Source organism: Halopseudomonas aestusnigri (assembly GCF_002197985.1).
Classification (GTDB): Bacteria; Pseudomonadota; Gammaproteobacteria; order Pseudomonadales; family Pseudomonadaceae; genus Halopseudomonas; species Halopseudomonas aestusnigri.
Genome location: NZ_NBYK01000008.1, coordinates 85,334 through 140,739 on the forward strand (window position 1 = coordinate 85,334; position 55,406 = coordinate 140,739).

The window sequence follows — 55,406 nt, forward strand, 5'->3', positions numbered from 1 at the left end:
GGGCGGCCGCGAGCTGCAAGCCTCAAGCTATAAGCTGCAAGCAAACCCGGCCTTGGTGCCGGGTTTGTTTTTTGGGCTGGAAGCTGGAAGCCAGGAGCTTGCGCGGGTGGCTGGATTAAGCGAAGGACCGTTGCCAAGTACTTCGCGTTGGCATGAACAGCACCCAACTGCGCGCCCTGATGGTTCCCACGCTCCGCGTGGGAACCATCAAACCTGCGCCACCGTGAAGCAAAAAAAACCGCACGACTCACGCCGCACGGTTTTCTCTTCCAGCTTCAGGCTTCAAACCTGTAGCTTGTAGCTTGTAGCTTGTAGCTAAGCCGCTTGCGGCTTACTTGCGAGCCGTCTCCAGCGTCTTGGTAATCGCTGCGACGGCCGAGCCGATATTGCTCAGTTCGGCCGGCAGGATCATGGTGTTGTTGGTTTGCGCCAGCTTGCCGAATTCCTTCACATACTGTTCGGCAACCCGCAGCGAAACGGCTTCCTGGCCACCCTGGGTATTGATCGCCTCGGCAACGCGACGCAGACCTTCGGCGGTAGCGGTCGCGATCAGCTCGATCTCGCGGGCCTTACCTTCGGCTTCGTTGATCTGACGCATCTTGTCGGCTTCGGACAGGTTGATGGTTTCCTGCTTCTGACCTTCGGAAATGTTGATCTTGGCTTCCCGCTCGCCTTCGGACTGGGCCACGACGGCACGACGTTCCCGCTCGGCGCGCATTTGCTTCTCCAGCGCATCCAGAATGGTTGCCGGCAGTTCGATATCGGCAATTTCGTAGCGCAGCACTTTCACGCCCCAGGGCTTGGCGGCTTCATCCAGTGCCTCAACCACCTGGACGTTGATGGTTTCACGCTCTTCAAACGTCTTGTCCAGGTCAATCTTGCCGACTACCGAACGCAGAGTAGTCTGCGCCAGTTGAATGGAGGCGTAGCGGTAGTCATTGATGCCGTAGCTGGCCAGCTTGGGATCAACCACCTGCAGGTAGATCACGCCGTCGACTACCACCTGAATGTTGTCCTTGGTCACACAGGCCTGGCTCGGCACGTTTATCGCCTCTTCCTTGAGCGTATGCTTGTAGGCCACCCGGTCGATAAACGGGATCAGGATGTGAAAGCCCGCTTCGAGGGTCTTGGCGTACTTGCCCAGCCGCTCGACGATAAAGGCCGAACGCTGCGGCACGATGCGGGCGGTTTTGGTGAGGGTAATGATGACCAGCACCAGAAACCCGAGTGACAGCATTGTTGCGATTTCCATATGAAAAGCTCCTTGGTCCGAAAAGATCATTTATTGTTGTCGGGATGGGACGCACTGACCCGCAGGACGATGCCCGCATGATCCGTCACCCAGGCCGACTCGCCGCTCTTGAGCGGGTCAGACGACTCCGCATCCCATTTGGCTCCGTTAAGCTGCACGTGACCGACGCCATCAACAAAGTCGGTCAGCACACGCACGCGCATGCCCAGCAGACCTGCGTCGTCCTGATCCCTGGCGGCCAGATCGACTTCGCTGCCACGCAGCCAGCGCTGGAAGCGGCGGCGCAACAGCCAAAGCGCCAATATGCTCGACAGCGAAAATACCGTCACCTGAGCAGGCAGCGAATCGATCAGGCCAAGCAGCGTCAGCAGCCCGACCAGCAGTGCCCCAAGGCCAAAGAAGGCCGCAATCAAACCGGGGATGAAAAACTCCGAGGCCAGCAACAGCAGGCCCAGCAACAACCAGAACGCGTAACTTTCCAGATAACCCGTCAACATCTGCACTCCCTGCCCTTTTGTTCAGACTGCAGGAAGACTACCAGATGGACAGATCGCACGCCCCGGGAAAAACACCGGAGCGTTACCGGGTAGGCAAACTGGCCCCCTGATTTCAGTCTGGTACCCTGAAGACATCATCAACAGGGAGTTACGCATGACCGATCGCCTGATTACCCGCCTGCTATTGTGTCTGCTGCTGCTCGCGCCGCTGGCCGGCGCCACCGAGACCGGCAGCACCAGCCAGCCACCGCTCAGGGTCGGGATTACCGAGGTCCCGCCCTTTGTCATCGCCGATGGCAAGGGCGGCTGGGAGGGGATCAGCATCGACCTCTGGCGCAGCATTGCCGAGCAGAAGGGGTGGGCGTTCGAGTTTCGTCAAATGGGCTTTACCGAGCTGCTGCAGGCGGTCGAAAGCGGTGAGATCGATATCGCCGTGGGTGCGCTGACCATGACCTCCGAGCGCGAACAACGCTTCGATTTCAGCCACCCGTTCTATCAGACCGGTCTGTCTATCGGTGTTGCACGCGCGCCCAAGTCAGGTCTGCTGCAAAGCCTGCGGGCGCTGTTCAGCTGGAGTTTCCTCAGTGTCGTCGGCGGTCTGGCCCTGCTGCTGCTCGCGGCAGGCACCCTGCTCTGGCTGTTCGAGCGCCGTCGCAACCCCCAACAGTTCGGCGGCAGCGCAACCGAAGGCATCGGTGCCAGTTTCTGGTGGGCAGCAGTGACCATGACCACCGTTGGCTACGGCGACAAGGCACCGGTCACCTTTGCCGGCCGGCTGGTTGCACTGATCTGGATGTTTGCCGGCCTGATCATGGTCGCCAGCTTTACTGCGGCGATCACCAGTGCGCTGACCGTCAGCAACCTGCAATACCAGATACGCGGGCCACAGGATTTGCCCGGCAGCACCGTGGCGACCATCGCAGGCACCGCGAGCGCCCGTTATCTCGACGAGCAGCGCATCGTTTCACACGCCTATCCGGATCTCACCGGTGCCATGCAGTCGGTCACCGCAGGCGAGACCGACGCCGTGGTCTACGACCGCCCCCTGATGCAGTACCGCAATCAGCAGCTCGGGCGAGAGCGGCTGGAGTTGCTGCCCGGCGTGTTTGATCAGCAGCTTTACGCGCTGGCCATGCCTGCTGGCAGTCGCCTGCGAGAACCGCTGAACGAGGCAGTGCTGCGGCTGACCGAGTCCGCCGACTGGCGGCTGATTCAGCGCGCCTACCTCGGCGAACAGCTATAGCGAGTCAAGCCCTGAATTGCCGTTCATCGGATTAACAAGCTGAATGGCCCCGTCGCAGAGCCAATGACCCGCCGGTCATTTTCCTGCAATGCTGTTATGCCGCCGTTCTGCGGATCAGTCGCTACTCAGCCTTGCCGAGGCTGGCTATGCTCAGCGCCCAGGCACTGGAAAAAGTGCCTCAAGACGATACAAAACAAGCACAACAACAAGGAGTTTCGTCATGTCGCGCAAGACCCGACTGAGTCTTGCCTGCGGGCTGATCGCCGCGTTCGGCGTCAGCACCCAGGCCCATGCCTTCTGGTTTGGTTCCTCCGGCTACACCAAAACCAAATATCCCATCGTGCTGACCCACGGCATGCTTGGCTTCGACAGCCTGCTTGGCGTCGATTACTGGTACGGCATCCCCAGTGCCCTGCGCAAGGATGGCGCCACCGTCTACGTTACCGAAGTCAGCCAACTGGACACCTCCGAGGCCCGCGGCGAGCAATTGCTCGAGCAGGTCGAGGAAATCGTCGCCATCAGCGGCAAGGGACGGGTGAACCTGATCGGCCACAGCCACGGCGGCCCGACCGTGCGCTACGTCGCGGCGGTACGGCCGGATCTGGTCGCTTCGGTGACCAGCGTTGGCGCTCCACACAAGGGATCCGCCACCGCCGACTTCCTGCGCCAGGTGCCGGAAGGCTCAGGCGGCGAGGCCCTTCTGGCGGGCATCGTCAACGGCCTCGGCGCACTGATCAACTTCCTCTCCGGCAGCAGTTCGAACACGCCGCAGAATTCGCTGGGCTCACTTGAGTCGCTCAACAGCGAAGGAGCAGCACGTTTCAACGCCCGCTTCCCGCAGGGCATTCCCACCAGCGCCTGTGGCGAGGGCGCCTATGTGGTGAACAATGTGCGCTACTACTCCTGGAGTGGCACCCGCCCGCTGACCAACGCGCTGGATGTGTCCGATCTGCTGCTCGGCGCCTCGTCGCTGACCTTCGGCGGTGAAGCCAACGACGGTCTGGTCGGCCGCTGCAGCTCGCACCTGGGCATGGTGATTCGCGACAACTACCGCATGAACCACCTCGACGAGGTCAACCAGACTCTGGGGCTCACCAGCCTGTTCGAAACCGATCCGGTCACGGTCTACCGCCAGCAGGCCAATCGCCTGAAAAACGCCGGCCTGTAAGTACGCGGGCCGCCAGCTTCGCGGCGGCCCGCTTCCCCGACCTGCCCGAGTACATCATGAAAGCGCTTGTCTATCTTCCTTTACTCGCCGCCGCACTGCTGCTCGGCTGGCAGCTGAGTCAACCTGCGCAGGAACCGGAGATCGAGGCGGCCGACAGCCAGCTCGCCCCGAACCCGACGCCGCGCTCAGACGGCCCTCCGGCCGGCCTGCTGCGCAGCGCGCCCGTCGCGAGCCCGGCTGCCGTCGCGCCATCGCTGCGAGGCACCGATATCGACGGCCGGCTGCAGGCCAACCCCGATGGCAGCCTGCTGATCAGCGACCAGCTGCGGCACCTGTTCGACTACTACCTGAGCACCGCTGGCGAGCAGTCGCACGCCGACATCGTGCGTCAGCTGCAAGCCCTGATCAGCGCCAGCCTGCCGGACCCGGCCCGCGGTCAGGCGCTGGACCTGCTGCAGCGCTATCTCGCCTATCAGCAGCAGTTAATCACACTTGAACAGACCTTTCCGGTCGCCGCCGATCTGGATGCGCTGTGGGCGCGCCAGGACGCCGTGCAACGCCTGCGGGCCGAGCTGTTCAGTGCCGAGGAGCACCAGGCGTTTTTTGCCGGCGAGGAACTGTATAACCGCTTCACCCTGGAGCGTCTGGCGATCTTACGCAACCCTGAGCTGAGCGACACCGACAAGGCCTATGAAGTCGAGGCATTGCGCGAGCGCCTGCCCGAGGACTTGCAGGCGCTGCTGGTGCCGCAGATTCATCAGGACCTGCGCCAGCAGACCAGCGCCTTGCGCGACAAGGGCGCCAGTGAGGCCGAGGTGCGGGCGCTCAGGCTGTCGCTGGTCGGTCCGGAGGCAACCGACAGGCTGGAAACACTGGATCAGCAACGCGCCGCCTGGCGGCAACGTGTGAGCGACTTCAACCGCGAGCGCGAGGCGATTCTCAGTCAGCCGGGACTGGCCGACAGTGATCGCGCCAGCGCGGTACAGGCGCTGCTTGAGGAGCGCTTCGACCACACCGAACAGCTGCGCCTCAGCGCCATTGAGCCAACGGCACCCGAGAGCTGAAGCTGCCATACTGGGGCTCCCGACACAGGAGCCCGCTATGCGTCAAACCCTCTTGCTGATGCTGACAGGCTTGCTGGGCAGCGATATCTGCGCTGCCCAAAGCTATGATCCAGCCGACATCGTTCAGTGGCCCGAGCGCACCTTCACCCAGCCGACCGACTATCAGCTGGCAGAGCGCGACGGTCAGACCCTGCTGCGCGCCGATTGCAGCGCCGGCCAGGCCAGCGCCCGTTATCTGGAACACCCGGTTGACCTGCGAGAGACACCGATCCTGCGCTGGTCCTGGAGCATAAGCCAGCCGTTCAGCCAGCTCGACGAAACCCGCAAGCAGGGCGACGACTATCCGGTACGGCTCTATGTGGTCAGGGACGGCGGCCTGTTGCCCTGGCGCACGCTGGCGGTGAATTACGTCTGGTCGTCCGGCCAGCCGACCGGCAGCCAGTGGCCCAACGCCTTCACCGCCAACGCGCAGATGCTGGCAGTCAGCAGCGGCGCACCGGGCGCTACAGCACTGGTGCAGCTGGAACGGAATGTCAGGGAGGATTTCCAGCGTCTGCACGGGCAGACGCTGGATCAGATCGACGGGCTGGCGATCATGACCGACTGCGACAACAGCGGTCAGACCGTCACCGGCTGGTACGGCACCATCGAGTGGCTGCCGGCTACTTCTGGCGCCACTGGCCGTTAAGTTTGATGTACTGCCCGCGCGGGGTACGGTCAATCGCCTTCTGGCCGGCAATCAGCTCGACGTCATTCAGCGAAATGCCGTTGTCGCGGGCCACCTTCTGGTACTCCGCCTTGCGCGCCGCGTTGATCTGCTGCGCCACCTCGGCGGCGTTACCCGACGCCCGCACCACGCCCAGATAACCGTTGGACTGCTCGCCGAGCAGCCCCGCTTCCTTGGCTGCCGGCAGGGCCGACATCGCCTCGTTCAGGCTCAGCGCCCAGGCCGAACCGCTGCCGATCAGCAGCGCCAGCAGGCAACAGGTCAGATATATCGTCTTGCGCATTGTCTTGTTCCTTATTCGCCGGCTCAGAACAGACCGCTGGATTCGTCAAAGACGTCGTCCAGTTGGCGGTCCACCTTGACGTAGATTTCGTGCTCGATCTTCACATTCAGATTGATGTTGATCGGCTCACTCGGCGCAGCCAGCTGCACCGTGGGTCCGGCACAGGCGACCAGCAGGCCGGCCAGTGCCGCGATCATCAGACTTCGCCCGTACATAGGCGCTCCTCGTCAGGGTTGCTCTATCCGCTTTTTGAGCAGGTATTGCTGCACCCGTTGTTCAATGATGTCACTGACCTTGCCACTGAGTTGCAAGCTGGCCAGCAACGCCGGAATGTTCTCCTGCAGATTGATGTTCAGGTTGACCTGCCGCCCCTGCTGAAAATCGGGGTTGCTGCCCTGCAGGCGCAGCGCCAGCGTCAGATCACCGCCTTCGGCCAACTCTACCTGACTGCTCAGTACAGTGTAATGAAATTCCTCCAGTGCTCCGGCCAGCTCGCGCATGCTCGGGTTGCTGGCCGCCAGTCGCTGCAGCTTGTCGGACTGGTAACGCAGCACACCACCGGGCGCGCGCGCCGCAACCGCGCCCTGATCGACCAGCAACTGGCCATCACGCAACAGCACCGGCAGTCGTCCATCCAGCGTACCTCCGCCACTGAGCCCCTCCGTTGGATAGACTTCGAACAGGCGGCCCAGTTCCAGCCCCTGCAGCACCAGCTCTGCACGCTGTTCGGGCTGCGCCATGTCCAGCGTGGCCGGGGTCAGCGATACCCGTCCGCCCAGCAGCGCCAGCGTCAGCCGTTGCGCGTCCAGCGTGCCAGCCAGCGGCTGGTCCAGCGCACCACGATAAGCCAGATCAGCAGCGAGCGGACCTGCAGGGATACCCGCATCGAGTTCCGTCATTTGCAGATCCGCCAGCACGGCGCTGAAGCGATCACCTTGCAACGAAACCTGCACCGGCGTTGTCAGCCCACTGAAAGCGGTCCGATCATAAATCCCCTTGGCACCACTTAGCCGCGCACTCAACCGGGCACGCAGCCCCTTGCCACTGTCGCCCGCCTGCAGCTCGGCATTAAGCTGACCGCTCGACAGGCTAAGCAGCGCAGGCCAACTGGCCAGGGTCTGCTCAAGCGGGTTACCTGCGCGGAAATAAATCGGCGCCAGCGTGCCGTCAAGCTGCCACTGGCCATCGCTGCTGAAATTCGCCTGATGATCGAGCTGCAGGCCGGCCGCGTTGGCCACCTGCCCGCGCCAGACCAGCGCGCCATCCTGCCACTCCCAGTCACCTGAGAGCGACCAGCTTTGCGGTTTGAACTGTGCGTGCTCGACCCGGTTGATCTCGGCGGCAAGTTCGCCGGTGGCGCTCGCTGACTGGCCCTCATCCAGCGGCAGGGTGATCGCCAGAGTGCCTACCCGCGCAGAGGTCGCCGTCAGCGCAAGCTCGGCCGCCGGCAATTGCAGGCGCTGCCAGCCCAGTTCTCCGGCCTTGCTCAAACCGATGGTTGCCGACCGGGCATTGGCCTGCAATTGCAACGGTAAACGCGCGGTAACCGAGCGCGCCGCCAACTCCGGCAGGACCAGCCGTGGCAGTTGCAGCTGCACCAGCAGCGCGTCGCTATTGATCTGCCAATCAGCCAACCCCTGCACTTGCAATGGCCCATCCAGCTGGGCGGTGCCGCCGCTGGGCAAGGTCGCGTCAGCAGAAAGCTGCAGCGCCAAAGGCTGCCCCAGCACCAGCTGTTGCTCGCTGGCCGGTTGCAGCCGCAACGCTACCTGCGCCGGCTGCAACGCGCTCGGCAGCTGCTGCAGTGTCGCCAGCAGGTCAGGCACCAACACCATGTTCAGTTGTGCGTCGGGTAACGCCCAGCGGCCTTGATCACCGCTCAGTTGCAGACTCATCTCACCGGTCAGCGAGCCCACCCCGGCAATCGCCCAAGGCTCAGGCAGCACGACGTTCGCCTGCAGGGCAACCGCCCCGCCCAGCCAATCCTCAACGCGGGCGGGCTTCTCTGCCGGATGCAGCTGCCAACTCAGATCGGCCTGAGCCGCGGTCGGTATCTGCTCGAACGGCAAGGCGCCCAGCGTCAGCCAGCGGCCGAGATAGCCGAACAGCCAGGGTGTCTGCGGCCAGTCGGGAATTGCCAGCTGCCCCTGCCACGCGTGCCCCTGCTGCCACTGGCTGTCGAGCCGAGCAGCCGGCTGGCCATCAATCGCCAGCGCGGCCTGCAGCGCGACACGCTCGGCGTCCAGCTGCAGGCGCGGGCTCAGCGCCAGCTGCTGGCCTTCCAGATCCAGCAGCAATTGGCTGGACAGGGTTGTGCTGCCGACAGAGCGCTCACTATCCAGCCGCCAGCTGCCGGCCAGCAGGCACTGCCCCGTGCGACAGGGCAAGGTTGCCTGAATCTGCTGCAAACGTGCGGAATCAGGCAACCAGCGCGCCAGCGTGCGCCAGAAGGTTTCGTCGCCGAGAAGCACTAGAGGAGAGTCGGTTTCCGACGCCGATGGGGCCTGCTCGGCCGCCGGCAGGTTCAGGACCAGTCGATCCGCCTCGGCACGCTTGAGCATAACGCCTGACCGCCAGCCTGGCGCCAGCGCCAGTTGCTGCAGCTCGAAGGTGCTGCCGTTGTCCAGCGTCAGCGTCAACTCATCCAGCGTAAGCGCACCGGAATGCCAACCAGGCCCAGCCCATGTCAGCTCGCTGATACCGGCGCGCTGCAGCTGCTGGTGCAGATACAGGCGCCCGAGCAGCCCTGCCAGCACCAGCAGCAACCCAAGCAGCAGAAAAATGGAAACGCGTCGACGCATCGTCCCTACACCCAACCGGAATCCGCCCACAGGTTAGCACGCAGCCGACCCAAGACGCCTGCCAGCACCCCATTGCATTACCCAGCCCGCTTAGGCAGGCTGAACACCTGCCCACAACCGACGCGCACCATGCTCACAACAAACCTGCTCCGCCTCGGCGTTCTGCTGCTCGCCACCGCGATCCTTGTCGCTTGCCTGATCGCCGCCTGGCGCCCGATGCCCGCAGGCCTGTCTGCCAGCACCCCACTGCGCCCGGCAGACGACGCCCTGCTGCTGTTTGATCAGACCTGGCGCGACAGCAACGGCGACGAACAGATCCGGCAAGAGATCATGGACCATATCCTCGCGCTGATCGGCGAGGCCCGTGAGCTGCTGGTGATCGACATGTTCCTGTTCAACGACTTTGCCGGCACGGACAGCTATCGACCACTGTCGGCCGAGCTGACCGAGGCACTGATCCGCGCGCGCCAGCAGCATCCCGAGATGCCGGTGGTATTGATCACCGACCCGTTCAACACCCTGTACGGCGGTCTTGAACCTGCCCACTTCGCACGACTGCGCGCCGCCGGAGTAGATTTGGTCATGACCGATCTCAGCCGGTTGCCGGCGTCCAACCCGCTGTGGACCGGCATCTGGAGCCTTTGCTGCAGCTATCTGGGCAACAGCACCGAAGGGGGCTGGCTGCCGAACCCGGTTGGCCCGGGCAAGGTCACCCTGCGCAGCTACCTGCACCTGCTGAACTTCCGCGCCAACCACCGCAAGACGCTGGTGGTCGGCACCGGCAGCGAATGGAAGGCGCTGGTTACCTCGATGAACCCCCATGACGCCAGCAGCCGGCATGATAACAGCGCCGCGCAGTTCAGCGGCGCCGCGGCGCTGGACCTGCTGCAGACCGAACGCGCGGTTGCGCTGTTGTCCGGCTATCCGGCCGCGATCAACTGGCCGTCTGCGCCGGCGCTTGATACCAGGCCCGCGGCTGGCAACCAGCTGCAGGTGCTGACCGAGGGCGAAATCGAACGGGGGCTGCTGCAACTGATCAACTCGGCGCAGGGTAACGACCAGCTCGACGTTGAGGTGTTTTATCTGTCGTCACGGCCCATCATTGAGGCGCTGATCGCTGCCCGGGAGCGCGGAACCCGGATACGCGTGATGCTTGACCCCAACCGCGATGCCTTCGGCCGCGAGAAGAACGGCATTCCCAATCGACAGGCGGCATGGGATCTGCACGACGCCGGCATTGAGGTTCGCTGGTGCGCGACCGTCGGGGAGCAGTGTCATCGCAAGTGGGTTCGTCTGGACAGGGCTGACGGCAGTGCCGAGCTGATCACCGGTTCCGCCAACTTCACCCGGCGCAACCTGCACGACCTCAATCTGGAAACCAGCGTACGGCTGGTCAGCCGCAGCGACGACCCGCAGATCAGCACCCAGCGAGCCGACTTCGAGCGCCAATGGCAGAACGCCAACGGTGCGGTCTACAGCCTGCCCTACGCAGACTTTGCCGATCACAGCCGTTGGCGCTATCTGGTCTATCGCTTTATGGAAGCGAGCGGCCTCTCAACCTTCTGAGCGCCGCCGGGCGCCCATATCCGGGACGGCCGCACCACCGTGCGGTCGTGACCACGGACACGGCGTGCCGTGTCTACGAAACGGTATTTTTACCCGGCTCAGTGCGCACAGTTAAGAACCGCCGAGACCCGCAACACCACACCTATCAGCACCCCTGGCGTAGATACCGTCTTCCCGGTCAGTGTGCAAGCGCTCTGATCGGGTCGAACGGCTGACCTGATTTCAGTACGCCGTAGATGATGTGCAGCAGCTTACGCATGGCGGCGCAGACGACTAGCCGACCTGTTTTCCCGCGTTCCGCCAGCCTTACTTTCATCGCTTTGATGACCGGATTGTAGGTCATCGCCGAGAGGGCTGGCATGTACAGCGCTGCGCGTAATCGGCCTGACCCGGTGCGCGAGATGATCGTCTTGCCTTTGTACCGCCCGGACTCCTGCAAGCGTGGGTTAAGACCACAGAACGCTACCATTTGCCGGGCGCTATCGAACCGCAATGGGTTACCCAGTTCTGCCAACAGCAAGGCTGAGGTGCCGTCGCTAACGCCATCAATGCTCTTCATTAGTTGCTTTTGTTCTCGCAGCCCCGGGTCATTGTCGATGTGATCGTTAATCGCCTTGCTGATCAAGGCTATCTGACCGTCCAGGTGCTCCAGATGAATGCGGATGGAGGCTTGGGCTGATTCTGCGCTAACGTCCAGACGGTTGCGCTCCATCTGCGCCAACTCCTGCAGATCGGCAAGCCGACGTACCAGGCCGCGTAGCTGACGGATGCTCTCTGGCTCGGGCTCCCAAGGACGCAGCTCTTCCAGATGGCGCTGTGCGTAGCGGGCGATCAACTTGGCGTCAGTCTTGTCGGTTTTAACCCGGCGCAGCTCGCTTTGCGCATATTTGGCGATGCGTGCAGGGTTGATGACACAGACCTGATAGCCCCGCTGATGCAGATGCGTCGCCAGCGCTTCGTGGTACACGCTGGTTGCCTCCATCAGCACCCAGCAATGTGGCTCGGCGTGCTTCTCTAACCATTGGTCAAACTGCTTGAAGCCTTCGGGGGTGTTCGCCAGCTTGGCCTTGGTGCGGTATTTATCGCGCTCCAGCGGTTTGGCGATGTCGAAGGTGTGCTTGGCGATGTCGATTCCGATAACACAGGTCATGGGGGCCTCCGGCTCTGTTGACAGGCGATCGTCACCACACTCTGTTCTACCTTGCGAATACGTGCTCAGGCGCTCAGCGCCGGCACCAGATACCGTTCGAACTGTCTGAGTGTGTTGGCAGGAGACGGCCCATCTACAGACCAAGCTCTTGAGGCTTCAGGGGCACGACGACCTGTCACCTGCCGCCCGATGATCAGTCGGGGACCATGGTCACAGGGACCAAAGTCAACATACAAGGGGCGCGGCATGCCGCGCCCGCGGGCGTTGCGCTTGCATCGGTCGGCCCGGGAAGCCGCCGTGCGAGCATGACCACGGGCACGGCATGCTGTGCCCCTACAGCTCGGCGAAGCAAGCGGCGATGATGTCCATGCCGGCGTGCAATTCGACGTCGGTCGCGGTCAGCGGCACCAGAATGCGAATCACGTTGCCGTATTGGCCACAGGACAGCAGGATCAGCCCCTTGTCCCGCGCGGCGGCAACAATACGGCCGGTCAGATCTGCATCCGGCGCACCGTCGGCGGTGAACAGTTCGCAGGCAACCATGGCTCCCAGGCCGCGCACATCGCCGATACGCTTATCGTCTGCCGCCAGTGCTTTCAAGCGGCCGGTGAGGATCTCGCCCACGGTACGGCTGCGCGCCAGCAGGTTTTCCTCTTCAAACACCTCCATCACCGCCAATGCCGCAGCACAGGCCAGCGGGCTGCCGGCGTAGGTACCGCCCAGGCCGCCGGGGGCGATGGCGTCCATTACCTCCGCACGACCGCACACGCCTGCCACCGGAAAGCCACCGGCGATGGACTTGGCGAAGGTAGTCAGATCGGCAGCGACGCCCATCTGCTCCATGGCGAAAAAGGTGCCGGTCCGGCCAGCGCCGGTCTGCACCTCGTCTGCCACCAGCATGATGCCGTGCTGGTCACACAGCGCGCGCAGGCGCTGCATGAAGGCCGGGCTGGCGACATAGAAACCGCCCTCGCCCTGCACCGGCTCGATGACAATGGCGGCGATATCCTGTGGCTGGGCGTCGTTCTTGAAGATCCGCTCGATACTGGCAATCGCGTCATCGTCACTGACCCCGTGCAACGGGCAGGGGAACTGGGCGCGATAGACACCACCCGGCATCAGGCCCATACCTGCCGAATAGGGCACAACCTTGCCGGTCATCGACAGGGTCATCATGGTGCGGCCGTGGTAGGCGCCGGTGAAGGCAATCACACCCGCGCGGCCGGTCGCGGCACGGGCGATCTTGACCGCGTTTTCCAGCGCTTCGGAGCCGGTCGTCACCAGCAGGGTCTTCTTCGCGAAGTCGCCGGGTACCTTCTCGTTAAGGCGCTCGCACAGGGCAATGTAAGGCTCATACGCCAACACCTGAAAACAGGTGTGGGTGAACTGATCCAGCTGACGGCGCACGGCATCCATCACCTTGGGGTGACGGTGGCCGGTATTGAGCACCGCAATGCCGCCGGCAAAGTCGATGTACTGTCGGCCTTCCACATCCCATACGGTCGCGTTTTCCGCACGCTGCACCGCAATCGGGTGAATCTGGCTTACACCACGCGCGACAGCATTGTGCCGCCGCTGCATCAGGGACTCGTTGGTCTTGCTCATAACCGCCTCGCGGGAAGTAAGGGGAGCAAACGGCTCCCCGTCAGGTTGGTGCACAGGGGCGGCTCAGATGCCGCCCAGACAGAGGTACTTGATCTCGATGTATTCCTCGATGCCGTACTTCGAACCTTCGCGGCCAAGACCGGAGGCCTTCATGCCGCCGAACGGCGCGACCTCGGTGGAGATCAGGCCGGTATTGATGCCCACCATGCCATACTCCAGCGCCTCGGCAACGCGGAATACGCGGCTCAGATCACGGGCATAGAAGTAGGCCGCCAGGCCAAACTCGGTATCGTTGGCCTGACGAATCACGTCAGTCTCGTCGCTGAAGCGGAACAGCGGCGCCAGCGGGCCGAAGGTCTCTTCGCGGGCCACGGCCATGCTGCTGTCCACGTCGGTCAGAATGGTCGGCTCGAAGAAGAAGCCGCCCAGTTCATGCGACTTGCCACCAGCGATGACCTTGGCGCCCTTGTCGGTCGCATCCTTGAGATGGCGCTGCACTTTTTCCACAGCGCGGGCGTCGATCAACGGCCCGGTCGTGACGCCCGCTTCGGTGCCGTCACCGACCTTCAGCTTGGCCACAGCGTCAGCCAGCTTGGCAGCGAAGGCGTCGTAGACCGAATCCTGTACGTAGATACGGTTGGCGCAGACGCAGGTCTGACCGGCGTTGCGGTACTTGGAGATCATCGCGCCCTCGACCGCGGCATCCAGATCGGCATCCTCAAAGACGATGAAGGGTGCGTTGCCGCCCAATTCCAGCGACAGCTTCTTCAACGTCGGAGCGCACTGCTCCATCAGCTTGATGCCAACACCGGTGGAGCCGGTGAAGGACAGCTTGCGCACCACCGGGTTGCTGCACAGTTCATCACCCACTTCGCGGGAGCGATCCACATCGGCAGTGACCACGCTGAACAGGCCCGCCGGCACGCCGGCCTGCTCGGCCAGGTGGGCCAGCGCCAGCGCCGAGAACGGCGTTTGCGGGGCCGGCTTGAGTACCATCGCACAGCCGGCGGCCAGCGCCGGACCGACCTTGCGGGTAATCATGGCTGCGGGGAAGTTCCAGGGCGTAATGGCCGCGGTCACACCGACCGGCTCCTTCTGCACCAGAATGCGCTTGTCGGCCTGATGACCGGGAATCACGTCGCCATAGACCCGTTTGGCCTCTTCGGCGAACCATTCCAGGAAGGAGGCGGCATAAGCCACTTCGCCACGGGCCTCGGCCAGCGGTTTGCCCTGTTCTGCGGTCATGATGCGCGCCAGGTCTTCCTGGTTCTGCATCATCAGCTCAAACCACTTGCGCAGTACCTGCGCGCGTTCCTTGGCGGTGCGCTGACGCCATTGCTGCTGCGCCTCGCGGGCCGCTTCAATGGCGCGACGGGTTTCTTCGCCGCCCATGTTCGGCACACTGCCAAGTCGTTCATGGGTCGCCGGATTGGCGATCTCGGTACGGGCGCCCTTGTCGGCCTCGCACCAGTGACCGGCAACATAGGCTTGCTGGCGAAACAGGTCAGGGCAATGCAGTTCCATCCGAAAAGTCCTCGTAACAGGGAGTGCTTCGGCTGTCGTAACGCATTTAAAACAGCCTTGTTTGATATTTCAAACATGCTAAGCGTGCGGACGCGCGCAGGCAATACCCGGACAAAGAAAAAAGCGATGGGACAATCGATGCCCGCGAACCGGGCACCGGAATCAGGCGGCGGTTTCGCCGTCGAACAGTTCGGGGCGTACCTGCTGACCTTCTTCAAGCAGCCCGGCAACCCGCTGCAAACTGGCCAGCAGCATCAGTTGCTCCCAGTCTGCCAGTTGGCCAAAGCGCTCAAGGAAGGCGCCCGGCAGCAGCGCGGGTTCGGCCTGAATGGCCGCCAGCCCCTTTTCGGTCAGGGCCAGATGCACCTTGCGCTTGTCGCTGGTACTGCGCACCCGATGCAACAGGTCGCGACTTTCCAGACGATCAATGATGGTACTGAGCGTGGCTTGCGATACACTCACCTGCCGCGCCAGATCTCCCAGGGTGCTTTCTCCCATGGCCTTGATGCTGTGCAGAATGAGCAGTTGAATGGGCGTCAGGCCACTGTGGCGACCAAGACGCTTGGCGTGAATCTCGCTGGCGCGCTGCAAACGGCGCAAGGCAAGATAAAGATCGTGCATCATATGCATGCGTTATACCTCCCGACGACGAAGACGCTCCTTACAAAAGTTACAGCAAGAAAAAGAGCATCTCCCATAAAAACCTTAATAACGCGCAAAGATACACCCAATTTACTTTCACTTCAAAGCAATAAGCCTCGTTCGGCTCCCCCAAATCCCCCCTGCCATTCCAGCTGCCCTGACAAGAGCCCCCCTGATAGACTGCTGTCAGACACCGCCGCTCAGGCGAAACACATCCGATAACAACAGTCCGTGCCGATGAAACCCACTTCGTTCCGAGTCGTGATCAGCAGCGCGTTGCTCTGCACAACCCACCCCGCGTACAGCGCCCCAGATGCGCTCAAACTGCCCTCCCAGACCGTGCTCGGTGCCAGCGATGACAGCCGTGACCTGAGCCTGCCACTGGCGCGCAGCAGCCTGTTCGCCGAGCAGCTACCAACAGCCAATCTCGGCGCCAACCTGTCAGAACCCCTGCAAAGGGTGCCGGGCCTGCTTGCGCTGAACCGCCAGAACTACGCTCAGGATGTACAGATTTCATCCCGCGGCTTCGGCGCCCGTGCCCAGTTCGGCGTGCGCGGCGTGCGCCTGCTGCAGGACGGCATCCCACTGACCATGCCCGACGGCCAGGGCCAGCCAGCGTTATTCGATCTCGATAACCTGCAACGCATCGAAGTGCTGCGTGGCCCGCTCAGCAGCCTGTACGGCAACGCCTCTGGCGGCATCATTCAAGGCTTCAGCAGCGAAGGCAGCTACTACCCTACCCTGAGTAGCCGCAGCAGCATCGGCAGCGACGGACTCTGGCGAGAACGCCTGAAGTACGGCGCTCAATATGGCGACCTGAATGTCGCCGCCAACGTTTCCCGGCTCGAAACCGACGGTTACCGCGACCACAGCGAAACCCGCCGCGACATGGCCAACCTGCGTCTGGGCTGGGATATCGACGATGCCTCCAGCCTGACCCTGCTGTTCAGTGCGCTGGACCAGCCGGATACCCAGGACCCGCTGGGCCTGACCGCCGCCGCGCTGGCCGCTGACCGCCAGCAGGCCGTCGCCCAGGCCGAGCGATTCGATACCCGCAAAAGCGTCAGCCACCAGCAAGCCGGGATGAACTACCAGCGCCGTCTGGCCAACGATGACCAGATCACCGTAATGGTCTACGGCGGCGAGCGCGACGTGCAGCAGTTTCTGGCTTTCCCAGGCGATTCGCAGTACTCCGGCGGGGGCGTCATCGAGCTTGATCGCCGTTTCGGCGGCAGCGAACTGGGCTGGCAACGCGACACATCGGTGTTCGCGTTGCCGGTCACGCTGGCCGCGGGCCTTGGCTGGAATTATCAGGGCGAAGGCCGCAAGGGCTTTGTAAACCAGTTCGGCCGCAAGGGTGGTCTGCAACGTGACGAGTTCAACCGGGTAGAAAGCCGCGAAGCCTACCTGATCAGCACCTGGCAGCTGGCACCGCGCTGGAGCCTGACTGCCGGCGCGCGCTACAGCAAGGTCAACTTCGATTCCGACGACAAGTACCTGGTCGACGGTCAGGACGACAGCGGTTCGGTCCGCTACGACGAAACCACGCCGGCACTCGGGTTGAGCTACCAATGGACACCGACCGTCAGCGTCTACGCCGCCGTTGGCAAGGGATTTGAAACACCGACCGCACAGGAACTGGCCTACCGTCCGAACGGCAGCGGCCTGAATCTGGACCTGCGCCCGAGCACCGCCGATAACGCCGAGATTGGCTTCAAGCTGCGCCGTGACCGGACGCAGATGGATGTGGCGCTGTTCCATACCCGGGTCGACGATGAAATCGTCACCGGCGAGCCGCAGCTGAACACTGACCGCTCCACCTATGCCAATGCAGGAAAATCGACCCGTCGCGGCGTCGAGCTGAGCGTCGAGCAGCAGCTTGCCTCAAGCCTGACGGGCTACCTGGCCTACACCTGGCTGGACGCGCGTTTCGACCGCTACATCAACGGTAACGGCGATGATCTGGCCGGCAACCGTCTGCCCGGCGTACCGCGCCACAGCCTCTACGCCGAGCTGGCCTGGCAACCGAACGAACAGGTGAGCACCGCGCTGGAAATGCAGAGCCTGAGCCAGCGCTACGCCAACGACGACAACAGCGCCGAAGCCGCAGGCTATGCGGCCTTCAACTGGCGCGCCAGCTACCGCCAGCAGCTCGGCAATCTGCAGCTGGAACCGTTCGTCCGCATCGACAACCTGACCGACCGCGAGTACATCGGCTCACTGATCGTCAACGGCGCCGGCGCACGCTACTACGAACCGGCGCCGGAGCGCAGCTGGCTGCTTGGCCTGGACGTACAGTACCGCTGGGACTGAGCCCAAACATCAGGCGCGGTCGATGCTGACCGCGTCGAACGCCCCGGGCCGGCGCGCCAGCAGCACGAAGATCAGCGCGGCAATGGCCATCATGATCGGCAGTGCGTGGCCGGTCAGCCACTGGCTGACCGCGCCCGTCAGCATCGGCCCGAGCAAACAGCCAAGACCCCAGAGCATGGCGATGTGGGCATTGGCGCGCACCAGTTCATCATCCCGGTAACGCTGCCCAACCAGGATGATCGACAGGGTATAGAGCGCGCCGGCACTGGCGCCAAACAGCACCAGCACCGGCCAGATCAGCACCGTATGCAGCACTAGCGGCAAGGCAATACTGCTGAGCAGCAATATCAGCCCGCAGAACCTGAACAGCGCGGTGCGCGAGACTCGATCCGCCAGCGCGCCGACCGGCACCTGCAGCACCGCATCGCCGACCACCACGGTGCTGACCATGATCAGCGCCAGCTGCTGGGCAAAGCCCTCGCGGATCAGATAAACCGGCAGCAACGTCAGGGTCATGGTTTCAAACCCCGCAAACAGCACCATCGCCCAGGCAATCGCCGGCAGCTGACGGATGAAACGGCGCAGGCCACGCCCGCCTGCGGCGGCCGCATCCACCACCGGCGCACCGGTGACGGTCATCAGCATCAGACTGCCAAACACCAGCAGCCCGGTGGACAGCCAGAAACCGCTGTCCGCCTCGGTGCCGATAAAACCCAGCAGCAGCGGCCCGCACAGTTGGCTGAGGGCAAAACCGCTGCCGTATACCGCCACCAGCCGCCCGCGCAGGCGATCCGGCACAATCTGATTGATCCAGCTTTCGCCAAGGATAAAGGTCACCGTCAGCGAAATACCCAGCACCAGCCGCAGCAGCAGCCAGACCGAATAGCTCGGCCAGATCGCCAGCAGCGCAACCGATACCGCACTGCAGACCATTACCAGGCGCAGGGTATTCTCCGAACCAAGCCGCCCCGCCAGCCGCCCGCTCAAACGCGAGCCCAGCACAATACCCACCGCCGGCATCCCCGCCATGACGCCAATGGCAAAGGTGCTGTAGCCCCATTCGTGCAGGCGCAGCGACACCAGCGGCAGAGTCACGCCAAGCGCCAGCCCGACGATCACCACCGCGGCGGTGACAACGGTGTAGGTTTTCCAGTTCATAGGGGTCTCAAGCCGCAAGCCGCAAGCCGCAAGCCGCAAGCCGCAAGCCGCAAGCCGCAAGCGAAACAGGGTGAGTTAGGCGGCTAGGCCGTCAAGTGTTTTGCAACGTCCCGCAGCGTTATCAAGCTTTAGCAAAGCCCGCGTGATTCAAGCCCACACGGGTTTTACTTGCAGCTTGAAGCTTGCCGCTTGCCGCTGCTCCAGGCAGCGCAGCTGCTTAGAGCTTAATCCAGGTCGCCTTCAGTTCGGTGTACTTGTCGAAGGCGTGCAGCGACTTGTCGCGGCCGTTACCGGACTGCTTGAAGCCACCAAAGGGCGCGGTCATGTCGCCGCCGTCGTACTGGTTGACCCAGACACTGCCTGCGCGCAGCGTACGCGCCGCACGGTGCGCCTTGGACAGGTCGCTGGTCCAGACTGCCGCGGCCAGACCGTAGATGGTGTCGTTGGCGATCTGCATGGCTTCGTCGAAGCTGCTGAAGCCGATGACCGACAGCACCGGCCCGAAGATTTCCTCGCGGGCAATCCGCATGCTGTTGGTGACGCCATCGAACACGGTGGGCTCGACGAACAGCCCGCCGGTTTCTTCCATCACCCGCTTGCCACCGAGCTTCAGAGTTGCACCGTCGGCGTGACCGGTGTCGATATAGCGCAGCACGGTTTCGATCTGGGTGGTATCGACCAGCGCACCCACGCTGGTATTCGGATCCAGCGGGTGACCCGGTGCCCAGCTGCGCTTGAGCGCCTCAACCACCTTGGCGACGAAGGCCTCGCGGATCGACTCCTCCACCAGCAGACGCGATCCCGCGGTACAGACCTCGCCCTGGTTGTAGGCGATGGCGCTGGCAGCGGCTTCAGCCGCGGCGTCCAGATCCGGCGCGTCAGCAAACACTACGTTCGGACTCTTGCCACCGGCCTCCAGCCAGACGCGCTTCATGTTCGACTCGCCGGCGTAAATCATCAACTGCTTGGCTATGCGGGTGGAGCCGGTGAACACCAGGGTATCGACATCCATGTGCAGCGCCAGCGCCTTGCCGACGGTGTGGCCGTAACCGGGCAACACGTTCAGTACGCCCGCCGGGATACCAGCCTCAACCGCCAGCGCAGCGACACGGATGGCGGTCAACGGGGACTTCTCCGACGGTTTCAGAACCACCGAGTTACCGGTTGCCAGTGCCGGGCCCAGTTTCCAGCTGGCCATCAGCAGCGGGAAGTTCCACGGCACAATGGCCGCAACCACACCGACCGGCTCGCGGGTCACCAGACCCAGTTCGTCGTGGGCGGTAGGTGCCACTTCGTCGTAGACCTTGTCGATTGCCTCGGCACTCCAGCGGATCGATCGGGCGGCACCGGGAATGTCGACCGCCATGGAATCGCCAATCGGCTTACCCATGTCGAGGGTTTCCAGCAGCGCCAGCTCCTCGCTGTGCTGTTCGATCAGATCGGCAAAACGCTGCATGATGCGCTTGCGCTGTACCGGCGCCTTGCGTGACCAGACGCCGCTGTCGAACACCGCACGGGCATTGGCCACCGCCTGGTCGGCATCGGCCTGATCGCAGCTGGCAATCTGCGCCAGCACGCGACCGTCGATCGGCGATACGCAGTCAAAGGTCTCGCCGCTGATCGCCGGCTGATATTGGCCGGCCACAAACGCCTGGCCCTGAATCTGCAGCGCGGCCGCGCGCTGCTCCCAGTCCTGCCGACTGACTGCCTTGCTCATGTTCTGCTCCTCGCTGCTGTTGCGCTGAAGGGAATTGAAATTCCGGCAACAGTAATTCAGTCCGCGGGAATAATTCAATATTTTTGACAAACGATGATAAAAGAACCGCTCTGTTTCGCTAAACCCCCCTTTGACGTTTGTTATTTTTGACATAGACTTTCCTGCATCAGCGCCACCGCCCACCCCTCCCGACGATGACGTTGCAGTCTGCCTCACTTCACCCCTCAGCCAGGATTGCATCATGACCAGCTTGCAGCACCCGACACCCGCCCAGGACCTCAGCCTTGACCCGTTCTGGATGCCCTTTACCGCGAACCGTCAGTACAAGGCCAAGCCCCGGCTGCTGGCCAGCGCGTCCGGCGTCTACTACACCGACGTCGAAGGACGCCAGGTGCTCGACGGCACTTCGGGGCTGTGGTGCTGCAACGCGGGTCACGGTCGTCGCGAGATCTCCGAAGCCGTCAGCCGCCAGATCCAGCAGATGGACTTTGCGCCTACGTTCCAAATGGGCCACCCGCTGCCGTTCCAGCTGGCCGAGCGGCTGAGTGAGCTGGCCCCGGCAGGCCTGAACCGGGTGTTTTTCACCAACTCGGGGTCCGAGTCGGTCGATACCGCCCTGAAGATTGCACTGGGCTATCAACGCGCCATCGGCCAGGGCACCCGGACCCGCCTGATCGGCCGTGAGCTGGGTTATCACGGCGTCGGTTTTGGCGGCGTATCGGTCGGCGGCATGGGCAACAATCGCAAGGCGTTCATCCCGCAACTGCCGGGGGTAGACCACCTGCCGCACACCCTGGATCTGGAGCGCAACGCCTTCACCAAAGGGCTGCCGACCTTCGGCATCGAGCGTGCCGAGGCCCTGGAAGCGCTGGTGACCCTGCACGGCGCCGAGAACATTGCCGCCGTCATCGTCGAGCCGATGTCGGGCTCGGCGGGCGTCATCCTGCCGCCCCAGGGCTATCTGCAGCGGCTGCGCGAGATCACCAGCAAGCACGGCATTGTGCTGATCTTTGACGAGGTCATCACCGGTTACGGCCGCGTTGGCGCGCCCTTCGCCTCGCAACGCTGGGGCGTCACGCCGGACATCATCACCACCGCCAAGGGCCTGACCAACGGCTCAATCCCGATGGGCGCGGTGTTTGTTGCCCAGCATATCCACGACGCCTTCATGCAGGGCCCGCAGGGGCTGATCGAGTTCTTCCACGGCTACACCTACTCCGGGCACCCGGTGGCTGCCGCCGCCGCGCTGGCAACGCTCGATATCTATGCCAACGAACAGCTGCTGACCCGCGCTGCCGAGCTGGAAGACTACTGGGCAGACGCGCTGCAAAGCTTGCGCGACCTGCCGAACGTGATCGACATCCGCAACACCGGACTGGTCGGCGCCGTGCACCTGGCCAGCCGTCCTGACGCCCCCGGTGCCCGCGGCTACGAGGTGTTCGATGGCTGTTTCTGGGAAGGCGCAATGGTGCGTTGCAGCGGCGATATCATTGCCATGTCGCCGCCGCTGACCGTGGAGAAGGCCGAACTGGATCGTCTGGTCGACACCCTCGCCACCGTGATTCGCCGCACCGCCTGAGCTTGTACGGCTGCCGTCGGGAACGACGGCAGCCAGAACCTTACAGGGAACCATCATGAGCATTTCCAGCATCATTGATTTCGCCACTGCCGACACCCCGGCAGAGCACTACCGCCCGGACGCCGCCAAGATCATCAGCGGCGATCCGGCACAGAGCGTACGCAACCATTACAGCAGCCCGGACGGCCAGTTCAGCACCGGTATCTGGGAGGCCGAACCCGGTCACTGGACCGTCAGCTACAGCGAGCACGAGTACTGCGAGATTCTCGAGGGCGAGTCGGTACTGCACGACGCCGACGGCAACAGCCGGGTGCTGCGCACCGGCGACCGCTTCGTCATCCCCGCCGGTTTCAGCGGCAGCTGGGAGGTCCGCGTGCGCACCCGCAAGGTCTATGTTATCTACGAACCGGCCAGCTGATCCGCACCCGCGCCGGTTTGACGTATTACGCCCCACCACCTAGGTTGGGAGAAGCCACACCATACGGCGGGAGCAACCGGTGACGCGTCTTGTCTTTCTTGTCAGCCTGTTATCACTGTCACTGACGGTACCTCCAGCCTGTGCCCAGGAGCCGGCTCCGCTCGAGTTCGCGCTGGCCGACTTCCCGCCGTATTTCCAGCTCAACGACCAGGGGGAGCCCGGCGGCCCGGTACTGGCGCTGGCCGACGCGCTGTTTGCCGAGGCCGACTTGCCCTTTGCCACGCGCGGTTACCCCGCCGCCCGCCTGTACAGCAGGCTGCAGCAGGGGCAGACCATCGTTTCCATGGGCGGCGAAGGGCACCCGGGCATGCTGGTCGGCGCCCTGCAGGGCAATGTCCCGGTGTTCAATCTGGCCCTGAATATCTACCGCAAGCCGCAGCAACCGGCCATCCATAGCCCGGCGGGGCTGGCAGGCAGCAGCGTGATTCTGATTGGTGCCTACCGCTATGGCGCACTCGGAGAACAGCTCAAGGCCCCCGGCTCAAGGGTCAGGATCGCCTACGCCAACAGCCACTCCGGGGCGTTGCAAATGCTCTTGCACGATCGCGCACCCTATCTGCTTAACTATGACGATCCGATGCGCAGCCTGATCGAAGCACTGCCGGCCGACAGCATTGCCAGTGACCCGCTGGTGCGTATGGATGTCTACTTTTTCATATCCCGCGCCCATCCCGATGCCGAAGGCCTGCGTGATCGGCTGGACGCCGCACTGCGCAGGGTGAAACAGCGCGGCGACGTGCAGCGTATTCTGTCAGCGGCACCGTATCCGCATTGATCCTGAGCCCTGCCTGATTACAAAACACAGTGGTCTAAACGTGACCAGCCGGTTACATTTCTCGTCAGCACTGACATCGAAACCAACAATCCAATAGTCCCATTGATCGGGCAGCGGCTTTCAATAGCCAGGTAGCGCCCGATTACGCCCCTGTTGCAGGAGCTCAGGACACAGCCAGGAGTCCAGTCTGATGTCGCGTTTACCGGTCATTGTCGGCTTCGGCGGCTATAACGCCGCCGGCCGCAGCTCTTTCCACCACGGTTTTCGGCGCATGGTGATCGAGTCCCTGCCCGCTGCCGAGCGGCAGGAGACACTCGCAGGTCTGGCCGTACTGATGAAGCTGGTGAGCGTCGAGAACGATCAGTATGTCGATACCGACGGCCAGCCACTGACTCTCGCCGACATTGAGCAGCGTTTTGGCCAGCAGATCCTCGACGGCACCCTGGTACGCCGCATCGAAAAGCGCTATCTGGACGTTGATGCCGCCCACTGGCAGAAGAATCTGACCGTTACCGGTGAAGCCGGCAAGCCCTTCTCCTTCATTACCCTGAGCAAGCAGCTGCCCGAGCCGCTGCCGAGCGACTGGGTGGTTGAACCGCTGAACGACACCGAAGTCATGGTCACCGTGTATGACGGCTGCGATCTCAAGGTCGACAGCTTCCGCGCCCTGCCGGTGAAGTCGGCCGGTCAGTTGCCCAGTGGCCTGGAGCCCGGTGAGCTGTACGCCTCGCGCTTTCATCCGCGCGGCCTGCAGCTGACCATCGTTGCCGCCACTGACGCCCTGCGCTCGGTCGGCATCGACTGGCAAACCATCGCCAACAGCGTCGAACCCGACGAAGTCGCGGTGTTTGCCAGCAGCGCCATGAGCCAGCTTGACGAAAACAGCTTCGGCGGCCTGATGCAGTCGCGCCTGAAAGGCGGCCGGGTCAGCGCCAAGCAGCTGGCGCTGGGCCTGAACAGCATGCCGGCCGACTTTATCAATGCCTATATTCTCGGCAGCGTCGGCACCACCGGTGCCATCACCGGCGCCTGCGCCAGCTTCCTCTACAACCTGCAAAAAGGCAGCGACATGATCACCAGCGGCCGCGCCCGCGTGGTACTGGTCGGCAACGGGGAAGCGCCGATTACCCAGGAATGCATCGAGGGTTACGGCGCCATGGGCGCACTGGCAACCGAAGACGGTCTGCGCCAGATTGGCGGCAGCGACGAGGTCGACTTCCGCCGTGCCAGCCGCCCGTTCAGCGCCAACTGCGGTTTTACCCTGGCAGAGTCCGGCCAATTCTTTGTGCTGATGGACGACGCCCTGGCGATGGAGATGGGCGCAGATATTCACGGCGCGGTGCCGGACGTGTTCATCAACGCCGACGGCTTCAAGAAATCGATTTCCGCACCCGGCCCCGGCAACTATCTGACCATGGCCAAAGCGGTCCACGCGGCCATGCAGATCGTTGGCCCGGAGGCGGTGCGCCAGCGCAGTTTTATTCAGGCTCACGGCTCCAGCACCCCCGCCAACCGGGTAACCGAGTCGGAAATTCTCGACCGCGTGGCCGAGGCGTTCGATATCAGCAGCTGGCCGGTCGCGGCGGTGAAAGCCTACGTCGGGCATTCACTGGCCAGCGCCAGTGCCGATCAGTTGGCCGCAACCCTCGGCAGCTTCAAGTACCAGATTATCCCGGGCATCAAGACCATTGATCAGGTCGCCGATGATGTGCACCAGCAGCGTCTGCTGATCAGCACCCGCGATATCGACCGCAGCCAGCTGCCGCTGGAAGTCGCCTTTATCAACTCCAAGGGCTTTGGCGGCAATAACGCCAGTGCCGTGGTGATCGCCCCGACGGTCGTCGAGCGGATGTTGAAAAAACGTTACGGGGCCGAGGCATTCGAGGCCTGGCAGCAGCGCCGCGAACAGACCCGCGCCGCGGCCGATGCCTACAACCAGCGCGCGCTCAAGGGCCAGCTGGATATCATCTATAACTTCGGGCAGAACATGATCGACGAGTCGGCAATCGAGATCAGCGACGCGCAGATTCAGGTGCCCGGGTTCAGCAAGGCGCTGACCTTCCGCACCGATGAGCGCTTCAAGGACATGCTGGACTGATTTGCCCGCGGGGTACGGCCTGCCGTGCCCCGCTCCCGCCTCAGGCCACCTCGGCCAGTTTTGCCAGCCACCCGGCTTGCTCGGCGTCATTCAGCAGACTCGCAGTGATGCTGTTGCGCGCCAGCGCAATCGCCTGCTCACGGGTCATGTTCAGGGCATCGCGCACCGCGACAAAGTTGGCCAAAAGATAACCGCCAAAATAGGCCGGATCATCCGAGTTGATGGTGACCTTCACGCCCTGCTCCAGCAGCTGCAGGATGTTGTGCTCGCGCATGTCGGCAAATACCTTCAGGCGGGTATTGGACAGTGGGCAAACGGTCAACGGCATCTGCTCGGCGATCAGCCGCTGGACCAGCGCCGGGCTTTCGACACAGCGTACACCGTGATCGATACGCACTACCTTGAGCAGATCCAGCGCCTGTTCAATGTACTCGGCCGGCCCCTCTTCGCCCGCGTGGGCCACGCAGGCCAGCCCGGCCTCCCGGGCCATGGCAAACACGCGCTGGAACTTGTCCGGCGGGTTGCCCTGCTCGGAACTGTCCAGCCCGACGGCGACGAAATGCTCGCGCAGCGGCAGCGCCTCTTCCAGCGTGGCGATGGCATCGTCCTCACTGAGGTGGCGCAGGAAGCTGAGGATCAGCCGCGAGCTGATACCCAGCTGCCGCTCGCCCTCGGCCAGCGCCCCTGAGATACCGGCCAGTTGCACCGCAATGGGTATACCGCGCACCGTGTGCGTCTGCGGGTCAAAGAACGGCTCGACGTGCACCACACCGTCGGCAGCGCAACGCTGCAGGTAGTCCCAGGTCAGGTCAAAGAAGTCCTGCTCCGTACGCAGGGCATCGGCGCCCTGGTAGTAAAGATCGAGAAACTCCTGCAGGTTGCCGAACTCGTAGGCGCCGCGCAGCGCCTCCACATCGACGTAGGGCAAGGTAATGCCGTTGCGCTCAGCCAGCGCAAACATCAGCTCGGGCTCAAGGCTGCCCTCCAGATGCATGTGCAGCTCGGCCTTGGGCAGCGCACGGAGAAAATCGGTATCGGGGAAAGACATGGGCAACTCCTGGAATCCTGCTGCACGAACGTGCAGTTCATGCAGCAAAGGATATGCCAAGCGCGGGTTTGCTGTCCTGCAAACTGGCCCTGCTTGTTCTAGCCCGGCCATTTGCCTAGCTCCTGAATGGAGCGGTTGCTTCGTCAGCTTTTCGCCTTTGCCGGCGAGCCAAAGGGGGCCGCTTGCCCGGCCCCCCAAGGGCAGTAATAGCCAACTCCACACGCCCTCTGCGGGTGCTCAAGCATGCAGATACAAGGCGCGATGTGCAGCCAATAGTGGTTCTATTGGCAAGCAGCGCAACGCAGCAGATGCATGCTTGAGCGCTCGCCCTGCGGGGCGTTCAGGCTGGGATGCACTCTGCGTTGTGATTTCTCGACAGGTCTAGACATGCCTTCGAAACCACGCCTTGATTGCATCCCGGCCTGAACGCCAGAGAGCATGTGGAGTTGACTATTACTGCCCCTGAATCCCCCCGGGCACCCGGCTACGCGGCCCTGCGGGTTCGCTGCGTTGCTCGATTTATCGGGGAGCCACAAAACTCGGCTCTACGAGCCTCAGACATCCTGTGGCTCTTTATCCCGATAAATCTGCGCTACTCGCCCGCGTAAACGGGACGAAACCCGAGTGCACACTCCACCATCCACGCATTCAGCAGCAACACTTGGCGCAGTGCCTCGGCACTCACCCTGAAACGTCGTAAAGTATTGAAGGCAAGCGCGCTAGAGAGCACTCAATTACTTACGAGCCCGAATCGCCGCCATAAACGCAGCCATCTCGGCATCGCGATCGGCAGCAACCTGCTGCACGTTGGGGTTCTGCGCCAGCAGTTCCAGCAGCGCTGCGCCCTGCGGCAGTTCGGCCTTGAGGTCGATATCGAACAGTTTCTGCGCGACAGTGCAAGCCAGATCAAAGCTGTAGAGGAAGAACAGGTCGGCGATGGTCATTTCGCTGCCGGCCACATAGGGCGCAAAGCGGGCATGACGGGCCAGGGTGGCAACACCGGCCAGCAACTCGACGCGGGCCTTGTCCTTGATCGCCTGATCGACCTTGCCACCGAAAAACACTTCCATGAAGCAGGAACGGGCCGGCAGTTCGATATACAGCTCGATCTCCTTGGTCAGCGCCCGCACCACCCCGCGCTCATAGGGGTCGCTCGGCAGCAGCGGCTTGCCACCCTGGGTTTCCTCGATGTATTCGAGGATGACATTGGTTTCGTTGAGAAAGCCCTTGTCGGTCTCCAGTACCGGAACCTTGCCGCGCGGACTGATTGCCAGAAACTCGAGGTCCTGGCTGCCATGCACGTGATTGATTTCGAACTCGACGCCCTTTTCCAGCAGCGCCAGCTTGACCATGTTGAAGTAGTTGCTGGCGGCAAAGCCGTGTAGTCTGATCATCCTGTTGTTCTCCATTGTTAGGCGGAAGTGGCGACACCGTGACGCGCCCTGATTTGTACCCGCTCAGGTGATAATGCGCCAGTGTCATCATGGCTCTGAATGCGCCAACAACGACACCCGGCTAGACTGACTGCAAACCCGATAAAAAAGGCCCCGCCATGCTGACATCCGACGAAATCATCGAAATCAACCTGCTCAGCCAGTTCAACCTGGCCAACTCCCTGGAAGGACTCAAGATCCACAGCCACGATGCAGATCCGGCGATTGTCGCCGCCGCCGAGCGTCTGTTTGCCAAGGGCCTGATCACCCAGCACGACGGCGGCTATCTGACCAGCCTAGGCCTGGACGCCGCCGAACACAGCCAGACCCTGCTGACCATTCTGCGTACTGCTGCATCCTGACACGCCACATGCAGTCGCACGGTGAAATCCAGCCACGCATTGAAGAGGGCATTGACCGCAAGGCTCTGAATACCCTGCGCAAGCGCTTCATGACACTCAACGCCACGCGCTTGCGCCGGGTTCTGCAGGCACTGCCCACCCGGCAGTACAACGTGCTGCAGCTGATCCCGCTGCTGTTTGACGTCAACTATCCCTTGTTGCCCGGCTTTGTTTCCCGCGACACGCCCTGCGGGCTGGCCAATTTCGAACCGGAAACCGCCGGCCTGCAGGTGGCCCAGAGCCTGACCCGCAGCTTCCAGTACCGCCGCCATCCCGCAGGCTTCACGCCGCATATTCAGGGTCTGTACCTGATGGGCAGTGGCGGTACCATCGGCCAATCCGAACAAAGTGACCTGGATATCTGGGTCTGCCACACCCCCAATCTGTCTGCCGCCCAGCGCGACGAGCTGAGCCGCAAGTGTCAGGCGATCAGCGACTGGGCAGCGACCCAGAGCTGCGAAGCCCACTTCCACCTGGTGGACCCGACCCACTTCGCCCAGGGCGCGCGCGAAAACACCCTCGGCATCGAGGACTGCGGCACCACCCAGCACTACCTGCTGCTGGACGAGTTTTATCGCACCGCCATTTTGCTCGGCGGCCGTTTTCCGCTGTGGTGGCTGGTGCCGGTATACGAGGAGGCGCGCTACGCCCACTACACCGACCAGCTGATCAGCAAACGCTTTATCAAGCAGGCCGACAGCCTCGACTTCGGCCATGTCGCCAGCATCCCCGCCGGCGAATTTGTCGGCGCCGGCCTGTGGCAACTGTTCAAGGGCATCGACTCGCCCTACAAATCGGTGCTCAAGCTGCTGCTGACCGAGGTGTACTCCAGCGAACACCCGCAGGTGCGCTGCCTCAGTCTGGATTTCAAGCAGGCCATTTTTGCCGGTCAGCTGGACGAGGACGAGCTGGACCCCTACGTCATGCTGTACCGCAAACTCGAGCGCTACCTGGTCAACCGCGGCGAATCCGAGCGACTGGAACTGGTGCGCCGCTGCCTGTACATCAAGGCCAATGTGCGCCTGAGCCGGCGCAGCGGCATGATGGACTGGAAGCGCAATATCATGGAAAAGCTGGTGCGCGAGTGGCACTGGGGCTCGCGTCAGCTGCAGCAGATGGACGACCGCACCCAGTGGCGCATCCGCGAGGTCAGCGCCGAGCGCCGCCAGCTGGTCAACGAGCTGACCCACAGCTACCGGCTGCTGTCGCAGTTTGGTCGCAGCCAGGATGTGATCAATCAGGTCAGTGCCCGCGACCTGTCACTGCTCGGCCGACGTCTGTATGCCGCCTTCGAGCGCAAGGCAGGCAAGATCGAGTTCATCAATCCCGGCATCAGCCCGGATTTGAGCGAACCGGTGCTGACCATCAGCCAGAACCTCTCGGCAGACGAAGGGGAGCCCTACTGGAGCCTCTACCGCGGCACACTGAACGTGCAGGAGCTGAGCGACCATCTGCCACTGAAACGGTCGAGGCAACTGCTGGAGCTGCTGGCCTGGGGGCAGCGCAACGGCGTGATTGACGGGGCTACCCGCTTTGCCCTGCATCCGGGCGACAGCGCCCTGACCGAGTACGAACTCAACAGTATCGTGCATTGCCTGCGCCAGCAGTTTCCACTGCCGTTGCCGGCACTCACCGAAACCGCCCTGTCGCGTGCCAGCGAACCCTGCAAGGTGCTGCTGCTGGTCAATATCGGCCTCGACCCGCTACCCGGCAACAGCCAGAAAAACCTGCACCTGATCAGCAGTCATACCGATGCGCTGGGCTACTCGGGGATGCGCGACAACCTGATTCTGAGCATCGATCAGATCACCCTGAACAGCTGGAACGAGCTGTTGGTGCATCAGTACAGTGGCGAAGAAGCCTGCATGCAGGCCCTGCAGGACTACCTTACCAGCGGTCGCGAACATCAACGCCTGCCCGAGCTGGAGGTACGCTGTTTCTGCCGCAACCGGGCCAGCGCGATCGCCGAACGTGTAGAGCAGCTGTTTCGTGACGCCTCAAACCACCTGCTCTCGGGTCAGCCAGAGCGCTTCCTGCTGCAGTTGCAAAACGGCTACCGGGCGCTGGAATGGCAGGATGAGCAGATCCGCATGCAGACCCTCACCGACCGTGAACAACTGCTGCGCTACCTCGGCAAACCCACACCACGCTACAGCAAGCTGGCATTGGACACCTACGCCCTGCAAGGCCAGGACCTGGCGCTGATCCTGCCGCAGGACCAGCCAGGGCGCATCCAGCTGTTCTACCGTCTCAAGCCGCAGGGATATGCCGAGATCAGCCTTCTGGATGAACGCGGCGCGCTATGGAGCACACGCCAGAGCTACCGCGACGAACAGACCCTGCTGCTGCCGCTGCTGCGGTTTCTGCAGAGCATTCGGCAGCGCCGCCAGGCCAACCAGCCACTGGACAGCAGCGTCAACGAAGGGGATCTGCTGGTATACGCCATTCTGCCGGCCCTTGATGGTCATCCGCTGCGCGTCGAGCAGCGCCCGCTGCCGCGTGGCGGCATGGATCCCGACATCTACGCAGTCCAGGCGATCGCCGAGCCCGGCGGCAGCCGCGGTCCGCGGGTCACCATTTTCTGCGATCACCGGGAGTTCTCCGAGCTGGAGTACGGCGAACGCCTGTACCGGGAAGTGGCGGGCCATATCCTCAGCCAGCGCCGCCACCGCGAAGCCTATCCGTGCTACATAACCGATCTGGACCTGTCCGCCATCGACCCGGGCGGGCGCATGCAGACTGTTCAATACCTGCGCTATCGGCAGCAGCTGGAAACGGCATTGAACGACGCCATGCAGGCGCTGGCCTGACGACCGGCGGGCTCAGCGCGATGCGGCGGATGGGTTCTGCCAGGCCGCGCGGCGCTGCGCCGCTGCATCAATGATCTCGCACTGACGACGGTCGGACGCCTTGCCCCACTCAAGGATTTCATCCAGCAGACGGCCGCAGCCCATGCACAAATCGCCGTCCAGGCAGCACTTGCGAACGCAGGGGGAAGGCTGGCGCCCGCGGCTGCTCACAACGACTCCGCGTCGATATCCAGCTCGACATCTTCACCACTGAACTCTTCCAGCACGCCAGCCAGTACCTCACCCAGCGTGCCTTCACCGCTGTCATGCAACCAGCCGCGCTCGGGATCAAAGTTGAAGTGCAGCGTGCGGTCCGGGGTCGCCAGCCACAGCTCGCGTGACGCCGGCTGGCGGCCGATCACCAGGCGCTGCCCCTCCGGCAGTATCAGCACCAGCGAACCGTCAATGTGCTCCATCTCCAGATCCAGGTCGCCGCCGTCAAGGGCGTGCTCGATCAGGTCCTGCACCCGATCCACGGTCTGGTGAAATGCCGCTTCGCTCATGTCCTGCATTGTCTGTCTCTCATCTGGCTCGGGCGCCTGTGCGCCGTTTTCCGTCCGCCCGGCCGCTGGCTGATGCGTCCGACCGGGTGGCTGGGTATACTGCCGGGTATTCTACCTGTAAGGATTTCAACATGAAGCCATTCGCTGCGGCCCTGTTTACGCTCCTGGTTCTCACCGGTTGCGGTCAGAAAGGCCCTCTCTACCTGCCCGAGGACACGGCTGCCACTTCCGCGGTCCAAACCGAGACCACCGAGCAATCGACCGAGAAGTGATGCATCCATGACCGCGTTTGATTATCGCAACGGCGAACTCTACGCCGAAGGCGTCGCCCTGTCCGCTATTGCCGAGCAATACGATACTCCCTGCTTCGTATACTCCCGTGCTGCCATCGAACAGGCCTATGACGCCTGGGACAGCGCGCTGGAGGGCGTTCCCCATCTGGTTTGCTTCGCCGTCAAGGCCAACTCCAACCTGGGCGTGCTGAACCTGCTGGCCCGCCGTGGTGCCGGATTCGACATCGTTTCCGGTGGCGAACTGGAGCGCGTGCTGGCCGCCGGCGGTGATCCGGCCCGGATTGTCTTCTCCGGACTGGGCAAGACCGCTGCCGAGATGCGCCGTGCGCTGGAAGTCGGTATCCACTGCTTTAACGTCGAATCCGCCGCCGAGCTGGAGCGTCTGCAGCAGGTCGCTGCGGAGCTGGACGTCAAGGCCCCGGTTTCGCTGCGGGTCAACCCGGATGTGGATGCCAAGACCCACCCGTATATTTCCACCGGGCTGAAGGAAAACAAGTTCGGCATCGACATCGCCCAGGCACCGGCTGTCTACCGCCGCGCCGCCGAGCTGAGTCACATCGAGGTCTGTGGCGTTGATTGCCATATCGGCTCCCAGCTGACCGACGACACGCCGTTTATCGACGCCCTGCAACGCCTGCTGCAACTGATCGACGGCCTGGCAGCGGAAGGCATCAGCATTCGCCACCTCGACCTCGGCGGTGGCCTCGGCGTGACCTACCGTGACGAAGTGCCGCCGAGCCCCGGCAGCTACCTGGCCAAGGTCCGCGAGGCGCTGGCCGGCCGCGACCTGACCCTGGTGTTCGAGCCGGGCCGCTCGATCGTGGCCAACGCCGGTGTACTGCTGACCCGCGTCAACCTGCTCAAGCCGACCGAACACAAGAACTTCGCGATCATCGATGGCGCCATGAACGACCTGATCCGTCCGGCCCTGTACAGCGCCTGGATGGGCATCGACGCGGTCAAGCCGCGCAGTGACGTTGCCGTGCAAACCTGGGATCTGGTCGGCCCGGTCTGCGAGACTGGCGACTTCCTCGGCAAGGACCGCGAGCTGGCGCTGGCCGAAGGAGACCTGCTGGCCGTGCGCTCTGCCGGTGCCTACGGCTTTGTCATGAGTTCCAACTACAACACCCGCCCACGGGCCGCCGAAGTCCTGGTCGACGGCGAAACCACCCATCTGGTCCGTCGCCGCGAAACCGTCAGCGAGCTGCTGGCCGGCGAATCACTGCTGCCCGAGGCCTGAGATGCTGCTGCGATTCACCAAGATGCACGGGCTGGGCAACGACTTCATGGTCATCGACCTGGTCACCCAGCACGCCCAGCTGTCAGCCAAGCAGATCCGTCAGTGGGGCGACCGCCACACCGGCGTTGGCTTTGACCAGCTGCTGCTGGTCGAGCCGCCGAGCACACCCGATGCCGACTTCCGCTACCGGATTTTCAACGCCGACGGCAGCGAAGTCGAACAGTGCGGCAACGGTGCGCGCTGCTTTGCCCGCTTCGTACAGGACAAGCGCCTGACCGCAAAGCAGACCATCCACGTCGAAACCGCCGGCGGTCCGATCGTACTCAAGGTAAACCGTGACAAGCAGATCACCGTCGACATGGGTGCGCCGCGTTTCGTGCCGGCCGAGATCCCGTTCCAGGCCGACGCCGAAGCCTGCGAGTACAGCCTCGAGGTTGGCGGTGAGACCCTGCAGGTCGCCGCCGTATCCATGGGCAACCCGCATTGCGTTACCCTGGTATCGGATGTACGCGACGGCACACTGGAGCGCCTTGGCGCCCTGATCGAAGCGCACCCGCGCTTCCCGCGCAAGGTCAACGCCGGCTTTATGCAGGTGGTTGACCGCCAGCACGCCCGTCTGCGGGTATACGAGCGCGGCGTCGGCGAGACCCAGGCCTGCGGCACCGGCGCCTGCGCTGCTGCCGTTGCCGGTATCCGTCTCGGTCTGCTCGACTCACCGGTACAGATCGACCTGCCCGGCGGCCGCCTGCAGATCGAGTGGGCCGGCCCGGGCCAACCGGTACTGATGACCGGCCCCGCCACCCGAGTTTACGAGGGACAGATCCGCGTATGAAGGAACAGCAGACACCGCAGCCGGAACAGATCAACGCCGAACAGGTCGCAGACTTCCTGCGTCGCCACCCGGCCTTCTTCGTCGAGCACGACGAACTGCTGGCCGATCTGATCGTCCCGCACGAGGCCGGCCATGCGGTGTCGCTGGTGGAGCGTCAGGTCAAGCTGCTGCGCGAGCGCAACATCGATGTACGCCATCGGCTCAATCAGTTGATGGACACCGCCCGCGAGAACGACAGACTGTTCGACAAGAGCCGTCGACTGATTCTCGGCATGCTGGAAGCGCAGAGTCCGGATCAGGTGATTGCCACGCTGGAAGACAGCCTGCGCACCGACTTTCAGGTACCCCATGTCAGCCTGATCCTGTTTACCGAGGCCGATCGCTACAGCAACGCCCACTGCGTCACCCACGCGGCGGCCAAGGAGGCCATTGGCCACCTGCTGGACAGTGACAAGCCGCTGGCCGGCGCGCTGCGTCCTGCCGAGCTGAGCTTCCTGTTCGCCGAGTCAGCCGAACAGGTGGCCTCCACCGCGCTGGCACCGATCCGCTACCAGGGTCTGCATGGCGTGCTGGCACTGGGCAGCGAAGACGCCCAGCAGTACCGCAGCGCCACCGGCACCCTGTTTCTGGGCTACGTCGCCGACGCGCTTGCCCGCGTGCTGCTGCGCCAACGCCCGCTGGCCGATGAAACCCACGCCTGAGCCGGCCGGCGTCGCCGACCCAGATATCAGCGGGTTTCTCGATCACCTGCGCATTGAGCGCAGGCTGTCGCCGCGTACCGTCGAAGCCTACCGCCACGACCTGCTCAGCCTCGACCTGTACCGGTCCGAACGCAGCTTGCCCGGCTGGGGCCAGCTGGACACCCAGCACCTGCGCCACTTCATCGCCAGCCAGCATCAGCATGGGTTGGCACCGCGCAGCCTGCAGCGCCTGCTGAGCGCCATTCGCAGCTTTTACCGCTTTCTCCAGCGCGAAGGGCGCAGCCGCCAGAACCCGGCGCAGGATCTGCGCGCGCCCAAGGCGCCGCGCACCCTGCCACGCACCCTCGACGCCGACCTGACCGCACAGCTGCTCGACAACACTGGCGAAGACGACTGGCTGCAGCGCCGCGATCAGGCCATGCTTGAGCTGTTCTACTCCTCCGGCCTGCGGCTGTCGGAGCTGGCTGGGCTAGACATGGCCGACCTCGACCTGTCGCAGGGCGAGGTGCGGGTCACCGGCAAGGGCAACAAGACGCGCGTTTTGCCGGTCGGGCGTATGGCGCGCCGTGCCCTGCGCGACTGGTTCAGCGTGCGCCCGGCGCGCGAAGGGGCGCAGCAGCCGGTGTTCGTCAGCCAGCGCGGCAGCGCACTGACCCCGCGCGCCATCCAGCTGCGCCTGCGCCGTCGCGGCATCGAGCGCATCGGCCAGCATCTGCACCCGCACATGCTGCGCCACTCCTTCGCCAGCCACATGCTCGAATCCTCCGGCGACCTGCGCGCCGTGCAGGAGCTGCTCGGCCACGCCGATATCAGTACCACCCAGATTTACACCCATCTTGATTTCCAGCACCTGGCGCAGGTGTATGATCAGGCCCATCCCAGAGCCAAACGCAAGGCAGACAAATGATTCAACTGGTGACCTTTGACCTCGACAACACCCTGTGGGAAACCGAATCGGTGGTAGCCAATGCCGAGCGGGTGCTGGCCGACTGGCTTGGCAAGCAGGCACCGGATTACACCGCCGCCCGTGACAAGGAGGCCCGCAAGGCGCTGCTGGCCGAGGTACTGGATGCCGACCCCGAACTGCGCCACCGGGTCACCGCCCTGCGCATCGCGGTGCTGGAGCTGGGCCTGCGCAAGGCAGGCTATTCAGCGGACGAGGCAAAGCGACTGGCCCTGGCAGGCTTCGAGGTATTCATCGACGCACGGCACCGGCTGGAATACTTTCCGCATGCCGAACTGGTGCTGGAACTGCTGTCACGCCAGTACCAGCTGGCGTGTATCTCCAACGGCAACGCTGACGTACGCCGGCTGGGTCTGGACCGCTACTTCAGCATTATTGTTTCGGCCGACGAAGTGGGCCTGAGCAAGCCGCATCCAGCGCCCTTTGTCACCGCACTGGAACGGGCTGGCGTGGAGCCGCAGCAAGCGGTCCATATTGGCGATCATCCGGGTGATGACATCCAGGGAGCACTGGATGTGGGCATGCATACCCTGTGGTTCAACCCACAGGGTAGTGCCTGGGCAGGCCAGAAACGGGCCCATGGCGAAGTGCGCTGCCTGAGCGAGATTCCGCCCTGGCTGAACCGCTACCAGCGCTACGCCAAGCGCTGAACGGTGGCTACGGCAGCGTCAGATAGGACGGCTGCCGTACTTGCTCTCAGGCTTTCTCGGCGGATCAGAGACGACGTTGTCGTCAATCTGCTGGACCTTGCCGCCTCGGGCCATGAATTCTTCGATCTGACGGGCCAGCATCTCGCGCTCACGCTCCTTGGCTTCCATCGACGCCCCTTCCAGGTCATCCGCCGAGGACGATGCCTTCTTGCGTGACTTGCCGCTGGAAACCGGTTCGCCGTCGTCACCGTCATCGCTGTCGTCTACCACATCATCCTGATCGTCGACCTCGGAGTCGTCCATACCATCCAGATCGTCGTCCAGATCATCACTCATGCCTGAATCCTCACAGTGGAAAACAGGCTATATATAGTTCATCGAGGGGATTTGGCTAGTCTTGCGAAAAAAAATTTTCGCCTGTAGTGCCTGCCCTAGACAGCCAGCCTACAACACAGCCCCCTCGCTCAGGCGCGCCAGCTGATCCAGATCAGTCTGCACCCCGGACGTTTCCCGAATGCGGGTCAGAATCTCGCGCTTGAGGGCGATAAATTCCGGCTCCAGCTTCATATCCTGATGCCGCACCTTGGGCAGCGGCACCTCGTAGACGCTGTCGATTCGCCCCGGACGCGGCGCCATGAGCACGATGCGGGTGCCCAGATAAATCGCCTCCTCCACATCGTGGGTGACGAACAGGATGGTGCTCTTCTCCAGCCGGTGTACATGCAGGATCAGATCGTGCATCACCTCGCGGGTCTGCGCATCGAGCGCGCCGAAGGGCTCATCCATCAGCAGAAAATCCGGCCGCGGCATCAGCGCGCGGGCAATCGCCACCCGCTGCTGCATGCCGCCGGACAGCTGACTGGGATAGGCGCCGGCAAAGTTCTTCAGCCCCATCAGGTTGAGCAGCGCATCGGCGCGGCCGCTGGCGGCCTCAACGTCGGACTGGCTGTGTACCGAGTCGGCGATGACCTTGAGCTGGCGGCAGAACTTGATGTTCTCGGTGACCGTCAGCCACGGGTAGAGACTGTAGTGCTGGAATACCATGGCGCGGTCCACACCGGGGCCGTCAATCGGCTCGCTACGCAGCAGAATGTCGCCGCTGCTGTGGGTTTCCAGCCCGGCCATGATGCGCAGCAGGGTCGACTTGCCGCAGCCGGAAGCGCCGACAAAGGTGATGAACTCGTTGGGCTGCACTTCGAGGTTGACGTCGCGCAGCGCCTCGATGGTCTGGTTGCGGGCGGCGAACTGCTTGCCCACGTTGCGAATGCTGATACAGGACTGGTCCATGGGCTTACCTCTTCTGCCAGTGGAAGGCGCGGCGACCGAGCCAGCGGAACGCCTGGTCGGTCAACAGACCGATGAGGCCGATCAGCAGGATGCCGGCGAAAATCTTGTCGGTGTGCATATAGCGCTGGGCGCGCAGAATGGCGTAACCAAGCCCCGAGTTGGAAGCCACCAGTTCGGCCACTACCAGATAGGTCCAGGCCCAGCCGCAGGTGATGCGAAGGGTATCGAGCAAGGCCGGACGGGCCGAGGGCAGCACCACCAGGCGGATGATCTCGCTGCGCGAGGCACCCATGGTCTGCGCCGCTTCAATCTGCGCCATCGGTACCCGGCGAATGTCTTCTGCGGCCATCAGCACCATCTGGAAGAATGTACCGATGAAGATGATGAGAATCTTCGAGCCCTCGCCGATCCCGACCCAGAGCATCACCAGTGGAATAAAGGCGACCGCCGGCATATAGCGGATAAAGTCGATCAGTGGCTCCAGCGTTGCCTGCACCGGCTTGTAGGTGCCCAGATACAGCCCCAGCGGCAGAGCGATCGTGGCCGAGAGCAGAAAGCCGGCCATGACCCGGTACACGCTGATCCAGATGTCGTCCCACAGGCCGTCTTCCTGCCACCAGCTGATAACCCGCTCCAGCACCGCGCCGGGGCCGGGCATGAACAGCGGATCGTTCAGACCGAGCGCGCTGTACAGCCACCAGATGAAAAACGGCGCGGCCAGACCAAAGGCGGTCAGCAGGGCACTGGTGCGTGAGGACAGGCTGCCGCGCACGACCCACCAGCGCGAGCGGGGTTTGTGCTTGACTGCAACCGCGGGGGTTTCGGGTAGGGGGGCTGGTGCATTCATACCAGTGTCTCCGTGGTGAGGTGCTGCAGACGCGGCAACGAGGTCGGGCGCCAGCCATTCTCGGGTGGATAGATACCGACCCAGGCGACCGGCAGCGCATTCCAGCGCGCCGGATCGGCGGGTACGGAAAACAGGCCGCCGGTGGCGGCGGGCAAGGTGCTGAACAAAATCTGCCAGGGCCGCGCGCCGCCCTGAATACGGCCGAAGGTCAGCTCGCAGCCAAGCAGGTGTTCAGCGCTGCGGGCGCAGTCGTGTTGCAGGTATTCGGACAGAGAACGGCCACGGCCCAGACGCAAGGGGCGGTCCGCGGCGAACATAAAGTAGTCACCGGCGCGCAGCAGGCAGGCCTGACGACCGGAGCCGTCGGCGCTCTGCAACCAGGTTTCTGCGACCGGGCCGCGCGAGTCCGGCAAACGGTGCCAGATTTCCAGATAGCTGTCGTCCAGTGCGGTCTCGTGCACCTCATCACTGCTGACGAACTGCATGTTGCCAATATCAGTGCCGCTGTCCGGGTGAAAGTCGATGATGCGGTGCCACTGGCAACGGCCAAGAGTGGCCTCGGTCAGGCCGACAAAGCCCGCCTGTGCAGCGCGCTCAAACGGCAGTTTCGGTGTCGGGTCGGGAATCCGCAGATCCGCGTGCAGATGCGCACTCTGCAGCCAGAACACCCGGGTTGTGGTGTCCTCGGTGCCGTCGGACAGACGCAGCAGCGTGCGCTGCCAGACGCCGTGATAGGCCTCGGGAACGGCGTTCATGCATGGTACTCCGGGAAGCGTTTGAGGGTGCGCCAGAACGCCATGTCGTGGTTGGGCCACAGCTGCGCGCCGGTCTCGCCGGCGATGCGTTTCAGCTTGCGGATGCTCTCCAGCGCCATGTCCTCGCGGTCGCGCCAGCACAGGCCGGGCGCGATTTCATCATCGAGGTTTTCAGTCAGGTCAGCCGCATCACCGGTGAGGATCACCGGCGCGCCGGTCGGCAGCTCGATCATCAGCGACATGTGCCCGGCGGTGTGGCCGGGGGTATTGATTGCCCGCAGGCCGGGCAGCAGATCGTACTCATCCTGCTGCAGGCGCCAGCGCACATTGCCGGCGAAGTCGTCGGCGAAATAAGCGTTATCAGCCGGCTCCCGGGCAGCGTGCAACTCGTCTTCGTGAACGTGTACTTCCGCGCCGCAGACGTCGCACAGGCCACCGGCGTGATCAAAGTGCAGGTGACTGAGAAACACCATGTCGATGTCCTTGCAGGTCAGCCCGAGCTTTGCCAGATGAGCTTCGAGGCGCTGCTCTTCGCTCATCTGCGGCGGCCCCATGGGAAACTCCACCGGGTCGTACCAGCGGGCGCGTAGCGCAGGATCGCTCAGCTTGTTGTAGTCACAGCCGACGTCGAACAGCACCCGGCCCTGTCTGGTCTCGATCAGAAAGGCCAGAATCGGCGCCTCGATCTGCACGCCGTGGCCACGGCCACGGGTCGAGATTGATTTGTCGTAATGGTGGGTCGCGGTCAGCAGCGGCCAGAGTTTCTGCACCTGAGTCATGCTGCCTCCTGCAGTGCGCTGAGCAGCGCCGCACTGTCACAGGTCTCGCCAAAGATGCCGCCCTCGACACCGATCATCGCCAGCGCGGCGGCGTGCAGCTCGGGATGCGCGGAGGCGCAGGCGTCGCTGACGGTCAGACAGTTGAAGCCGCGGTCAATCGCGCTGCGCAGGGTCGAGCTGACACAGACCTCGGTGGTTACCCCGGTAATGATCAGCGTGTCGATACCGCGGCTGCGCAGGATCAGTTCCAGGTCGGTGGCAGCAAAGGCGCAGTAGCCGGGCTTGTCGATCACCGGCTCGCCGACCTGTGGCTGCAGCTCGTCGATCAGGTCATGGCCGTACTCGCCACGCACCAGCAGCCGACCGAGTGGGCCCGCTGCGCCAATCGGTGCGCCACTGCGCTCGGCGCGGATGCGTTTCCAGGCAGGCAGGTCGGACAAATCGCTGCGATGCCCTTCGCGGGTGTGCACCACCAGCATGCCGCTGGCCCGCGCCGCTGCAAGCAGGCGCTGCTGAGCCGGAATCGGCGCACGCAGGCAGGCGATATCCAGCCCGGCCTGATCGGCGTAGCCGCCAGGGGCGCAGAAGTCGCGCTGCATGTCGATCAGCAGCAGCGCGGTACGTGACGGCAACAGCGGCAGCATCTCAGGCCTCCAGCTTGAATTCGTGACGCACCGCAGCGGCGATGCCGGTGGTGATGTCATCGGCCATGCGTGCGCCCTTCTCGGCGGTCGACCCCAGCGCCGAGGACAGCACCCCGGACGGCGGCACCCACTCGGTGCGGGTCGGGTACATGTCGTAGGGCGGAAAGTCGGCCGGCGGATCGTTCGGGATCTTGTCGAGGCTGACCAGATGCGGCAGGTAATGCAGCATCAGCGAGGTCTCGATTACCGCGGCGTGCTCCAGCGCAAAGCCGGGGAAGCCGTCGGGGAAGATATCGTCCAGCGTTTCTTCCTTGCAGAAATCCCAGTGCTCCAGACGCATGACTTCAAGATCAGAGGCCGGCCCCAACTCGCGCAGCGCCAGCTGGATGCCCTCGGTGACAAACCAGGTGTTCTCGTAGTGCCCCAGCACCAGCACCAGGCGCTTGACGCCGTGGCGGGCGAACTCGCGTACCGCATCCTGCACCAGGGCAATGAGGGTTGCGCCATCCAGGCTGGTGGTGCCGCAAAAGTGCTGGCCGCCGCCGCACTTGGGCTGCGACTTGTAGCCGTAGGCCAGTGCCGGCGCGACGATGCCGCCGATCTGCGCGGCCACATCGGCGCTCAGCGCGGTCGACAGCAGCGCATCGGTACCCAGCGGCAGGTGCGGGCCGTGCTGCTCGGTCGCGCCGCAGGGCAGAAACACCACCGCACCCTGCTCGACCCGTTGCTGGTATTCGACCCAGCTGATCTGATCCATATAGACACTTGCCATCAGGACAATCTCCTCGTCAGTTGCACGGGTGAACGCTCGGGCCAGCCGGCCATCACCGCCGCCAGCGTGACCATGCCGGCCCCCAGCCAGGTTCGCGGTGCGATCACCTCATCGTTGAACCAGGCCACCGACAGCACGGCGGCGATCAATTCGAAGACCACCAGCACGGCAGCGCGGCTGGCCTCCAGGTGGGTCACGCCGTATTGCGCGCCCAGGGTGGCGAGCAGCAGCCAACCCACCGCAAACAGTGCAATCCACAGCCAGATCGTCGGCGCCAGCGCCGGCAACCCCTTGGCAAACAGCAGGCAGGCGGCACCGGCAAACAGGCTGCTGCCAACGAAGGCGGCGACCGTTTTGCTCAACATCGGCACCCGATCCGCCGCCCGCGTCGCCAGGTTGTTCAGGGCGAAGCCCAACCCCGCGCTCAGCGCCAGCCAGTCGATCGCAGTGAGACTGGCGAAGGTTTGCGCATTGACGCCCAGCGTCAGGCCGATGCCCCCGAGCGCCAGCACCAGCGCGGCGATACGCAGCGCGGTCAGCCGCTCACACAGCAGCAGCCAGCCGCCGAGCACGCCCCACACCGGCGCCAGATAGAACAGCAACATCACCCGCACCAGATCCTCGGCCAGCGACAGCGATGACAGCAGCGCAGCATTCGCCCAACCGCCAAACAGCACAATGCCCACCAGCCCCCAGCGCTGCTGCCACCAGCCAGCGCGCTGCCAATACAGCAGTGGCAGGGCAACCAGCGCGATCAAGCCGTAACTGGCGAGCACCATGGGGAAACCGTCGATACCCTGCCCGGCGAACCACTGCAGCGGCAGCCAACTGGTGCCCCAGAGCACCGTTGCCAGGATCAGTACCCATTCCGGACGCAGCATCAGCCACCCATCCAAGCGCCACCGTTGGCGCCGAGCACCTGCCCGGTAAAGAAACTCGCTGCCGGTGACAGCAGGAAGCAGACCGCCGCGGCAATCTCCTCCGGCTGTCCGAGGCGCGCAGCCGGAATGGCCAGCTCCTTGGCAATCCACTCTTCGCTCATGTGCTCCAGCGAGACCATCGCGGTCTCCACCGGCCCGGGCGCCACCGCGTTGATGCGAATAGCGGGCGCAAACTCGCGCGCCAGCGCCTTGGTCATGCCGATCACACCGGCCTTGGCGGTGCAGTAGGCAACGTAGTTTTCGCGTCCCAGCTGACCCAGCTCGGAGGCGATATTGACGATGGCCCCGCGCCCCGCCCCGCTCATGCTTTCCAGCGCGCAGCGGCAGCAGCGGTAGACGCCATCCAGATCGACCGCCATGATCCGCCGCCAGTCGTCTTCCGAGGTGTCCAGAAAGCCCTGCTCCTGAATGATCCCGGCGTTGTTGACCAGCCCGTGCAGGGGGCCGGTGGCGGTGATGCAGGCGAACATTTCCTCCACCGCGTCCGGGTCGCTGACATCCGCTTCGATGGCCACCGCCCGGCCACCGGCCGAGCGAATCTGCTCCACCAGATCGGCGCTGGCTCCGGCCTGGCCCAGGTGGTTGATCCAGACCTCCGCGCCCTGCCCCGCCAGCATCAGCGCGCAGGCGCGGCCAATGCCGGTAGCCGCACCGGTGACGAGAATGCGCTGGCCCTTCAATTCGACCTTCAGCATCAGTGCATGACCTCCCCGCGACTGACCACAATGGCCTGCCCGGTAATGGCGGCCGAGGCCGGCGCGCCGAGAAACAGAAAGGTGCCGGCCAGATCGGCCGGAGTGAGCAATTCGGGAATCGCCTGCGCGGCAAGGATGTGTTCCAGCTCCTCGGCCTCGCTGCGGCCACTGCCCTGCGCCATGTTGCGCAGGGACGCCATCGCGGCCTCGGTGCCGACCCAGCCGGGGCACACGGCATTAACGCGGATACCCTGCCCGCCCAGCTCCCACGCCAATGAACGGGTCAGGCCGATCACCGCGTGCTTGCTGGCAACGTAGGCGGAGAATCCGGCCACCGCACTCAGCCCCCAGATCGAGGACTGGTTGATCACGCTGCTGCCCTTGCCGAGCAGCGGCAGCAGTGCGCGGGTCAGGCGCAGCATCGACACCACGTTGTTATCCAGCTGGTGCTGCCAGCGCCGGTTGGCGTCGGCGGCGCTATCACTTAGCGGCGTTGGCTGTTCCATACCCGCGTTATTGATCAACACAGCCACCTGCGGCTGACGCTGGGCCAGTCGGCTGGCGTAATCGGATACCGCCGCATCATCGTTCAGATCCAGCACCCGGCCGTGCACCTGCGTCACCGCCGAGAGCTGCTCGACGGTCGCAGCCAGCGCCGGCGCATTGCGGTCGACCAGCTCCAGCCGCGCGCCCTGCTCAGCAAACGCCTGCGCCAGACCCAGCCCGATGCCACTGGCGGCACCGGTAATCACCACGGTGCGGCCCTGATAATCCAGCGTCTGCATGCTCATACCGCCGTCAGGAAGGACACGCCCACCGCGCCGTAGAAGTTCTCGGCACGCTTGGGACCATCAACGAATTCGCCGTAGTCATCGCTCAGCACCCGGCGGACGCGGTGGCGGTGGAAGCTGCTGAGCAGCTCGCTCATCGGCACTACTTGACGGTAGGCATCGCCGTACAGCTCTGCGTGCAGGTTGGGCAGGCGATACCAGGGCGCGACGGGTTTCTCGTGGTGGGCGTTGTGATAGGCGAAGTTGAGCAGCAGCAGGTTGAGCGACGGCCAGCGCAGCGACACCACATTGCTGAAGGTATTGAGCTGCTCATAGGCGCGGTCACGCAGCTTGTCGGCCGGGATCTTGCCGTCCTCTTCCAGCACCGCGAAAGCGTCGTAGGTGTGCTGATAGGCGTCGGCAAACCGCAGCACGGTGACCATGATCAGCCAGGCGACGCAGTAGAGCACCAGCGCACTGAACGACAGCCAGCCGAGCAGGGCAAACAGCGCGGTACGGATCAGCAGCACCGTCAGCACCTTGCCGCGGCGGGCACGGTGTTTCTCGCTGTGGCTGATAAACGGCAACAGCACCACGTAGAAGTGCATGATCAGCTCGACCGCCGGAACATAGGCCCACTCAAGCGCGAGAATCAGCTTGCGTGCCCAGTTCGGCAGGCCGTTGATGAATGCCTTGCTGTCGAAGGTGATGACGTCGGCACGGTCGACGTGATGGCGCATGTGCTTGCGCCGCAGGTCCTGAAAGTCGGCGTAGCAGCCGCCGGTCATCCAGCTGAAGACCTCGCCGGCCAGCGCGTTGTGGGCTGGCTTGCTGAAAATGGTGCCGTGGGCAAATTCGTGAATCAGGTAGGCGCCGATGATCATCGCGTGCGCCAGCAACAGCAGCCCGCCCAGCTTGGCCAGCCAGAACGGGGTCAGCAGCAGACCGAGGCCGATCAGGTAGCCGCCGACGCTGTAGGCGATCGCCAGACTGTTCCAGACCCGGCCATCGGCGTAACGGTAAAGTAGTTTGGACGTGGACATGATTCCTCCGCAAGTCCCGATCAGGGCAGGCGCAAGCGCCTGCCCGTGGTCTTACTGGGTAAGCTCAGTGACAAAACTGGCGTCGAAGGTGTCGGCAAAATCCGGGATCGCCGGGATTTGCTTGTTCTTCAGCAGCAGGTCGGCGATCACCGCACCACTGCCGTAGAACGACGTGGTTTCGCTGGACTCGACAAAGTTCTGGCCCATCTCGGACAGCGGGATGTTGTAGACGCCTTCCATCTGCTCCAGCGCCTCGGCACCGCTCACGCCCAGCACCTTGCCGATGATCTCTGCGCTCTCTTCCGGGTGCGCCTGCATGTATTCCAGGCCGGCCTGATAGCCCTTGATCATGGCGGTGATGGCTTCGGGGTTTTCCTCGATCTGCTCTTCGGTGAAGGCCAGCACGTCGGTGATCAGGCCCGGTGCGTCCTTGGAGGAATACACCACGTGGAATTTGTCGCCGCCGCCCATGGCGAGGATCTGCGATACGTTCGGCTCGTAGGTCACGCCAATCGGCAGACTGCCGGAAGCCATTGCGCTGGGAATGCCTTCAGGCGTCATGTTGACCGACTGGATGTCCTTCTCGCCCATGCCGTTGATCTGCAGCGCGTAGGCCAGCAGAAAGTCGGACGGTGACAGCGGGTTGAAACCCACCTGTTTGCCCTTGAAATCGGCGACGCTGGTGATGGATTTGTCGGCAACGATGGCGTCACCGCCGTAGGAGAAGTCGATCGGCATCACCACCCGGTGCGGCAGGCCCTTGGCCACCGAACCGACCACCTGGTCGTAGGTCAGCATCGCGCCATCGACAGCGTTACCCGCCATGGCAGACGGCAGCAGCGCCGGGTCATTGAAGAACTGCAACTCGACATTCAGACCAAACTGGTCGTACAGATCGAGTTTGTCAGCCACATAGAACGGACCGTAACCGGCCCACACAACGGTACCGATGGTCATGGAGTCGGCGGCGTGTGCGGCAACAGGAGACAGGGCGGCAGCGGCAGCCAGACTGATGCCGGCCAGGGACTTGCGGACAAAGCTGAAGCGTGGGGCGGTCATGGGTACAACTCCTACACAGTGAGAAAAGGCGCACGGGGACAACGTCGTCATGACGGTCTCCCGGGCTTTTATCCCGCCGTGTAGCCCTCATTCCTTGAGAGCCGGAAAACTCTCGGACCAGACACTTGCCACGCAAGCCGGAACCCTAGTTCGCCTGAGTACCACTCCAGTGTGTGATGCGTCATGAGTCAATGACGACTCATCCCGTTTCACTGAGACTCAATGCACGGTTGGTGCCAGCTTTTTGATACCTGTCGGAAATGATCTATTTATCAGCCAGTTGCGAGCATTGCTGGCGACGGCGCTGATGCAATGACCACCTGACGCCCTGCAAACTCGCCCTGATTTGGGGCGAGCGCCCCGGGATGCACCCGGTTCAGTCGCACTGTCCCTGCAAGGTTGCCAGCACCCGGCGACTGCCGGCATGCTCCCGGTGTTCCCCGAGATAGAGACCTTGCCAGGTGCCAACTGCCAGCCTGCCAGCGGTCACCGGCAGGGTCAGTTGCACACCCAGCAGGCTCGACTTGATATGCGCTGTCATGTCGTCCGGGCCTTCGTAGGTATGCTTGAAGTACGGCGCATCATCCGGCACCGCGCGGCGGAAGAAGGCCTCGAAGTCGCCGCGCACCAGCGGGTCGGCGTTCTCGTTGACGGTCAGCGACGCCGAGGTGTGTTGCAGCCACAGATGCAGCAGTCCGACGCGCACATCCGTCAGCTCTGGCAGCGCACGCAGAATCTCGTCATCGATCAGATGAAACCCGCGCGCACGGGGCTTGAGGCGAATTTCTCTCTGCAGCCACATATACCTTTACCGCTCCCGGCCTAGTCTCACAGGTCCTGGCTGCGCTGGACCTGCTCGGCCAGCCGCAAGGTTTCGTGCTCTTCCATGGCCAGCAGATCCTGCATCAGCTCGCGACCACCTGCCGTTTCCGCCCGGCCCTGCAGGTAGCGATACAAGTCCAGCGCATCGTTGTGCAGATCAAACACCATGGCGCACAGCGCACCGTAGTCCAGCCCGGCAAAGCTGGGCCGGGTATTGAGCAGGCGCACGCGCGGGTTGTCGGTAAAGTAGTCGTAGACCCAGCTGTCCAGTACCTGGATATCAGCCTGCTGCTCAAAGCGCAGCACCATCTGCTGAATGCGGCGCTCGTGCTCGCCCAGGTACTGCAACAGCGCGCGCATGCGCTCGCCGGTCCCGCTGTCTGCGGCGCCAGCCTCCAGACTGCTGGCCAGATGACCGTGCAGCTGCTGTGTCCACTCAATCAAATCGCGATAGGTTTCCGCCTTCATCAAGCCTCCTGCTGTCGCGCAACAAGTGTGCATGTCGAGGTGTCAGTGTATGCGTCTGGAACTACTTGATCAGCATCCAAATCGCCATGCCCACCATCATCAGGTTTTCGGTCAGCGAAATGAAACCCAGCGGCACATTACTGTCGCCACCCACGCAGGCGCATTTCAGTTCGCGTCGCTCGACATACACCGCCTTGAATACCGAGACCGCGCCGACCACACCGATCAGCATAGCCACCGGAATGGCCAGCCACAGCAGCGCACCGGCAATCATCAGAATACCGGCCAGTGCCTCGCCGAAGGGGTAAAGATAGGCATAACGCACCCAGCGCTGCGCCAGCAGGTCATAACCGAGAAACATGTTGGAGAAGCTTTCAAGGTCACGCAGCTTGAGTATCGCCAACACACACATCGATATAGCGACGAACCATTCCAGCGTGCGCACACCGAATAGCGTGCCCAGCGCGGCCCAGCTGACACCCAACGCCATCAGCGCAGTGCAGGCAAAGACCGCGATAACCGGCTGATAGGTCACCTCATCCGCTTCCTTGACCGGCTTGCCGAAGTACCGTCGCAGCTCGTCGTAGCCGCCGACGCGCTTGCCGTCGATAAAAGCCTGCGGCGTGGTATCCACGTCGTATTCGCGCTGAAATGCGTCGGTTTCCTCGCGACTGGTCAAGTGATGGTCTTGCACCTTGAAACCCTCACGCTTGAGCAGATCGAGGGACTTTAGCCCGAAGGGGCAAAGGTGGTTTTTCATCACCATGCGATAGAGTGTCGCTTCATGCGGTCGATCCGTCATCGGGTCACTCCTGCTGTCCGGTTTGTGTCATCTGGGCAGTGCCTGCACCGGCTGGCACAACGCCGCCCCAGCGGCACAGGACACGACCACCCTGACCTTGCGACTGCGATACCGGCTGCGAGGTTCCAGCCGGCAACACAGCACTGCGTAGCTAGAACATCAGCCTTACGCCCGCGATCGCAAACCAGCCGTCGCGATCTTCACCGTCCTGCACGGCAAAGTCGGCGCTGCGCCCGAAAGCCCGCTCGTAATGCACACCCAGATAAGGCACGACGGCACGATCAAGCAGGTCGTAGCTCAGCCGCAGCCCGGCCTCCATCCCGCGCAGGCCACGACCAACCCCAACTGCTTCGTCATCCGAGAGGGCGGCATCGAACTCCAGCTCAGGGGTCAAGTGCAGGCGGTTGGTCAGCAGCAGCTCGTATTCCAGCGCGAGGTCCAGCGACAGATCGCCATGCTCACTCAGGTACAGATTGCTGTCCATCTCCAGCCAATAGGGCAGCAGACCACTCAGGCCGACGAAGACGTAGTGCCGGTTCTCGCCGTCCGGGGTGTCGAAACGCAGCCCGCCACGCAGATCGAGAAAGTCGCTGACCGGGGTTTGCAGCGCCAGGCGGTTGTCGAGAGTTTCCCAGCTGTCATGGTCAAAGTCGTACTCGGCTTCGCTCAGCCAGAGCGCCTTCAACTCATCGGTGCCCCACCAGGCTTCGGTGCTCCAATACCCCAGCTCTTCACCACTATCGCCGTAGCGGTACTCCAGTGCATCGGCCTGCAGGCCGTAGAAGAAACCATGGTGCATGGAGTGACGCATTTCCTCGGCACCCGCTGATGCCGAGGCCGACAGCAGTAGCGCCGTCATCAGGCGCTTCATGAGTCACCTCCTTCGGGGCCACCCTCAACAATCACGGTGCGGAACATGCCCGCCGCCGCGTGATAGGACAGGTGGCAATGGAAGGCCCACTTGCCCGGCGCGTCGACCTCGGTCTCCATATAGACGGTCGTACCGGGTGCCACACTGATCACGTGCTTGACCGGATTCCACTGGCCTGCGCCAACGTCGAGGATCGACCACATGCCATGCAGGTGCATCGGGTGAGTCATCATGGTTTCGTTGACGAACTTGAAGCGTACCCGCTCGCCGTACTGCAGGCGAATCGGTTCGGCGTCCGACTCCTTGATGCCGTTGATCGACCAGGTATAGCGCTCCATATTGCCAGTCAGCCGCAACTCGATCTCGCGTGTCGGCTTACGCTCTTCATACAACGGCTTCTGCGCACGCAAGTCGGCATAGGACAGGAAACGGCCATCGTTATAGGCCTGGGGAACCAACCCGCTGCCCTCGGCGTAGAACGGATCAGCGGGCAGTTCGGCAGCCCGTCCCTGGCTCATGCTGCCGTGATCCATACCGGCCATATCGTCGTGGTTAATGCCGCTGTCATCCATATCCGCCATGTCACCGTGGCTCATGCTGCCATGATCCATACCTGCATGCGCCATGCCCATATCAGCCATGGTCAGCAACGGTGCCGGACGCAGCTCGGGAATCTCGCCCAGCATGCCCTCACGCGGTGCCAGCGTGCCGCGGGCAAAACCCGAGCGCCCCATGGATTCGGCGAATACCGTGTAGGCCCGATCTTCCTTGGGCTGAACGATGACATCGTACGTCTCCGCCACACCGATACGCAGCTCATCCACGGTCACCGGCTGGACGTTGTTGCCGTCCGCCTGCACCACGGTCATCTTCAACCCCGGCAGGCGCACATCAAAATAGGTCATCGCCGAGGAGTTGATCAGCCGCAGGCGCACACGCTCGCCCGGCTTGAACAGCCCGGTCCAGTTCTGCTCCGGACCCTTGCCGTTGATCAGGCCGGTGAAGCCCTGCACATCCTCGATGTCGCTGGACATCATGCGCATGTCGCCCCACATCAGGCGATCCTTGAGCGTCGCCGCCAGCCCCTGTTCCCTGGTGTCGCGCCAGAAGTCACCGACGGTCTGCTGCTGGCGGTTGTAGTAATCCGCCGACGTCTTGAGGTTACGCATGATGCGGTCACCCGAGTGCGGGTGCTTGTCGGTCAGCTGCACCACGTACTCGCGGTCATAGCGAAACGGCTCACGCCCGTTCGGCTCGATGATGATTGCGCCATAGGCGCCGTCCGGTTCCTGAAAGCCGGAGTGACTATGAAACCAGTAGGTGCCGGACTGCGTGATCGGAAAGCGATAGGTGAAGGTTTCACCCGGCGCGATGCCCGGATAACTCAGTCCGGGCACACCGTCCATCTGGTACGGCAGTATCAGCCCGTGCCAGTGCACCGAGGTCGGCTCATCGAGGTTGTTGGTGACATGGATGGTGACGTCTTCGCCTTCGCGAAAGCGCAGTACCGGCCCCGGCGATGCACCGTTGTAGCCAATGCCCTGCTTGCGGAAGTCGCCGGTGTCGATGGTCACCTCGTCGACGGTGAGCCGGTACTCACCGGCCCAGCTCAGAGCCGGCAGCAGTGCCAGCGCCGAGAGCAGTGCGCTACTCGACATCGATGCCCCCCATCATGCCGGCCTGATAGTGCCCGGGCACATTGCAGGCAAATTCCAGTTGGTCGGCGTGGTCGAACTTCCAGACCAACTCAGCCTCCTGCCCCGGCTCCAGCAGCAGGCTGTTGGCATGATCGTGCGCCATACTGTGCCCACCGCCCATGTCCATCTTCATCAACTCGCGATTGAGGTGGTCGCCCCGGATAACGCCATGGTCGACCATCATCTGCATCTGTCCCTGATGAGCTTCGTGCATGGCCGCCGTGCCGATATTGAATTCGTGGACCAGGGCGCCTTCGTTGCGCACCTTCAGGCGCACGGTCTCGCCTGCTGCAAACGACAGCTGCTCAGGCTCGAAGTAGTTGTCGTGCATGACTACCTCGATGGTCCGCGTTACCTGCTGCGGGTCACCGGGCTGCCCGCCGGCGCCGGAAGCAGCGCCTGCAGCGGTCGTTGCACTCAGCAGCAGCGCTGCTGCCAGTCCGTTCAATATGCGATTCATGCTGTCTCTCCTGTTAACCGACGGGGCGACGTTCGACACAGAATTGACAACCACCCCGGTTGCCGATGCAATCTCTGCCCCATCATCTCGGTGCTGGACCCAAGATTGCCGAGCGAAACTGAATCCTGACTGAACCACTTGGATAAAAAGGAACCAGCCGATGCGCCTGTTGCTGGTGGAAGATGACGACTTGCTGCGCAGCAGCCTGCAGGACAGCCTGAGTCAGGCCGGATTCGCGGTCGACGCAACCGGCTCGGCGGTGACCGCCGAACAACTCGGACTGCAGGAAGACTACCGGCTGATCGTGCTGGACATCGGCCTGCCCGACGGTGACGGCCTGCAACTGTTGGCGCGCTGGCGCGACGCCGGGCGCGACCTGCCGATTCTGTTGCTGACCGCCCGCGACCGCTGGCAAGACAAGGTCAATGGCCTGAAGGCCGGTGCCGACGACTACCTGACCAAGCCCTTCCATCCGGAGGAACTGCTGGCCAGGCTGCAGGCCCTGCTGCGCCGCAGCGAAGGCCGCAGTCACACGCAGATCCGGGCCGGCAATTACCTGCTCGACGAGGAGCGCCAGCGGGTGCGCACCCCGGACGGCCAATGGCATCCACTGACCGGTACCGAGTTCCGTCTGCTGCGCTGTCTGATGAGCCGTCCGAATCGCTTGCATCCAAAGGAAGCACTGCTGGAGCAGCTCTATAATCTGGACGCCGAGCCCACGCTCAATACCATCGAGACTTACATTCGCCGACTGCGCCTGCTGATCGGCCGGGACGCCATCAAGACCCAACGGGGGCAAGGCTATGTCTTTTCTGCCGACGACTAGGCGCACCCGCTCGATCCGCACCACCTTGCTGCTTTGGCTGCTGCCGTTTGCCACCCTGTTCATGCTGCTCGCGTGGTATCTGCATGGGGCACTGCTGGATCGCATGTCCCGCGACTTCGTGCGCGAGCGCCTGCAGCAGGAGGTGGCCATGATCGAGCAGCAACTCGGCTCTCCCGCCGGGCTGGAGGCGCTCGACAGCAACTATTTCGGTGCACTGTCACATCACTTGTTTGTGCTCAGGATCGGCGAACACGCGCGCCTGTCACATCCACAGTGGTCCGATCTGCTGCTGCCCTGGCTGGACTTGCCAGATCAGGGGCTGATCGAACTGCACGGCGTCCCCGAGGGCGAACCGGTGGCCCACCGCTATATGGCCTGGCGCACCGAAACGCAGATCAACGGCCAGCCGGTCACCATTGTCGCAGCCGAGGACTATAGCCAGCTGCAGGCCAGCGCCCACGAGCTGCATCTGTGGACTGCCGCGGTCGCGATTGGACTGCTGGCCGTCCTGTTTGCCCTGATTCTGCTTGCCGTACAGCTGTCGATGCGCCCGGTACGCCAACTGCAGCAGGACCTCAAAGCGCTCAAGCAAGGGCACCTGCAACGGCTCGGAGACGCCGTACCGCAGGAGTTCAGCGGTCTTATCGGTCAGCTCAATCAACTGCTCGACACCCTGCAACATCGGCTGCAGAAGGTTCGCGAAGCGAACGCCAATCTGTCCCACCGAATCAAGACACCCATCGCCGCAATCAACCAGTTGATCAGCAGCGACCAACCGATCACACCCGAGGCCCGCAGCCAGATCAGCCAGCGCCTGGACGACATCAGTCGCCAGCTCGACAGCAGCCTGCATGCCAGCCACTCCGGGGGGCCACTGGCAGGCAGCAGCTGCCAGCCGCTGGAACAGGCCCGCGAGCTGCTGTGGATGCTCGGCCGCCTGCACAGTCATATTGAATTCGAACTGGACTCCAGTCTCGCCGAGTCCGCCCGCTGGCCGGTGGAAGAGCAGGACTTCAGCGAACTGCTGGGCAACCTCGCCGATAACGCCGGCAAATGGGCACACAGCCGCGTTCGGGTGCGCCTGAGCGAGCAGGCCGATCAGCGTATTCTGGAGGTCCACGATGACGGGCCGGGCGTAGCGCCCGAGGAGCGCAGCCAGCTCGGCACCCGCGGCTGGCGACTGGACCAGCAGATGCCGGGGCACGGCCTTGGGCTGGCGATTGTGCGGGACCTGGCAGCACGCTATCAGGGCGCTGTGCAGTTTGAGGCCAGCCCACTGGGGGGCTTGCTGGTGCGGGTCGAGATTCCCACACAGGCCTGACCCTGCCCACTCACGGGAAGGTCGAGTTCTCACTCGACCCGCAACGCTCCCTGCATCACCAAGGCCGAGCTCCGGCTCGACCAGCAGACCTTCGTGCACACCCATGGCCGAGCTGGAGCTCGGCCCTCCCGAGCGGCACTGCAATGGTTACAGGCATAAAAAAACGGGGCGCCGAATGGGCGCCCCGTCTGGTGTTGCGTGTTCTACCAGCGATTACTTCTTGCTGGTGAACTCCGGATAGGCTTCCATACCGCACTCGGAAATATCCACACCTTCGTACTCTTCCTCTTCGCTGACGCGCAGGCCCATCACCAGTTTGATGATGCTCCAGACGATCAGGCTGGAGATGAACACCCACAGGAAGATCACTACGATACCCATCAGCTGAGCGGTCAGGGTAGCGTCGCTGTTGGTAAGGCATACAGCCAGCAGACCCCAGATACCGACCACACCGTGAACGGAGATGGCACCGACCGGATCGTCGATCTTCAGCTTGTCCAGAGCCAGGACAGAGAAGACTACGATCACGCCGCCTACAGCACCGATCAGGGTGGCTTGCAGACCGCTCGGAGTCAGCGGCTCGGCAGTGATGGCAACCAGGCCAGCCAGTGCACCGTTCAGTGCCATGGTCAGGTCAGCCTTGCCGAACAGGATGCGGGCAACAACCAGACCGGCGATCAGACCACCCGCAGCAGCAGCGTTGGTGTTGACGAAGATCTGGGCAACAGCGTTGGCATCGGAGATGTTGGATACAACCAACTGCGAGCCACCGTTGAAGCCGAACCAGCCCAGCCACAGGACGAACATACCCAGAGTGGCCAGCGGCAGGTTGGCGCCCGGGATGGCGTTGATCTGACCGTTGGAGCCGTACTTGCCCTTACGAGCGCCCAGCAGCAGCACACCGGCCAGAGCAGCGGTAGCACCGGTCATGTGAACCACACCGGAACCGGCGAAGTCGAGGAAGCCAGCTTCGTTCAGGAAACCACCGCCCCACTTCCAGAAGCCCTGGATCGGGTAGATGAAGCCAGTCATGATCACGGCGAAGACCAGGAACGCGAACAGCTTCATGCGCTCGGCAACCGCACCGGAAACGATGGACATGGCAGTCGCAACGAACACGACCTGGAAGAAGAAGTCCGAAGCAACCGAGTAGTAAGGTGCATCGTCGCCACCGGCGAGTACGTCTTCAACGGTGTTCTCGGCACCGATCAGCACGCCGAAACTCGGGAAGATACCGCCTTCCGGGCTGGAGTACATGATGTGGTAGCCGATCAGCAGATACATGGTGCACGCCGTTGCGTACAGGGCCACGTTCTTGGTCAGAATTTCAGTGGTGTTCTTGGCGCGGACCAGACCGGCTTCGAGCATGGCAAAACCCGCCGCCATCCACATCACCAGAGCACCGCAGATCAGAAAGTAGAATGTATCAAGCGCGTACTTGATTTGTACGATGTCTTCCATTTTAAGCCCCCCATATAGGCTTGGTTACTGCTGTCTGTTGAACAACCCGCCTTAGATGGCGTCGGTGCCGGTCTCGCCAGTACGGATGCGGATGGCCTGTTCGAGGTTGACCACGAAGATCTTGCCGTCACCGATCTTGCCGGTGTTGGCTGCCTTGGTGATGGACTCGATGACGCGATCCAGCATGTCATCAGCGATGGCAACGTCGATCTTCACCTTCGGCAGGAAGTCGACAACGTACTCAGCGCCACGATACAGCTCGGTGTGACCTTTCTGACGACCAAAGCCCTTGACCTCGGTTACGGTGATGCCCTGAACGCCGATTTCAGACAGCGCTTCACGCACGTCATCCAGCTTGAAAGGCTTGATTACAGCCGTTACTAGTTTCATTTCGATACTCCCGTGTGATGGACTGCCCTGGGGGACAGCACAAGTCTATGCCGAGTTAGAGGCTTTTAGAAACGGACAAAACAAAAGTGCTGTCGCAGTCGTCAGAATCGCCGACACGCCCTGCACATGCCGGCGCACTCAT

General features: G+C 63.2%; 56 protein-coding genes and 1 riboswitch. Of the genes, 21 read left to right on the forward strand and 35 right to left on the reverse strand.

Annotated features, from left to right (window positions below):
* Positions 1–301: hypothetical protein (locus B7O88_RS18075; RefSeq protein WP_216359011.1), on the forward strand; the 301-nt coding region annotated here is incomplete at its 5' end.
* A gap of 30 nt (positions 302–331) precedes the next feature.
* Here the strand turns inward: B7O88_RS18075 and B7O88_RS12135 are convergent.
* Positions 332–1,252: an SPFH domain-containing protein gene (locus tag B7O88_RS12135; protein WP_088276241.1), complete on the reverse strand. Its 921-nt coding sequence runs from the start codon at positions 1,250–1,252 to the stop codon at positions 332–334.
* Between the two features lie 26 nt (positions 1,253–1,278).
* The gene (locus B7O88_RS12140; protein WP_088276242.1) at positions 1,279–1,749 is read right to left on the reverse strand and encodes an NfeD family protein; all 471 of its coding nucleotides are present in this window, start codon (positions 1,747–1,749) and stop codon (positions 1,279–1,281) included.
* 154 nt (positions 1,750–1,903) lie between these two features.
* Here B7O88_RS12140 and B7O88_RS12145 point away from each other — a divergent pair, with 154 nt between their 5' ends.
* From B7O88_RS12145 to B7O88_RS12160, 4 genes are all read left to right on the forward strand, one after another.
* Entirely contained in the window at positions 1,904–2,992 is a 1,089-nt protein-coding gene (locus tag B7O88_RS12145) for a transporter substrate-binding domain-containing protein (RefSeq protein WP_088276243.1), read from the forward strand.
* 220 nt (positions 2,993–3,212) lie between these two features.
* Positions 3,213–4,160, forward strand: a complete 948-nt coding sequence (locus B7O88_RS12150) for a triacylglycerol lipase (RefSeq protein WP_088276244.1) — start codon at positions 3,213–3,215, stop codon at positions 4,158–4,160.
* Positions 4,161–4,216: 56 nt separating this feature from the next.
* Positions 4,217–5,224 (forward strand): lipase secretion chaperone, encoded by a 1,008-nt coding sequence (locus B7O88_RS12155; protein ID WP_088276245.1) that lies wholly within the window; start codon positions 4,217–4,219, stop codon positions 5,222–5,224.
* A 37-nt stretch (positions 5,225–5,261) separates the two neighbouring features.
* A complete protein-coding gene (locus B7O88_RS12160; protein WP_088276247.1) occupies positions 5,262–5,912 on the forward strand; it encodes a DUF3047 domain-containing protein in 651 nt (216 codons plus the stop codon).
* Here the strand turns inward: B7O88_RS12160 and B7O88_RS12165 are convergent.
* From B7O88_RS12165 to B7O88_RS12175, 3 genes are read right to left on the reverse strand one after another with little or no spacing between them, the layout of a single operon-like run.
* Positions 5,887–6,234 carry a YdbL family probable chaperone protein gene (locus B7O88_RS12165; RefSeq protein WP_088276248.1) on the reverse strand — a complete coding sequence of 116 codons (348 nt, stop codon included), beginning with the start codon at positions 6,232–6,234 and terminating at the stop codon, positions 5,887–5,889. The two genes, B7O88_RS12160 and B7O88_RS12165, sit on opposite strands and share 26 nt — an antisense overlap.
* A 23-nt stretch (positions 6,235–6,257) precedes the next feature.
* Positions 6,258–6,449, reverse strand: a complete 192-nt coding sequence (locus tag B7O88_RS12170; RefSeq protein ID WP_088276249.1) for a YnbE family lipoprotein — start codon at positions 6,447–6,449, stop codon at positions 6,258–6,260.
* Positions 6,450–6,461: 12 nt separating this feature from the next.
* Complete coding sequence (locus B7O88_RS12175; RefSeq protein ID WP_088276250.1) at positions 6,462–9,035, reverse strand: intermembrane phospholipid transport YdbH family protein; 2,574 nt, start codon at positions 9,033–9,035, stop codon at positions 6,462–6,464.
* A gap of 129 nt (positions 9,036–9,164) precedes the next feature.
* Here B7O88_RS12175 and B7O88_RS12180 point away from each other — a divergent pair, with 129 nt between their 5' ends.
* Positions 9,165–10,601 carry a phospholipase D-like domain-containing protein gene (locus B7O88_RS12180; RefSeq protein ID WP_088276251.1) on the forward strand — a complete coding sequence of 479 codons (1,437 nt, stop codon included), beginning with the start codon at positions 9,165–9,167 and terminating at the stop codon, positions 10,599–10,601.
* A gap of 178 nt (positions 10,602–10,779) precedes the next feature.
* On the opposite strand, the gene B7O88_RS12185 is transcribed toward B7O88_RS12180, so the two are convergent.
* The 4 genes from B7O88_RS12185 to B7O88_RS12200 all read right to left on the reverse strand — a co-directional run bounded on the left by B7O88_RS12185 (position 10,780) and on the right by B7O88_RS12200 (position 15,510).
* The gene (locus tag B7O88_RS12185) at positions 10,780–11,751 is read right to left on the reverse strand and encodes an IS110 family RNA-guided transposase (protein WP_088276252.1); all 972 of its coding nucleotides are present in this window, start codon (positions 11,749–11,751) and stop codon (positions 10,780–10,782) included.
* Positions 11,752–12,084: 333 nt separating this feature from the next.
* Positions 12,085–13,356: a 4-aminobutyrate--2-oxoglutarate transaminase gene (gabT, locus tag B7O88_RS12190; protein WP_088276254.1), complete on the reverse strand. Its 1,272-nt coding sequence runs from the start codon at positions 13,354–13,356 to the stop codon at positions 12,085–12,087.
* 63 nt (positions 13,357–13,419) lie between these two features.
* Complete coding sequence (gabD, locus tag B7O88_RS12195) at positions 13,420–14,880, reverse strand: NADP-dependent succinate-semialdehyde dehydrogenase (protein WP_088276255.1); 1,461 nt, start codon at positions 14,878–14,880, stop codon at positions 13,420–13,422.
* A 162-nt stretch (positions 14,881–15,042) separates the two neighbouring features.
* Entirely contained in the window at positions 15,043–15,510 is a 468-nt protein-coding gene (locus tag B7O88_RS12200) for a MarR family winged helix-turn-helix transcriptional regulator (protein ID WP_088276256.1), read from the reverse strand.
* Positions 15,511–15,759: 249 nt separating this feature from the next.
* Between B7O88_RS12200 and B7O88_RS12205 the strand changes: the two genes are divergently transcribed.
* Positions 15,760–17,835 carry a TonB-dependent receptor family protein gene (locus tag B7O88_RS12205; RefSeq protein ID WP_088276257.1) on the forward strand — a complete coding sequence of 692 codons (2,076 nt, stop codon included), beginning with the start codon at positions 15,760–15,762 and terminating at the stop codon, positions 17,833–17,835.
* A 9-nt stretch (positions 17,836–17,844) separates the two neighbouring features.
* On the opposite strand, the gene B7O88_RS12210 is transcribed toward B7O88_RS12205, so the two are convergent.
* Positions 17,845–18,993 carry an MFS transporter gene (locus B7O88_RS12210; RefSeq protein ID WP_088276258.1) on the reverse strand — a complete coding sequence of 383 codons (1,149 nt, stop codon included), beginning with the start codon at positions 18,991–18,993 and terminating at the stop codon, positions 17,845–17,847.
* 217 nt (positions 18,994–19,210) lie between these two features.
* Positions 19,211–20,710: an aldehyde dehydrogenase gene (locus B7O88_RS12215; protein WP_088276260.1), complete on the reverse strand. Its 1,500-nt coding sequence runs from the start codon at positions 20,708–20,710 to the stop codon at positions 19,211–19,213.
* A gap of 241 nt (positions 20,711–20,951) precedes the next feature.
* Between B7O88_RS12215 and aptA the strand changes: the two genes are divergently transcribed.
* The 4 genes from aptA (at position 20,952) to B7O88_RS12235 (ending at position 25,640) form a co-directional block, all read left to right on the forward strand.
* Positions 20,952–22,289: an omega-aminotransferase AptA gene (gene aptA / locus B7O88_RS12220; RefSeq protein WP_088276261.1), complete on the forward strand. Its 1,338-nt coding sequence runs from the start codon at positions 20,952–20,954 to the stop codon at positions 22,287–22,289.
* A 55-nt stretch (positions 22,290–22,344) separates the two neighbouring features.
* Positions 22,345–22,707, forward strand: coding sequence for a cupin domain-containing protein (locus B7O88_RS12225; RefSeq protein WP_088276262.1), 363 nt, complete (start codon positions 22,345–22,347; stop codon positions 22,705–22,707).
* Positions 22,708–22,786: 79 nt separating this feature from the next.
* Positions 22,787–23,542 carry a substrate-binding periplasmic protein gene (locus B7O88_RS12230; protein ID WP_088276263.1) on the forward strand — a complete coding sequence of 252 codons (756 nt, stop codon included), beginning with the start codon at positions 22,787–22,789 and terminating at the stop codon, positions 23,540–23,542.
* 190 nt (positions 23,543–23,732) lie between these two features.
* Positions 23,733–25,640, forward strand: a complete 1,908-nt coding sequence (locus B7O88_RS12235) for a beta-ketoacyl synthase (protein WP_088276264.1) — start codon at positions 23,733–23,735, stop codon at positions 25,638–25,640.
* A gap of 40 nt (positions 25,641–25,680) precedes the next feature.
* On the opposite strand, the gene B7O88_RS12240 is transcribed toward B7O88_RS12235, so the two are convergent.
* Entirely contained in the window at positions 25,681–26,688 is a 1,008-nt protein-coding gene (locus B7O88_RS12240; RefSeq protein WP_088276265.1) for an adenosine deaminase, read from the reverse strand.
* A gap of 734 nt (positions 26,689–27,422) precedes the next feature.
* Complete coding sequence (locus B7O88_RS12245; RefSeq protein WP_088276267.1) at positions 27,423–28,082, reverse strand: glutathione S-transferase family protein; 660 nt, start codon at positions 28,080–28,082, stop codon at positions 27,423–27,425.
* A 158-nt stretch (positions 28,083–28,240) separates the two neighbouring features.
* Here B7O88_RS12245 and B7O88_RS12250 point away from each other — a divergent pair, with 158 nt between their 5' ends.
* Positions 28,241–28,483 carry a TIGR02647 family protein gene (locus tag B7O88_RS12250; protein ID WP_088276268.1) on the forward strand — a complete coding sequence of 81 codons (243 nt, stop codon included), beginning with the start codon at positions 28,241–28,243 and terminating at the stop codon, positions 28,481–28,483.
* 8 nt (positions 28,484–28,491) lie between these two features.
* Entirely contained in the window at positions 28,492–31,332 is a 2,841-nt protein-coding gene (locus B7O88_RS12255) for a class I adenylate cyclase (RefSeq protein ID WP_088276269.1), read from the forward strand.
* Between the two features lie 12 nt (positions 31,333–31,344).
* Here the strand turns inward: B7O88_RS12255 and B7O88_RS12260 are convergent, their stop codons facing one another.
* Positions 31,345–31,542, reverse strand: a complete 198-nt coding sequence (locus tag B7O88_RS12260) for a DUF1289 domain-containing protein (RefSeq protein ID WP_088276270.1) — start codon at positions 31,540–31,542, stop codon at positions 31,345–31,347.
* Complete coding sequence (gene cyaY, locus B7O88_RS12265) at positions 31,539–31,883, reverse strand: iron donor protein CyaY (protein WP_088276271.1); 345 nt, start codon at positions 31,881–31,883, stop codon at positions 31,539–31,541. Before cyaY ends, B7O88_RS12260 begins: the two co-directional genes overlap by 4 nt.
* Before the next feature lie 122 nt (positions 31,884–32,005).
* Here cyaY and lptM point away from each other — a divergent pair, with 122 nt between their 5' ends.
* Genes lptM through B7O88_RS12295 form a run of 6 tightly spaced genes read left to right on the forward strand, consistent with a single transcriptional unit; the run spans position 32,006 to position 36,554 of the window.
* Positions 32,006–32,146: an LPS translocon maturation chaperone LptM gene (lptM, locus tag B7O88_RS17820; RefSeq protein WP_103904635.1), complete on the forward strand. Its 141-nt coding sequence runs from the start codon at positions 32,006–32,008 to the stop codon at positions 32,144–32,146.
* A gap of 7 nt (positions 32,147–32,153) precedes the next feature.
* Positions 32,154–33,407, forward strand: coding sequence for a diaminopimelate decarboxylase (gene lysA / locus B7O88_RS12275; protein ID WP_088276273.1), 1,254 nt, complete (start codon positions 32,154–32,156; stop codon positions 33,405–33,407).
* Position 33,408: 1 nt separating this feature from the next.
* The gene (gene dapF / locus B7O88_RS12280; RefSeq protein ID WP_088276275.1) at positions 33,409–34,239 is read left to right on the forward strand and encodes a diaminopimelate epimerase; all 831 of its coding nucleotides are present in this window, start codon (positions 33,409–33,411) and stop codon (positions 34,237–34,239) included.
* Positions 34,236–34,940 (forward strand): DUF484 family protein, encoded by a 705-nt coding sequence (locus B7O88_RS12285; protein WP_088276276.1) that lies wholly within the window; start codon positions 34,236–34,238, stop codon positions 34,938–34,940. Before dapF ends, B7O88_RS12285 begins: the two co-directional genes overlap by 4 nt.
* Positions 34,924–35,847, forward strand: a complete 924-nt coding sequence (gene xerC / locus B7O88_RS12290; protein ID WP_088276277.1) for a tyrosine recombinase XerC — start codon at positions 34,924–34,926, stop codon at positions 35,845–35,847. The genes B7O88_RS12285 and xerC overlap by 17 nt, the downstream gene beginning before the upstream one ends.
* On the forward strand, positions 35,844–36,554 hold the full coding sequence (locus B7O88_RS12295) for an HAD family hydrolase (protein WP_088276278.1): 711 nt from the start codon (positions 35,844–35,846) through the stop codon (positions 36,552–36,554). Before xerC ends, B7O88_RS12295 begins: the two co-directional genes overlap by 4 nt.
* 18 nt (positions 36,555–36,572) lie before the next feature.
* On the opposite strand, the gene B7O88_RS12300 is transcribed toward B7O88_RS12295, so the two are convergent.
* From B7O88_RS12300 to B7O88_RS12385, 18 genes are all read right to left on the reverse strand, one after another.
* The gene (locus B7O88_RS12300; protein ID WP_088276279.1) at positions 36,573–36,890 is read right to left on the reverse strand and encodes a hypothetical protein; all 318 of its coding nucleotides are present in this window, start codon (positions 36,888–36,890) and stop codon (positions 36,573–36,575) included.
* A gap of 108 nt (positions 36,891–36,998) precedes the next feature.
* A complete protein-coding gene (locus B7O88_RS12305; RefSeq protein WP_088276280.1) occupies positions 36,999–37,841 on the reverse strand; it encodes an ABC transporter ATP-binding protein in 843 nt (280 codons plus the stop codon).
* A gap of 4 nt (positions 37,842–37,845) precedes the next feature.
* A complete protein-coding gene (locus B7O88_RS12310; RefSeq protein WP_088276282.1) occupies positions 37,846–38,688 on the reverse strand; it encodes an ABC transporter permease in 843 nt (280 codons plus the stop codon).
* A complete protein-coding gene (locus tag B7O88_RS12315) occupies positions 38,685–39,443 on the reverse strand; it encodes a hypothetical protein (protein WP_088276283.1) in 759 nt (252 codons plus the stop codon). The genes B7O88_RS12310 and B7O88_RS12315 overlap by 4 nt, the downstream gene beginning before the upstream one ends.
* Complete coding sequence (locus B7O88_RS12320) at positions 39,440–40,222, reverse strand: N-acyl homoserine lactonase family protein (protein ID WP_088276284.1); 783 nt, start codon at positions 40,220–40,222, stop codon at positions 39,440–39,442. The genes B7O88_RS12315 and B7O88_RS12320 overlap by 4 nt, the downstream gene beginning before the upstream one ends.
* Positions 40,219–40,866, reverse strand: a complete 648-nt coding sequence (locus B7O88_RS12325) for a cysteine hydrolase family protein (RefSeq protein ID WP_088276285.1) — start codon at positions 40,864–40,866, stop codon at positions 40,219–40,221. The genes B7O88_RS12320 and B7O88_RS12325 overlap by 4 nt, the downstream gene beginning before the upstream one ends.
* Before the next feature lies 1 nt (position 40,867).
* Positions 40,868–41,638 (reverse strand): creatininase, encoded by a 771-nt coding sequence (locus tag B7O88_RS12330; protein ID WP_088276286.1) that lies wholly within the window; start codon positions 41,636–41,638, stop codon positions 40,868–40,870.
* Complete coding sequence (locus B7O88_RS12335; protein WP_088276287.1) at positions 41,638–42,519, reverse strand: DMT family transporter; 882 nt, start codon at positions 42,517–42,519, stop codon at positions 41,638–41,640. Before B7O88_RS12335 ends, B7O88_RS12330 begins: the two co-directional genes overlap by 1 nt.
* Positions 42,519–43,274, reverse strand: a complete 756-nt coding sequence (locus B7O88_RS12340) for an SDR family NAD(P)-dependent oxidoreductase (RefSeq protein ID WP_088276288.1) — start codon at positions 43,272–43,274, stop codon at positions 42,519–42,521. The genes B7O88_RS12335 and B7O88_RS12340 overlap by 1 nt, the downstream gene beginning before the upstream one ends.
* Entirely contained in the window at positions 43,274–44,065 is a 792-nt protein-coding gene (locus B7O88_RS12345; protein WP_235005781.1) for an SDR family NAD(P)-dependent oxidoreductase, read from the reverse strand. Before B7O88_RS12345 ends, B7O88_RS12340 begins: the two co-directional genes overlap by 1 nt.
* A complete protein-coding gene (locus B7O88_RS12350; protein ID WP_088276291.1) occupies positions 44,062–45,087 on the reverse strand; it encodes a fatty acid desaturase family protein in 1,026 nt (341 codons plus the stop codon). Before B7O88_RS12350 ends, B7O88_RS12345 begins: the two co-directional genes overlap by 4 nt.
* 51 nt (positions 45,088–45,138) lie before the next feature.
* Positions 45,139–46,146 carry an ABC transporter substrate-binding protein gene (locus B7O88_RS12355; RefSeq protein ID WP_088276292.1) on the reverse strand — a complete coding sequence of 336 codons (1,008 nt, stop codon included), beginning with the start codon at positions 46,144–46,146 and terminating at the stop codon, positions 45,139–45,141.
* A 55-nt stretch (positions 46,147–46,201) separates the two neighbouring features.
* Positions 46,202–46,306, reverse strand: a riboswitch (guanidine-I (ykkC/yxkD leader).
* Between the two features lie 216 nt (positions 46,307–46,522).
* Complete coding sequence (locus B7O88_RS12360) at positions 46,523–46,948, reverse strand: secondary thiamine-phosphate synthase enzyme YjbQ (protein ID WP_088276293.1); 426 nt, start codon at positions 46,946–46,948, stop codon at positions 46,523–46,525.
* 26 nt (positions 46,949–46,974) lie between these two features.
* On the reverse strand, positions 46,975–47,436 hold the full coding sequence (locus B7O88_RS12365; protein WP_088276294.1) for an ATPase: 462 nt from the start codon (positions 47,434–47,436) through the stop codon (positions 46,975–46,977).
* Positions 47,437–47,497: 61 nt separating this feature from the next.
* Complete coding sequence (locus B7O88_RS12370; protein ID WP_088276295.1) at positions 47,498–48,238, reverse strand: glutaredoxin family protein; 741 nt, start codon at positions 48,236–48,238, stop codon at positions 47,498–47,500.
* Positions 48,239–48,389: 151 nt separating this feature from the next.
* Positions 48,390–49,109, reverse strand: a complete 720-nt coding sequence (locus B7O88_RS12375) for a copper resistance protein B (RefSeq protein WP_088276296.1) — start codon at positions 49,107–49,109, stop codon at positions 48,390–48,392.
* Entirely contained in the window at positions 49,106–50,767 is a 1,662-nt protein-coding gene (locus B7O88_RS12380; RefSeq protein ID WP_088276297.1) for a copper resistance system multicopper oxidase, read from the reverse strand. Before B7O88_RS12380 ends, B7O88_RS12375 begins: the two co-directional genes overlap by 4 nt.
* Positions 50,757–51,266, reverse strand: a complete 510-nt coding sequence (locus B7O88_RS12385) for a cupredoxin domain-containing protein (protein WP_088276299.1) — start codon at positions 51,264–51,266, stop codon at positions 50,757–50,759. The genes B7O88_RS12380 and B7O88_RS12385 overlap by 11 nt, the downstream gene beginning before the upstream one ends.
* 160 nt (positions 51,267–51,426) lie before the next feature.
* On the opposite strand from B7O88_RS12385, the gene B7O88_RS12390 reads away from it, so the two are divergent.
* Together B7O88_RS12390 and B7O88_RS12395 are read left to right on the forward strand one after the other, a co-directional pair.
* Positions 51,427–52,092 carry a response regulator transcription factor gene (locus tag B7O88_RS12390; protein ID WP_088276300.1) on the forward strand — a complete coding sequence of 222 codons (666 nt, stop codon included), beginning with the start codon at positions 51,427–51,429 and terminating at the stop codon, positions 52,090–52,092.
* The gene (locus B7O88_RS12395; protein ID WP_088276301.1) at positions 52,070–53,413 is read left to right on the forward strand and encodes an ATP-binding protein; all 1,344 of its coding nucleotides are present in this window, start codon (positions 52,070–52,072) and stop codon (positions 53,411–53,413) included. Before B7O88_RS12390 ends, B7O88_RS12395 begins: the two co-directional genes overlap by 23 nt.
* A 213-nt stretch (positions 53,414–53,626) precedes the next feature.
* Here B7O88_RS12395 and B7O88_RS12400 read toward each other — a convergent pair whose 3' ends face one another.
* Both B7O88_RS12400 and glnK read right to left on the reverse strand, forming a co-directional pair.
* Complete coding sequence (locus B7O88_RS12400) at positions 53,627–54,874, reverse strand: ammonium transporter (protein ID WP_088276302.1); 1,248 nt, start codon at positions 54,872–54,874, stop codon at positions 53,627–53,629.
* A 51-nt stretch (positions 54,875–54,925) separates the two neighbouring features.
* Complete coding sequence (gene glnK / locus B7O88_RS12405; protein ID WP_088276303.1) at positions 54,926–55,264, reverse strand: P-II family nitrogen regulator; 339 nt, start codon at positions 55,262–55,264, stop codon at positions 54,926–54,928.
* Positions 55,265–55,406: the final 142 nt, after the last annotated feature.

What these genes read in the sequence shown, in the direction of transcription:
- B7O88_RS12135 (WP_088276241.1), bottom strand. Translation starts at nt 1,252, where the DNA reads ATGGAAATCGCAACAATGCTGTCACTCGGGTTTCTGGTGCTGGTCATC.
- B7O88_RS12140 (WP_088276242.1), bottom strand. Translation starts at nt 1,749, where the DNA reads ATGTTGACGGGTTATCTGGAAAGTTACGCGTTCTGGTTGTTGCTGGGC.
- B7O88_RS12145 (WP_088276243.1), top strand. Translation starts at nt 1,904, where the DNA reads ATGACCGATCGCCTGATTACCCGCCTGCTATTGTGTCTGCTGCTGCTC.
- B7O88_RS12150 (WP_088276244.1), top strand. Translation starts at nt 3,213, where the DNA reads ATGTCGCGCAAGACCCGACTGAGTCTTGCCTGCGGGCTGATCGCCGCG.
- B7O88_RS12155 (WP_088276245.1), top strand. Translation starts at nt 4,217, where the DNA reads ATGAAAGCGCTTGTCTATCTTCCTTTACTCGCCGCCGCACTGCTGCTC.
- B7O88_RS12160 (WP_088276247.1), top strand. Translation starts at nt 5,262, where the DNA reads ATGCGTCAAACCCTCTTGCTGATGCTGACAGGCTTGCTGGGCAGCGAT.
- B7O88_RS12165 (WP_088276248.1), bottom strand. Translation starts at nt 6,234, where the DNA reads ATGCGCAAGACGATATATCTGACCTGTTGCCTGCTGGCGCTGCTGATC.
- B7O88_RS12170 (WP_088276249.1), bottom strand. Translation starts at nt 6,449, where the DNA reads ATGTACGGGCGAAGTCTGATGATCGCGGCACTGGCCGGCCTGCTGGTC.
- B7O88_RS12175 (WP_088276250.1), bottom strand. Translation starts at nt 9,035, where the DNA reads ATGCGTCGACGCGTTTCCATTTTTCTGCTGCTTGGGTTGCTGCTGGTG.
- B7O88_RS12180 (WP_088276251.1), top strand. Translation starts at nt 9,165, where the DNA reads ATGCTCACAACAAACCTGCTCCGCCTCGGCGTTCTGCTGCTCGCCACC.
- B7O88_RS12185 (WP_088276252.1), bottom strand. Translation starts at nt 11,751, where the DNA reads ATGACCTGTGTTATCGGAATCGACATCGCCAAGCACACCTTCGACATC.
- gabT (WP_088276254.1), bottom strand. Translation starts at nt 13,356, where the DNA reads ATGAGCAAGACCAACGAGTCCCTGATGCAGCGGCGGCACAATGCTGTC.
- gabD (WP_088276255.1), bottom strand. Translation starts at nt 14,880, where the DNA reads ATGGAACTGCATTGCCCTGACCTGTTTCGCCAGCAAGCCTATGTTGCC.
- B7O88_RS12200 (WP_088276256.1), bottom strand. Translation starts at nt 15,510, where the DNA reads ATGCATATGATGCACGATCTTTATCTTGCCTTGCGCCGTTTGCAGCGC.
- B7O88_RS12205 (WP_088276257.1), top strand. Translation starts at nt 15,760, where the DNA reads ATGAAACCCACTTCGTTCCGAGTCGTGATCAGCAGCGCGTTGCTCTGC.
- B7O88_RS12210 (WP_088276258.1), bottom strand. Translation starts at nt 18,993, where the DNA reads ATGAACTGGAAAACCTACACCGTTGTCACCGCCGCGGTGGTGATCGTC.
- B7O88_RS12215 (WP_088276260.1), bottom strand. Translation starts at nt 20,710, where the DNA reads ATGAGCAAGGCAGTCAGTCGGCAGGACTGGGAGCAGCGCGCGGCCGCG.
- aptA (WP_088276261.1), top strand. Translation starts at nt 20,952, where the DNA reads ATGACCAGCTTGCAGCACCCGACACCCGCCCAGGACCTCAGCCTTGAC.
- B7O88_RS12225 (WP_088276262.1), top strand. Translation starts at nt 22,345, where the DNA reads ATGAGCATTTCCAGCATCATTGATTTCGCCACTGCCGACACCCCGGCA.
- B7O88_RS12235 (WP_088276264.1), top strand. Translation starts at nt 23,733, where the DNA reads ATGTCGCGTTTACCGGTCATTGTCGGCTTCGGCGGCTATAACGCCGCC.
- B7O88_RS12240 (WP_088276265.1), bottom strand. Translation starts at nt 26,688, where the DNA reads ATGTCTTTCCCCGATACCGATTTTCTCCGTGCGCTGCCCAAGGCCGAG.
- B7O88_RS12245 (WP_088276267.1), bottom strand. Translation starts at nt 28,082, where the DNA reads ATGATCAGACTACACGGCTTTGCCGCCAGCAACTACTTCAACATGGTC.
- B7O88_RS12250 (WP_088276268.1), top strand. Translation starts at nt 28,241, where the DNA reads ATGCTGACATCCGACGAAATCATCGAAATCAACCTGCTCAGCCAGTTC.
- B7O88_RS12255 (WP_088276269.1), top strand. Translation starts at nt 28,492, where the DNA reads ATGCAGTCGCACGGTGAAATCCAGCCACGCATTGAAGAGGGCATTGAC.
- cyaY (WP_088276271.1), bottom strand. Translation starts at nt 31,883, where the DNA reads ATGCAGGACATGAGCGAAGCGGCATTTCACCAGACCGTGGATCGGGTG.
- lptM (WP_103904635.1), top strand. Translation starts at nt 32,006, where the DNA reads ATGAAGCCATTCGCTGCGGCCCTGTTTACGCTCCTGGTTCTCACCGGT.
- lysA (WP_088276273.1), top strand. Translation starts at nt 32,154, where the DNA reads ATGACCGCGTTTGATTATCGCAACGGCGAACTCTACGCCGAAGGCGTC.
- dapF (WP_088276275.1), top strand. Translation starts at nt 33,409, where the DNA reads ATGCTGCTGCGATTCACCAAGATGCACGGGCTGGGCAACGACTTCATG.
- B7O88_RS12285 (WP_088276276.1), top strand. Translation starts at nt 34,236, where the DNA reads ATGAAGGAACAGCAGACACCGCAGCCGGAACAGATCAACGCCGAACAG.
- xerC (WP_088276277.1), top strand. Translation starts at nt 34,924, where the DNA reads ATGAAACCCACGCCTGAGCCGGCCGGCGTCGCCGACCCAGATATCAGC.
- B7O88_RS12295 (WP_088276278.1), top strand. Translation starts at nt 35,844, where the DNA reads ATGATTCAACTGGTGACCTTTGACCTCGACAACACCCTGTGGGAAACC.
- B7O88_RS12300 (WP_088276279.1), bottom strand. Translation starts at nt 36,890, where the DNA reads ATGAGTGATGATCTGGACGACGATCTGGATGGTATGGACGACTCCGAG.
- B7O88_RS12305 (WP_088276280.1), bottom strand. Translation starts at nt 37,841, where the DNA reads ATGGACCAGTCCTGTATCAGCATTCGCAACGTGGGCAAGCAGTTCGCC.
- B7O88_RS12310 (WP_088276282.1), bottom strand. Translation starts at nt 38,688, where the DNA reads ATGAATGCACCAGCCCCCCTACCCGAAACCCCCGCGGTTGCAGTCAAG.
- B7O88_RS12315 (WP_088276283.1), bottom strand. Translation starts at nt 39,443, where the DNA reads ATGAACGCCGTTCCCGAGGCCTATCACGGCGTCTGGCAGCGCACGCTG.
- B7O88_RS12320 (WP_088276284.1), bottom strand. Translation starts at nt 40,222, where the DNA reads ATGACTCAGGTGCAGAAACTCTGGCCGCTGCTGACCGCGACCCACCAT.
- B7O88_RS12325 (WP_088276285.1), bottom strand. Translation starts at nt 40,866, where the DNA reads ATGCTGCCGCTGTTGCCGTCACGTACCGCGCTGCTGCTGATCGACATG.
- B7O88_RS12330 (WP_088276286.1), bottom strand. Translation starts at nt 41,638, where the DNA reads ATGGCAAGTGTCTATATGGATCAGATCAGCTGGGTCGAATACCAGCAA.
- B7O88_RS12335 (WP_088276287.1), bottom strand. Translation starts at nt 42,519, where the DNA reads ATGCTGCGTCCGGAATGGGTACTGATCCTGGCAACGGTGCTCTGGGGC.
- B7O88_RS12340 (WP_088276288.1), bottom strand. Translation starts at nt 43,274, where the DNA reads ATGCTGAAGGTCGAATTGAAGGGCCAGCGCATTCTCGTCACCGGTGCG.
- B7O88_RS12345 (WP_235005781.1), bottom strand. Translation starts at nt 44,065, where the DNA reads ATGAGCATGCAGACGCTGGATTATCAGGGCCGCACCGTGGTGATTACC.
- B7O88_RS12350 (WP_088276291.1), bottom strand. Translation starts at nt 45,087, where the DNA reads ATGTCCACGTCCAAACTACTTTACCGTTACGCCGATGGCCGGGTCTGG.
- B7O88_RS12355 (WP_088276292.1), bottom strand. Translation starts at nt 46,146, where the DNA reads ATGACCGCCCCACGCTTCAGCTTTGTCCGCAAGTCCCTGGCCGGCATC.
- B7O88_RS12360 (WP_088276293.1), bottom strand. Translation starts at nt 46,948, where the DNA reads ATGTGGCTGCAGAGAGAAATTCGCCTCAAGCCCCGTGCGCGCGGGTTT.
- B7O88_RS12365 (WP_088276294.1), bottom strand. Translation starts at nt 47,436, where the DNA reads ATGAAGGCGGAAACCTATCGCGATTTGATTGAGTGGACACAGCAGCTG.
- B7O88_RS12370 (WP_088276295.1), bottom strand. Translation starts at nt 48,238, where the DNA reads ATGACGGATCGACCGCATGAAGCGACACTCTATCGCATGGTGATGAAA.
- B7O88_RS12375 (WP_088276296.1), bottom strand. Translation starts at nt 49,109, where the DNA reads ATGAAGCGCCTGATGACGGCGCTACTGCTGTCGGCCTCGGCATCAGCG.
- B7O88_RS12380 (WP_088276297.1), bottom strand. Translation starts at nt 50,767, where the DNA reads ATGTCGAGTAGCGCACTGCTCTCGGCGCTGGCACTGCTGCCGGCTCTG.
- B7O88_RS12385 (WP_088276299.1), bottom strand. Translation starts at nt 51,266, where the DNA reads ATGAATCGCATATTGAACGGACTGGCAGCAGCGCTGCTGCTGAGTGCA.
- B7O88_RS12390 (WP_088276300.1), top strand. Translation starts at nt 51,427, where the DNA reads ATGCGCCTGTTGCTGGTGGAAGATGACGACTTGCTGCGCAGCAGCCTG.
- B7O88_RS12395 (WP_088276301.1), top strand. Translation starts at nt 52,070, where the DNA reads ATGTCTTTTCTGCCGACGACTAGGCGCACCCGCTCGATCCGCACCACC.
- B7O88_RS12400 (WP_088276302.1), bottom strand. Translation starts at nt 54,874, where the DNA reads ATGGAAGACATCGTACAAATCAAGTACGCGCTTGATACATTCTACTTT.
- glnK (WP_088276303.1), bottom strand. Translation starts at nt 55,264, where the DNA reads ATGAAACTAGTAACGGCTGTAATCAAGCCTTTCAAGCTGGATGACGTG.